We start from the raw sequence: 42,868 nt of genomic DNA on the forward strand, positions 1-42,868 counted from the left end.
CATCCGGTTTCGCATCTGGTACATTAAAATCTTCATCAAAGGTGATCTGGCTTTTTGCCCTGCTTTTTTCTTTCAGTATCTGCATGATCTCCTTCTTTAATTCCACAATCGGTTCCCCTTTCTCAGAATTTTTTTACCTGCCGCTTCCCTCTGTGAACGTTACCGGTTTTTTCTGCCTTGAGGTTTTTATCACAATACAGGGATACGATGGTACTCCGGCTTCTTTCAGATCTTCCGGGCCAAGAAGTCTTGTAACAAAAAAAAGCCCGTTACCGGATTCTCCAAGTTCTTCCACCTGGATACTGTAACCTCCGCTCATCTGCCGGCCATATCCCTTTGCAAGATACAGGTCTTCTCCAGTTTCATAACTTAACTGAAATTCTTTTTCCTTTTTTTCTTCCATGATCCGGGAAAGTTCCTCCGGGATATCGGACTTTTCTACCACTGTATAGGCAACCGGTTTCCGCTCTTCCTCCTCGATCCGGACGAAACGGCAGCCGGAAAGCAGAAAAGCCGTTATTACAGCAATTAGCAGAAAAACTGATCTTTTCATAATCCCCTCTTTTATCAGCAGCCTGCATTACTCAGTATTTATTCTATGTAATCCGGGAAAGATTTATTGCAACTATCGAAAATTCTTCGTATAATGGTGTCAGGATGCAAAACTGCATCACAATATAGAAAGGACAGAAGACATGATTCGATTTATACTTGTCTGTATCGTTGTCATCGCTTATCTGGTGCTGACGATCCCGGTTCTTCTGGTGGAATGGATCATCGGCAAATTCTCTCCAATGACCAAGGATATCAGCTCTCTGCGTATGGTACAGGCCATATTTAAATTTATCCTGTGGATCACAGGTGCCAAGGTCACCGTCATCGGTGAAGAGAATGTCCCGAAAGATCAGGCTGTTCTCTATGTGGCGAATCACAGAAGTTATTTTGACATTCTGCTGACCTACAGCCGCTGCCCGATCCGTACCGGTTATGTTGCAAAGAAAGAAATGGAACGTTACCCGCTGCTTTCCAACTGGATGCGTAACCTCTACTGCCTCTTCCTTGACAGAGAGGATATCAAACAGGGACTGAAAACCATCCTTCAGGCGGCAGATTATGTAAAATCCGGAATCTCCGTATGCATCTTCCCGGAAGGAAGCAGAAACAAAAACGCAGATGAAACCGATATGCTGTCATTTCATGACGGTAGTTTCAAGATCGCAACCAGAGCAAAGAGTCCGATCATTCCTATCGCGATCAGCAATTCCGCAAACATCTGGGAAGCCAATTTTCCAAAGATGTCTCCTACTCATGTGGTAATTGAGTACGGCAAACCAATCATTCCATCTGAGCTTGACCGGGATACTCAGCGTCACCTGGGTGCGTATACTCAGAATATTATCAAAGAAATGCTTATTAAAAACAAAGAGCTGGTGTGATCCATGAATCACATCAGCTTTTCTTGTTTCCGTTGGTTATTTTTTATTTACTTTTCAGGAACGTCTGTTTTCCCCCCCCCCGATTGTTGGGATAGTATCTATATATTCTTTTCGAATATCTTCTGACATGGATTTAAAGAGCTGTTCTTTTGTCTTTTCATAGCCTTCAAATTCTGAAGTGGCGCTTCCGCTGTCTGCAGTTTCTGCACGTTCTTCTGACATTGTAGTCATTTCTTCTTTCAGACGGCCCTGAATATCTTTCAGACATTCCAGGAGGAGCGGATTAAAAGTTCCACATTCTCCATTCATGATCATCTCAACCGCTTTCTCATGGGAATAAGCTTTCTTATATACACGATCACTGATCAGCGCATCATATACATCAGCCAGTGCAACTACCTGTGCGGAAATCGGGATTTCTTCTCCCTTCAGGCCATCCGGGTAGCCTTTTCCATCGTAACGTTCATGATGCCATCTGCAGATATCATGGGCAATCCGAACCAGCGGCTCGTTTTTGTAATATTCCAGGCTCTCCAGCATGGAAGCACCGATGGCACTGTGTGTCTTGATAACCTCGAATTCTTCCTTGGTCAGTCTGCCTGGTTTATTCAGGATCTTATCATCTATACCGATCTTTCCGATATCGTGAAGCGCAGATGCTGTAACGATCATTCTTCTTACAGAGCTGGACAGATCATACTGATCCGTTTTCTGTATCAGCCTTTCCAGAATCAGTTCTGTGATAATGTTGATATGCAGAACATGAGCACCGCTTTCACCATTTCTGAATTCCACGATCTGGCTTAAGATGCTGATCATCATACGGTTATTTTTTTCTTTCTCGTAAATCTGATCTGTGACAAGAACCAGAAGTCTTCTCTGTTTCGCATACAGAGTAATGGTATTATAAACACGCTTGTATACAATCTGCGCATCAAACGGTTTCTTGATATAATCTGCAACTCCCAGATCAAAGGCCCGTCTTACATAAGAAACAGAGTCCTCCCCGGAAATCATGATAACCGGAATATCCTCGATCCAGTTTCTTTCGTTCATATAACTCAGTACACCGAATCCATCCATTACGGGCATTACCAGGTCAAGAAGTACAAGCGAGATTCCGGTTTCATACTGTCTCAGAAGCTTGATGGCTTCCTCGCCATTGGTCGCTTCCAGAATATCATAATCTGCTCCAAGCATTTCCGACAAAATGCAGCGGTTCATCTCGGAATCATCTACGATCAGGATCGTCAGCCTTGTTTTATCCTGCAGAAGGATCTCCTGTGCGCTGTTTCTTCCTGCAATCTCATTTTCACTGATCACGACCATATTTTTGCGCTGTTTCGCACGATACATAAACTTATCTGCACGAAGTACTGCTTCTCCCAGTTTTTCTCCGGTAGAAAGTACTCCTCCAATACTTACTGACAACTTCAGCTGAGAATATCCAGGTACTCTGGCTGCATGAACTTCTTCCTGGATTTCCTTCAGTTTCTTGGTAAAATTATCCACATTGATGTCCGGTATCAGCAGAAGAAATTCATCTCCTCCGAAACGAACAACCTTGTCTGTCTTACGTGCATGTCGACGGATAACCTCCACAACTACCTTTAATGCTTTATCACCTGCATCATGTCCATAGGTATCGTTATAAAGTTTAAAATCATCCAGATCCACCATAGCCACGCCGGCAGAACTCTCCAGATTTCTGACCTTATCCTCATAATATCTTCGATTAAAAACACCTGTAAGAGCGTCTTTATACAATTCATCCGCATATCCACTGAGTTCTGCAAGAAGATTCTCTCTGTCTTCTGAATCAATGATATCGTCATCTTCCAGATTATTGATCATTTCCATGATATATGGTTTGCCATCAATATTCAGATATTTGGAAATTACCTGATAAACTTTAGAGTCTACTATTTCTATTTTTGTTTTCTGGCGTTTTTCTTTCAGTGCTTTTCTGGAAATACAGTTAGTACATCTTTCGTCCTTACCCCATATGGAATAGCACTGACATGGGGGCTCTATTCCCTCTCCTGTTTCCAGTGTTTCTCCATCCAGCAGACGTACAATAGAAAAAACCTGCTCCAGCTGCTGCTTCATCTCCTGTACTTCCTGCATTGTCATGATATCTTTTGTCCCCATTCTTCTTCCTTTGCTTTACCTGTCCATAGTATTCCATTTCATTTTTATTACCTATTATATCTATGATATCACTAATTTTTTTTTAAGTATAGTGAGAAATATAAAAAAACCATATCCATGTCGATTTTTAGACATGTGATATGGTTATGAGCAAGTAGCGAAGTGGATTGCGAATATCCGCTTGACCCGAAGCCTGCCTCAGATATGTGCGTTAATGTGTACCTGCTCCCAAGATTTTCTCCGCATTTTCAATCCGTTCTTTTGTTGGAGGATTAATACCTTTCAACGGATAGTCAAGATGAAGGTTTTCCCATTTGAAAATTCCGAGCGTATGATACGGAAGAACTTCCACTCTCTCTACAGTTTTCAGCGTACCGATAAAATCAGCCAGGCGATGAAGGTAATCGTCACGATCATTGCGCTCCGGTACCAGTACATGGCGAATCCACATGGCTATGCCCATATCGGAAAGTTTCTTCGCCATGGCAAGGATATTTTTGTTGGTACATCCTGTGAGGATCTTGTGCTGTTCCTCATCAATATGTTTGATATCCAGCATGACAAGATCTGTATATTTCATCAGCTCTTCCCATTTTTCATGCCATGGGCCCTCTTCTGTGTAAGGATTGCCGCTGGTATCAAGTGTTGTGTGGATTCCAAGTTTCTTGGCTTTCTTAAAAAGCTCAGTGAGGAAATCGATCTGTAACAGTGGCTCGCCTCCACTCACAGTAATACCGCCCTTACTTCCCCAGTAAGAGCGGTATCGACATGCTTTTTCAAGCAGCTCATCTGCTGTGTACTCCGTTCCTGTTTTCATTTGCCAGGTGTCCGGATTGTGGCAGAACTGGCAGCGCATGGCACAGCCGCTCAAAAAGATCACATACCGGACTCCTGGTCCGTCAACAGAGCCGAAGCTCTCCAGTGAGTGGACGTAGCCAGTGATTTTTTTCTGGTCGTCCATATTTTTTATTACATCCTTTCGTGGCAGGTTCTTGCGATAACGTCAAGCTGCTGCTCTCTTGTAAGGTCGATGAACTTAACAGCATATCCGGAAACACGGATCGTGAAGTTTGCATACTCCTCTTTTTCCGGATGCTCCATAGCATCGATGAGTTTTTCTTTACCGAATACGTTTACATTGAGGTGATGTGCACCACGGTCAAAGTATCCGTCAAGTACGTTTACAAGGTTCTCTGTACGCTCTTCCTCAGAATGTCCAAGGGCATCCGGGTTGATGGTCTGAGTATTGGAGATTCCGTCAAGGGCATCCTCATAGTCAAGTTTTGCAACAGAGTTCAGGGAAGCAAGAAGTCCGTTCTGCTCTGCGCCGTAAGACGGGTTAGCTCCCGGTGCCAGAGGCTCACCGGCTTTTCTTCCGTCCGGAAGAGATCCTGTAGCTTTACCATATACAACGTTGGATGTGATGGTAAGGATGGATGTGGTTGGCTTGGAATCACGATAGGTATGGATGTGTTTCAGTTTCTCAAGGAATGTGGAAAGCAGTGTTGTTGCGATCTCATCTGCTCTGTCATCATCGTTACCATAGCGTGGGAAGTCACCCTCAACCTGGAAGTCTGTTGTGATTCCGTCCTCGTCACGGATTGCTTTTACTTTTGCATATTTGATAGCGGAAAGGGAATCTACTACATGTGAGAATCCGGCGATACCAGTTGCAAAAGAACGGTCAACCTTTGTATCAATGAGTGCCATCTCAGCTGCCTCATAGTAGTATTTATCATGCATGTAGTGGATCATGTTCAGTGTTCCAACATACAGATGTGCAAGCCAGTCCATCATCTGGTCGTATTTCTGGATTACTTCATCATAGTCAAGGTACTCGGAAGTGATCGGCTGGTACTGTGGTCCTACCTGCTGTTTTGTCTTCTCATCAACACCACCGTTGATCGCGTAAAGAAGGCATTTTGCAAGGTTTGCACGAGCGCCGAAGAACTGCATCTCTTTACCTGTCTCTGTAGCAGATACACAGCAGCAGATGCTGTAGTCATCGCCCCATACCGGACGCATAACATCATCGTTCTCGTACTGGATGGAACTTGTTGTAACAGAGATGTCTGCTGCATATTTCTTGAAGTTCTCAGGCAGTCTTGAAGAATAGAGAACAGTAAGGTTCGGCTCCGGAGCCGGTCCCATATCCTCAAGTGTATGAAGGAAACGGTAGTCGTTCTTTGTTACCATGGAACGTCCGTCCTGTCCCATACCTGCTACTTCCAGAGTTGCCCATACCGGGTCACCGGAGAAGAGCTGATTGTAAGACGGGATACGGGCAAATTTAACCATACGGAATTTCATTACCATGTGGTCAACAAGCTCCTGTGCCTCTTTCTCTGTAAGGGTTCCGTTCTCAAGGTCTCTCTCAATATAGATATCAAGGAATGTGGAGATACGTCCAACACTCATTGCAGCTCCGTTCTGAGTCTTGATCGCTGCAAGATATCCAAAGTACAGCCACTGGAATGCTTCTTTTGCGTTCTTAGCCGGCTGGGAAATATCAAAGCCATAGATCTGAGCCATTTCTTTCATCTTCTTCAGAGCGCGGATCTGGTCTGCGATCTCCTCACGAAGCTGGAAATCATAACGTCTCATACCCTGACGATCGCATGCTGCGAAGTCTTTCTCTTTACCTGCGATCAGGACGTCGATTCCGTAAAGAGCTACTCGTCTGTAATCACCTACGATACGTCCACGTCCGTAAGTATCCGGAAGTCCTGTAAGGATCTTATTGTGACGTGCTCTCTTCATCTCTGGTGTGTAGATGTCGAATACACCCTGGTTGTGTGTCTTGAACTCGTAGTTATTGAAGATGTCTTTGATCTTGTCGCTTACGTGGTATCCGTAAGTCTCGCATGCCTGCTCTGCCATCTTGATTCCGCCGTATGGCATGAAAGCACGTTTCAGAGGTTTGTCTGTCTGAAGACCTACAACCTGCTCGAGATCTTTCATATCTTCGTCAATGTATCCAGGTCCATATGCTGTGATACCTGTAACTACCTCTGTCTCCATATCGAGAACGCCGCCTTTTGCACGTTCCTCTTTCTGAAGCTGCTGAAGTTTACCCCAGAGTTTATCTGTAGCCTCTGTAGGTCCTTCCAGGAAGGAAGCATCTCCGTCGTATGGTGTGTAGTTCATGCTGATGAAGTTACGAACGTCGATCTTCTCTTTCCAACGATCGCCTTTGAATCCGTTCCACTGCTCGAAATTAACTTTTGCCAATTTGTTGCACATCCTTTCTTTGTTCTGTTTCAATGATTATTCGTTCACTGCCCGCGCAGTTAGTAATATATAACATTTCTCATGACGACCATAAGATACCAGATTCAGATTTTAAAGTCAACAGATTGGATGTATGTTTTTTATAATATACAAGGGATTGTACTATTGATAAAATTAATGATAAAATTGTACTAAATATTGTACATTGTGGGCGTGTCTGGAGACGCACTTCGCAGTTGCGAAGGCCATTTCCCCTCCTCGCGCTCCTCCCCTCCGGCCACGCAATTTGCTGCAGGTTGTGGGAATGTGTATGTTTATCGGAGGGGCGATGGATTCTACGGTATTGAGTGTGGTTCGTTGTGCCGATTTTTATTCGCTTTGGACGAAATGCGGCCTGCTTGGCAAGCCTGTTTCTGTTGTTTCCTGGGACCTGTTCTGTTTGTAATTAATTTTAACCAAATCAAGTAAGTCCCCTGCGGGGTTGCGAAAAGCAATAAGCAATGGGTGGGGACTTGCTTGTATCATGAGGAGTGCAAGCTCCTCCTGATAAACTGCGGAGCAGTTATTTGGTGTAGAGCTACGTAGCGAAGCGGATTGCGAATATCCGCTTGACTTTCATACCGCAATTATGTTTAAGACGCTCTCAGGGAACAGGCCCACCAACTCTTCCAATGAATCTCAGGGAACAGGCCCGCTATGCGGGCCGCTTTCCCGTACGGTAAAACAAAAAATCGGCTCAGCCTGTCGCTGCCAATACAGCAGCATACAGGACTGAGCCAATAAATTATCACCCTCTACAGCGCATCACAGCGGCGTGGCCGGAGGGTTGGGGTGTGGGGAAGGGAAATGGCCTTCGCAACTTCGAATGCTTCCCTTCCCCACGGTTTTCCCCCCACTTTTCACAAAAGCCAAAAATCATTTCACTACAACCTTACATTTCACAGTCTTACTTCCGGACTTCACATAAATATAAGCCGTACCCTTTTTCTTCGCTATGATCTTACCAGCAGAAGTAACAGTCGCAACTTTTGTATTGCTTGATTTATAAGTAATCTTCTCCGTACTGGTTCTCGGTGTAAGAACCGGTTTCAATGTGGCAGTTTTCTTCACCCGAAGGACAAGGGAAGATTTTACCCCTGTGATCTTTGTCGTTTTAACAGAACGAACAGTCACCGTCACATATGCTTTTTTGTTACTCTTGAGTGTAACGGTCAGAGTTGCCTTGCCTGGAGTTTTGCCAGCAACAACCACACACTTTCCGTTTGACTGTTTTGTAACTGTGGCAACCTTCGTATTGCTGGATTTCCAGAAAACCACGGAATCACCTTTTTTATAAGTCACATAAAGGGATGTCAGCTTCTGCTGTGGATTCAGAGTTACTGCTGTTCTGGAAACTTTTATGGTTGGGGTAAGCTTATTTCCGGTTACCCTACTTGTGTGATAGCATACTTTACATGTACGCATCTTTTTTTCCGGCTGGCTTATGGTAGCTTCCTGCGTCACTTCCCACGGTCCGTAAGAATGTGCACTTCTCGGCAGGATCGGTTCTGTGGAATCTTTATCAATCGCACCGCATTCTTTGCAATGATAACTCTTGGTTCCACCCTTTGTACAGTCATAAAAATCCATATCATTTTTTTCATCATAGATCTTCTCTGCACTCCAGGTATGTTCCTTACCTGGCACGGTAACCGTACTTCTTTCGTCGATTGCGCCGCAAACGATGCAGTGATAGCTTTTAGTTCTTGCAACCGTGCAGTCGTAAGGATCTTCTCCGTCCCATTCTCTTTCCTGGCTCCAGATATGTTCATCTACTTTATCTGATGCAAAATTATACTCAATATTCATAAAATCCGGATTAAAAACTGTATCAAGCTGCAGCTTTTTCCACTGTGCCTGTGTTCCTGTATACTGGATCACTGATGGATCACAGCCTTCAAACGCAGTCTTGTCGATTTTTGTGATACTTGCAGGAATGAATATTCTTTTAACATTGTAATCATACTGAAATGCGCCTGCCGGAATTTCTCTCAGGCTCTCCGGCAATACGATACTTTTCAGGCTGTCACAGCCGTTAAAAGCCTTTTTTCCTATGCTGGTAATACTTTTGGGAAGTTTCAGTTCTCCTTCCAGACCTCCACAGAACCAGAAAGCTCCATCACCTACAGATGTAAGGCCATCTGGAAAATTGATCTTTTTCAGTACGGTGTCATTGTAAAATGCCTCTGTTCCGATCTTTTTGACATTTTTTCCTAGTTCCACTTCTTCCAGATACAACATACTCGCAAACGTATTTGCACCCAATGTGGAGATTCCATCACTGACTTTTACCCTGGTAATGTCGAATGCTGCCCACGGCTGCGTAAAAAGCCCATCCGGCATATCCGGAACAGCTCCTGTGCCATTGATCACAAGCTCTCCATTGTCATAAAAATCCCATGTGACCGTATTTGACAGACGCCCTGATTTCTGGATTGAAGCGCCAACATCTGTAGCTGCTTCCGCATTATCAGAAAAATCTGCTTCTTCTCCATCTCCAAATCCCTCTTCTTCGTTTACATCCTGCACTGCTTCCGCACCTTCATCAAGAGAAAGTTCTTCTTCATCGACGGATCCCTCTTCGGAAACCTCTGTATCCTGTGCCCCGGATTCTGCAATATCTCCTGTCTCCTCTGGAGTCTCCCCCATTGCTTCTGTCTCCACAGAATCCCCTGCGCTTTCCACGCTCTGCTCGATCACTTCCGTGTCAGAAAGATCTGCCGCATCTGCCATCGTGCATGGTTCCAGCATCATAAGACCTGCGATCAGTAATGAAACCACTTTCTTTTTCATAGATATTTCCTCCTTCTCCTGCAACTTTTTCCCATTTTTGAATACAAAAAATGGATCCTGTGTATTATACACAGAACCCGTTTTCTCTGTCGCAATACTATGTTATGATTATACGTTTTCATACCAATCGTGTCAATATTTTACAACATGGCACAAAAAAGTTTACCCGGAATAATGTATCCCTTATCTGTCTTCAGGACTCCGATCCATCACTCTCTGTCATCTGTGCTTCAATAGCCTTTCCAAGCCGGTTATAGATCGTTACCGCATCCTGCACATGCAGCGGGCTTCCCGTATTCCCCGCAGCGCCGGCAGTTACCAGAATATATTCCCGGTCATAAATTTCCGCAAAGCTGGCCAGGCACAGGCCCGCCTCACTGGTATATCCCGTCTTGCCTCCCAGGATCTTGCCCCCAGTAACAGAAGTATCCGAAAGGTTCTTGAACATGGTACTGTAATATGTAATTCCACTGGGGTGGATGTTGGTAACTCCGGTAGAATGCCGCGGACTCTCAATGATCTCTCTGAACGTATCGTTCCGAAGTGCATATCTGAGCAGCACTGCAATATCCCTCACCGTACTGTAATGATCCGGATCATGCAGTCCGGTAGTATCACAGAAATGCGTTCCATTCATTCCAAGCTTCTGCGCTTTTTTATTCATCATTTCCACAAATCCATCCCTGGAACCGCCTACGGTATCCGCCAGTGCGATACAGCACTCCGCGCCAGATGGCAGCATGGCACCATAAAGAAGATCAATGGCTCGCACGGTCTCACCGGGCTGAAAACCGGCCTGTGTGGCATCCTGCTCGTAAAGTCCGGCAAACATCTCCTGAGTCAGGGTGATCTCCTCATCCAGATCATCCAGGTTCTCAATGGCCACGATCACAGTCATGATCTTCGTCATGGAAGCTGGATAGATTTTCTCATCGCCCTTCATATTTCCGATGATCTTTCCACCTTTTACCTGCATCAGAACTGCATACGGGCTGTTGATACCGCTCATTTCAAGCTTACGGACAACAGGTCTCTGCAACGACTCCATCCAGTCTCCTACACCTTTATTCCAGCCTATGATCACTACAAGTGTCAGGATCACAATCGCCTCCACCAGAAGGCAGAGTGCCATTTTTACTTTGTTTACTTCTTTTTTTATTTTCTTCGCTTTACGCTTTTTTGATTTCAACTTATACTCCCCATTCAGATCAACTCATCCACAATATCCCCGTGGAAAACATTATCTGCCCTGTTTTCCCCGTCATTTTTATCTTAACATAATTCAGAATTTCATCTGTAAACTTTATATGAAAAATCTCTAATAATTTTCCAAATCTGCTTGAGCCTTATTTATTATAAAAGCATTGAAGAAAAAATCAAGATACCTATACAAAAAAATACCCTGTACAAAGTCTCCTCTGTACAGGGCATTTAAAATTTATTACTGAGCTAATTTAACCGGGTTAAGCTTAACACCAGGTCCCATTGTCGGAGCGATTGTAACGCTCTTCAGATACTGACCTTTCAGTGTGCTAGGTCTAGCCTTTGTGATAGCTCCCATAAGCGTCTGGAAGTTGTCGCTTAACTGCTCCTCGGTAAAGGAAGCCTTTCCGATCGGAACATGGATGATGTTGGATTTGTCAAGACGATACTCGATCTTACCTGCTTTAATGTCGTTAACAGCTTTTGTTACGTCCATTGTTACAGTACCAGCTTTCGGGTTTGGCATTAAACCTTTCGGTCCAAGTACACGACCAAGACGACCTACAACGCCCATCATATCCGGTGTTGCAACTACAACGTCAAAGTCAAGCCATCCCTCGTTCTGGATCTTCGGAATGAGGTCCTCAGCTCCTACGAAGTCTGCTCCTGCTGCCTTTGCCTCTTCTGCCTTAGCATCTTTAGCAAATACAAGTACACGAACTTTTTTACCTGTTCCGTGTGGCAGAACAACTGCTCCACGGATCTGCTGATCTGCGTGACGTCCATCGCAGCCTGTACGGATGTGAACTTCGATGGTCTCGTCGAACTTAGCTACAGCTGCTTTTTTAACAAGGCTGATAGCCTCTGGTGCATCATATAATGTTGCGCGGTCTACTGCTTTCGCAGCTTCCACATATTTCTTTCCTCGTTTCATTTCTATAACCTCCTGTGGTATTTGCGGGGAAAAGCCCTCCCACTTGAAAATTTCACTTTTTCTACGGGAACCCCGAACTTAAGCTTCGGTATTTATTAGTCTACGACTTCGATTCCCATACTTCTTGCTGTACCGGCGATCATGCTCATAGCAGCCTCGATGGATGCTGCATTGAGGTCTTTCATCTTCAGCTCAGCGATCTCCTGAACCTGTGCCTTAGTAACTTTAGCTACTTTAGTCTTGTTCGGTGTACCGGAACCAGATTTGATGTTTGCAGCTTTCTTAAGAAGAACTGCTGCCGGTGGAGTCTTGGTTATGAAGCTGAAACTTCTGTCAGCGTAAACAGTGATGACAACCGGGATGATAAGATCTCCCTGATCAGCTGTTCTTGCGTTGAACTCCTTAGTAAACTGTACGATGTTTACACCGTGCTGTCCAAGAGCCGGACCTACAGGTGGTGCTGGAGTTGCTTTACCAGCCGGAATCTGTAATTTGATATATCCTGTTACTTTCTTTGCCATTTTCGGCACCTCCTATGTGGTATTGGCGGGGGTGTGTCCCTCCCACTTGCTGTTACCTTGTTTTTTAATTACTCAGCTTTTTTGATTTCTGTGAAACTTATCTCTACCGGTGTTTCACGACCGAAAAGCTCAACATTGATCGTTACTGTCTGTTTCTGCATGTTGATACCTGTGATCACACCTGCAGTATCTTTCCATGCACCACCAGTAACGACTACCATGTCGCCCTCTGCGAAGTCCACTTCGATATCCGGTTTCTGGATACCAAGCGGCATCATTTCCTCCTCTGTAAGAGGCACAGGCTTCGATCCCGGCCCTACGAATCCGGTAACACCTCTGGTGTTACGGACAACATACCAGGTATCGTCATTCATCACCATATTGAGAAGCACATAGCCTGGAAACATCTTTTTCTGAACCTGTCTTGAGGTTCCGTTCTTCATCTCCACTACATCCTGCAGCGGAACACGTACCTCCAGGATCTGGTCTTCCAGGTGTCTGTTCTCGATCGTCTTTTCAATGTTGGCTTTTACCTTGTTCTCATACCCGGAATAGGTATGGACAACGTACCATTTTGCTGCTTCTGACATATAATCACCTTGTCCTTACTTCATTAAGAAATTAATGCATTCCAGGATTCCGGAATCCATTACACTGATAACCGCTGCCAGGATGATCGTGATGATCACGACCACAACAGTCTGCTTTGCCAGTGTGGGACGGTCTGTCCAGACAATCTTCTCAAATTCTGACTGAAGTCCCTGAAACCAACTTTTCTTCTGCGGCTTATCCGCAGATTTCTGTTTTTCCATAGCATAACCTCACAAATCTCTGTGATTACTTTGTTTCCTTGTGCAGAGTGTGTGTATGACAGAACTTACAATATTTCTTGGTCTCCATTCTCTCAGGATGGTTCTTTTTCTCCTTCGTCATATTGTAGTTACGCTGCTTGCACTCGGTGCATGCTAATGTAATCTTAACGCGCACAACTTCCACCTCCAGTGTTTTCATTTGCACGGTCTTTTACGCCGCCCGGAACGTGTATCCGTCGTCATTTTCGGGCATAAAAAAAAGACCTAACTTCCATGTCGCTCGTCAATTTTATCACAGAGCAGGTGTGCAAGTCAAGCCTTTTTCGCTTAATATATAAAGAAATTCACGGTTCCATACAGACGCCTCAAGTGCACAAACTCGATTCCGCTTCGCTGCATCTCGTTTTCGGGGCGTCGCCCCTATGCAGCAAGTCATAAGAAGCCTCTTATGTGCAGGCACAACGTGTCTTCTTCTGTCTTCCTGCACACTTTCGACTGGTATTAAAAGTAATCATATCCTCCATGGATATCCACAACACTGCCGTTCATATACCCATTAGACAGCACCGCGTACGCCATATCCGCCACTTCCTCCACAGTTCCAAACCTGTGAAGGGCGATCTTTCTGTTGATACGGTCGTAGCTCTCCTGGGTGCGGGCACTGTGCCAGGGAGTTTCGATAAATCCCGGTGCAATGGCATTAACGGTGATGCCTTTTGGCTCAAATTCCTTTACCAGAGATTTGGTCAGGAAATGAATGGCCGCCTTGGTAACTCCGTATACAAGGGAAGAAGAATACGCCTGCTGCCCTGCATAGGAACCGGTAAAAAGCACACTGCCGCCTTCCACCATCATGGGCCGCAGTTCTTTGACCATGAATACCGGCACGGAAAGATTGGTGTTTACGATCCTTGTCCATTCCTCAAAACTATAGTCCTCATATTTCGCATAGGTGCTGATCCCGGCGTTGCTTACCAGCCAGTCAATATGATCAGCCCGTTTTTTCAGCTCTTCCACAAAAGCCATCATTTCATCATAGGAAGACATATCTGCCTTCATCAGGATCACCTGAGATTTTTTTTCCTCAGGAAGGCTGTCCCGAAAAACAGCAGCCTTTTTCTCATCATGTCCGTATGTTACAAAGATCCTGTCTTCTTTCGCAGATTCCGCCAGGATCTTTTCGGCGATCCCTCTTCCGATTCCGGAGGTACCGCCTGTGATCACAGTTATTTTTCCCATTTTATAACTCCATCAGTTCATCAAATATCGGTTTCGGTATATAAGGCTGCTGGTTATGGATCGGCTCTCCCAGACAGGTCTTCGGGTATGCGTAAGTTCCATGCTCCAGCATGATCTCCAGAAGCTCCGGTCCGTTCTGTTCTAGAAACTTACCGGCATATTTCTCCACATCTTCTCCCTGGATACGCTTCGCAGGAATTTTGTAAGCCTGCGCCACGTCTGAGAAATTACAGGAAGAAAATCCGCTGCCATCGGAAGTATCCGCATACACGCAGTCAAAATAGTCTCTCTGGAGATGACGGATCATTCCCAGCGCCTCATTATTCATCACGATCATTTTTACCGGGATGTTCTCACGCTTCACCCACTGCAGTTCCTGAATGTTCATCTGGAATGCTCCGTCTCCGCAGATACATGCCACCGGTTTTCCTGTTGCATAATAAGCACCGATCGCTGCCGGAAGTGCATATCCCATGGCGCCATGTCCACCGGAAAAAAGTGTCTTCTGGCCCTGTCGGTTGTGAAAGGACTGATAGCTCCAGACCATATGCTGTCCCACATCCACAGCAACGGCTCCAGTATCGAAAAGCCTGTCACTTAAATATGCGATCATGCGGTTCGGATAACGCTGCGGTGTTGCATCATCCACCTGCTCCAGCTCTTTTCGGATCTTCCGGCATACAGCCAGCCATTCCTCATAAGAGCCGATCTGCGCCTGCTGCTCTGTCAGTTTACACGCTACATCCTCTGCGCTGACGCAAAAACATTTCTCCCCTTTTCTTCCCTCATGGATCTCTCTCTGAAGGTTATAAGGATCGATATCCACACGGACGATCTCCGCTCCCTTGGCAAACTCATGGACCTTCGTTCCGATCTGGCGTGTGCAGAGCGAAATCCCAAAACAAAGCAGGAGATCACTTTTCGCATTGGCGATCATATTTGCATACCGGTGTCCGTAGGCACCGCCGATACATCCGAAGTTCAGCGGATCATCAAATTTCAGAACAGAACGGGCGAGTACACTTGTGATCATAGGAATATGATGGACGCGTGCGAGATCAGTAAGCATTTTTTCTGTTTCGCCATTCGCTCCGTGGCCGATCATAAATACCGGACGTTTCGCACCTTTAATCTTATCCAGAATATACTCTGCTGCCTCTGCCGCATCAGAAGAATCTGCTTTTGCAACAGCATCCCTGTAAAAAGCGGCTCCATTCTCAGGATCATTTTTTCCATATATGGCTGTATCGATCTCTTCTTCAGAAAATTTCATATCATAAACCGGATCTTCCACTTCACTTCTCTGTACATTCATAGGCAGGTCGATAAGAACCGGGCCTTTCCGTCCTGTGTTGGCGATCTGCCATGCCAGGTTCAGTTCCCGGACGATATCTTTCGGGTCACGGACCTGTATGGCATACTTGGTTACCGGCTTCGCCATGGAAACCATATCGATCTCCTGAAAGCCCTGCTGTCGAAGTCCTGCAATACCGGAATACTCATAGGTATTGAGCTGTCCGGTAATAAAGATCACCGGAAGCGAATCAAAATATGCATCAGCCACGCCGGAGAGCAGATTGGCAGCTCCGGGACCGCTTGTGGCATATGCACAGCCGCAGGCTCCTTTCGCCTGAGCATAACCGCAGGCCGCAAAAGCAGCTCCCTGCTCATGATAGCTGGAATGGCTTTTTGTATGAGGATTCTTTTCAATGGAATCTACCAGATGTGCGATCATGGTTCCCTGATATCCAAAGAAATCCCGGATCCCTTTTTTCTGTAAAAATTCTACAACATAATCTGTAAGCTTCATTTTAAACATATTTTTTTACCTTTTCCATAAAACCAACTCTGCCTGTTTTTTCCAGATACTGAATATAGATATCCAGTAATTCCGGATCTGCTTCAAATATCTCATCGTATTTCAAGCATTTATTCATCATATCCGTATATCTGCCAAACACAATTTCCAGCTGCACATAATCCTGATTCTTATGCAGGTTTCGGATATAATCCAACTTCTTTCGATATGCTCTCGCACATGTATATTTTTTACCGCAGAGCTTTGCGTAATTCCAGCACTGGTTGAAATATTCCCGGTAGCTGAGACCAAATTTCTGCCGGCGTGCTCTTCTTTTTCTCCGGGAAGCAAGTCTCTTCAGATCTTTTCCCTGCTGCATGAATTCTTCGCAGGGAATCAGTGTGCTGCACACAGCTATGGCACTCTGACGGTAATTCTCAGGTCCTTTATCCCGGTAATTCGCTCCGTAGGAAGTCATAAGATATTTCTCTGCATCAACCGGTATAAAAAAATGTTCTCCCTCAATCTCTACTTCCTTCTGTTCCTCAAAAACATATGCAGGATAATAGACATTTTTATTCAGAAAACGCACCACATAATTCTGTACATCTTCCTGTGGCTGATGGATCAGATCCCGAAATATCCTCTTACCGAGCCATCCTCTTCCACAGAGCATAAGCAGACGTACCATACAGACACAGGCAAAAGCTCTCTGATTTCTCCACTTTTCTTTTCTTTCGTGGATTCTTCTCCATCCATCTTCCCGCATACGGTTCCAGAGATATTTTCTCCTGGGACCATATTCACATTGCAGCGGCAGTATTCTTACTGCCATACCGGGATACTGAAATTTTCCGTAATCATCCATCTTGTAAAACAATGTGTCTTTATCTGTATACCGAAGATAAAATCCGGGGAAATATTTATAACTGTCCATGGATTCCAACGCTCTCCTCAGCACCGGTTCCTCTTCAAAAACATTCTTGAACCTTTCCATGTCTCCGGTTTTCATATATATAACACCAGCTTCGGGATTCAGTGGAAAAGGCCGTTCCGTCACTGCGCAGAGAGTAAGATACGGAGAAAGAAAATATGTGATCTTGTTTTTTCTGCATATGATATCTATTTCTTTAAGGAGTTCCAGTACTTTCTGTTGTTCTCTGTTCAATACACTCTGCCTCATTTCTATTGTTTTGGTGTATGGTACAACTACATGATCTTTTTCAGAAGTTCCTGAATATTTTCCTGGCTTTTGTATTTATCCAGCCAGACATCCAGAAATTCCGATACATCGGATTTCTTTGCAAAAAACGCACTTCTTTTGCTGCCATTGTAAAGATCTCGCAGGAAGATTCCGGCAAGTTCCGTCTTAAGATATGGATGCTGCATATGCTCCAGAGCTTTGAAATAATTTTCGAAAGCTTCCTTTGTCTGGCCCTGCTTTCTGCGGATATCGCCAAGAAGTTTCCAGGTTTCTCCCTGCCACTGCTTATGAACCAGATAGCTTCTGACTTCTTCTGCCAGATATTCCATATCACTTACTTCGTCTGTACACAGAAATCTGGTACGGCAGTCAGCAAGAACTTCCGGATATCCAAACCGTTTCCATGCCAGGGTAAGTGCCTCCCGGTAAAGCATTTCCTCCGAAAGCGGCTTCTTTTCTATCTTACCAGAAATACCGATTTTCAGATAAAGCTCTTTTACCAGTTCCTCAAGCTCCGCTTTTGTGCGCACAACAGATACCTTTGCCAGATAAAATGCTCCGTCTATTTCTGTATCCTCCGGCAGTAATTTTTTCCAGAGTTCCATGTAAACAGATGCCTCGGACTTATGACGTGCTTCCAGAAGTTTTCTGCACTGGGAAATGACCTGTGTTTTTTTGTTCTGAAGGAACTTATCCAGCTCAAGATGCACAATTCCATTGTTGGTGGTTTCTCTTGCAAGTGCGTACTTTTCCATAGCTTCATTCTGAAGACCTTTTTTCCAGAGGAGATCGCCCTTATATTTGATGAAGTATCCATCCTGCGGAAAATGCTTCAGACAATACGCCAGAAATTTTTCTGCCTCGGAAAAATCCTTCACCTCTTCAAGGCGTTCCATAACAAACCTGCACTTGAACTTTATAAAGCCAGGCGCATCCGGATATTTTTTCAGAAGGTCATCTACGATCGCTTCTGCTTCTTTCTTCTCGTGAAATTCATACAGACTGGCAGCTTTCCGGAATGCACGGATATCTTCCACCGTCTGTTCCATTTCCGGAGTAATATGATCCATTTTTCTGCGTACTTCATACATGCGATATGCTTTGGAAACACGCTCTGTATAGATCAGGGTCAGCATGGCAGCCTGAAAAGTACCGTCCTCTGTACGGATCAGTGTAGGATGATAAAATGGCCGTATCCCGTTATAATCCTCACGGCCGATAAATTCTGCACTGAGCTGGATCTTATAATAGTTGTCAAAAATCTCATTCAGCACGTCAAAGCGCTTCTCTGCCAGCAGAGTTTCCAGTGATCTCTCAGATCTCAGAAGTCTCGCCTCAAGATCCTTCGCCGCTGCTTCTGCTCTGATCCGGTTTCGCTCAACATCCAGTTTATGGTCTTTTTTTGCCATAAGCAGACAGTAAAATTTACGGAATGTCATCTGTCTGCGAATTCTTCCTCTGGATATCCTCGGCATATATTCATCACGGATTTCCTGATAATTCGCTCCCGGTACATAAATAGACTCATGGGATTCTCTTTCCCCATGAGGCGGTATATAGGACCATTCGTCCCCGTAATGCCAGATCAGATAATCACTGACCCTGTGGGGAACCATTACCTTTTCCCCTTCAAAATCCATATATTTCACCGGAAACATCATATCCTTATCAAAAAGAAACGGGCAGCCACCCCAGCGCATGGCATAGCGGCTGCACTCTTCCTCTTTATATGAAAACATGAGTTTTTCCAGTTTTTTCAGTGTTCTGTCTTTTCCGAAAAATTTATATCGGAACAGCCAGTACAGATACTTCCATGCAGAAATTTCCCATCTTGCTCCGACTACCATACTGATATTGATAAGATCCGTATAGATCATCATGTATGTTCTGTACTTCTCATACTCCCTGTCATCATCCGGGATCGGATCCAGTGTCAGAACATCTATGATCTCTCCGGCTTTATCGTCTCCGATGATCTGATGCTTATGGATGGAACAGGTATCTGTACTTCCATATCGCGGAAAACTGTTGGTATAGGTGCGGTCTACGTCTGAGCAGTAAATTGCCCGGTTGTCCGGCATTTCTGTTTTGCAGATCTCTACAAATTTATCCCAGTCACTCTTTGGCATATAGATATCTACATCATCATCCCATGGGATAAATCCCTCATTTCGAAGAACTCCGATCAGTGTTCCCCCTGCCATTACATATCTAAGATTGTGCTTTTTGCAGATTGCGTCAACCTCCCGGAAGAGCTGCAAAAGAAGTTCCTGTTTTTCTGTCATCTGTTAACCTCTTTGATCAATAATTTTCAAAAGCTCTGCCAGCGTCTCGGATTCTTCATAAAAAAATCTCGTACACTCCGTCCGTCTGTCACGGATCATGATCATCAGCTCCTGAAGAAGATAACGAAGTCCGTTTCCTTCGAAATTAAAGCTGTATCGTTTCAGAAACTCCTGACCTTCCACTTTCGCTTCAAAATATCCTGTATTCCACCAGTCATTGGGCACTGTAATGCGGCCTCTGGTTCCGATGATCGCAAGCTCATTCTCCACATCAACCGTTGTTCCGATCTCTATGGTCGCCAGTGCTTTCGGATAACGGACAGTGATCATATCATAAATAAATTCTCCGTTATTTCCCTTCACAGCATTGGTATTCACATCCAGATAATTGCTGCCAAGAAGCTTGATGCATGCACAGAGCGCCTGGCTTACTGTCTCGTTAAATGTCTTGCCGCCTTCAAAATCATCCTGGGAAACCGCACACTTTACAGCGATCACATCTCCTACCAGCGCACCATGTGTAAGCCATACAAGCTGTGTAAAAGCGCGCAGATAAACAAGGGTAAGCCTTTCCACAAGAACTACCCTGTGTTCTTTCGCAAGTGCGAACAGTTCTTCCATTTCCCCCGGAGCCAGCGTCATCGGCGTGTCACTGATCACATATTTATTCTGCTCCAGTGCATGCCTTATATAAGCCGCCCTGTTTTTCAGACCGGATTTAATATAGATGATATCCAGACCGTTCAGGAATTCCCCGTAATCTGTACCATAAGAGTCCAGTTCATATCTGTCACAGAACTCCCGGGCAACAAAAATATCCTCTGAGTAAACACTCTCCACATGAAGCCCGCTTACAAATTTGGATTCCAGAACCATTCCATTATCTTCCGCATCATCAGTTATAATGCCTACACGGTAAATGGTTCCCTCACTTCTCAGTTTGGTGCTGGAAATATTCTTGGTCCGTTCCAGATAAACCACCTGGCAGTAGTTCTTAAGATAATCAAACTTCCCGCGCCAGTCCGATCCGACAACCAGAAGGTCAATATTATACTTGGTGATATCGCTGAGTTTCTGTCCCTGATATTCCTCTACAATGATCTCATCTGCAAAACCTGTTTTCCGGACATTCTCAATCCTTTTCAGGAGGCTGTCCTGAACATTCAGCTTACCGCGTTCAATATCATAACTCTCGCTGGTGACTCCCACGATCAGATAATCTCCCAGCTCTCTTGCCCTCTTCAGAATATTATAATGTCCCTGATGGAACAGATCAAAAGTACCATAAGTAATGACTCTTTTCATTATACGTCCTGCTCTTTCTGATCTTTCTTTCCCGTCAGCATGTCCTCTTCCACATAAAAATCTTCTTCATCAAAAAACTCTTCCGCACTGTCATTCTCTTCTTCCAGTGCATCCTGAAGCTCCTGAAACTCCTGAGGATCTCCGGCATCCTCTGTCTCTTCCTCCAGTGTTGCAGCCAGCTCTTCGATCGCTTTCTTTCTCTTACGCATGATCTCATAGTCGTCTTCTTCGTCGTATTCTTCCTCCAGTCCTTCATCCTGGACCTGTTTTTCTTTCTTAAACAGGATAAAAGTCAGAAGCTTCAGGATGCCATTGTAAATGAAGGAAACCGGCGCACTTCCGAGAATCAGCACAAACAGCCAGGAAATTCCGAACAGTGCCCATACATTCAATGTCTGCGGGATGCTGAGAAGAAGCAGACCATTTAACACGATCATGATCGGATAATGGAAGAAGTAAATACCCATGGTATTTCTTCCCACGAAGGTGATCGGCAGCTTCCTGTCCGGCATCAGTGCCAGAAAAGTAAGGACCAGCACAAAAGATACCAGATACATCAGAAGACGGATCAGCATTCCAGTGACATCATCCATTCCCGATACCTGATAAGAGTGATTACCTCTGAGGATATCAACCGGCATTTCATTGGCGATCATAAAATTCGGGATTCCGTACAGAAGCAGTCCCGAAATCGGCACCAGAACCCATTTTCCCTTGAACTTACGGACAATCTTGGTATAATCACTCTTCCACAGATAGCCTGCCACAAAAAAAGGAAAAAATACAACAATCCTTGAAGTAGAAAGATATGTTGTAAATTCCGGTCTTGTTCCTGCCCATAACGCAAAAATAATACTTATCGGCACAATAAAACGCACCTTACCCAGTGCTTCAATAGTCAGTCTGTATGCAAATAATGCCAGCACATACCACATAACCGTGCCAGACGGGCGAAGCAGCTCATAATCCATACTCTTGCCGAGCCAGATATATGCATACCAGTTCAGGCTGTATCCAAGAATATAAGGAATCAGAAGATTCTTCACATTCCTCAGCACATCCTGCGGCTTCTTGGACAGATATCCGGACATAAATACAAATGCAGGCATATGAAAAATAGTAATGGCATACCATACATAACGCACTACAACGTCCACTTTAACCAGCTGAAAAGCGATCAGATGGTTAAATACAACAAGAAAAATCAATAATACTTTAATGTTATCAACCAGGTAGGAATATGGTACCCCCTGACTTTCCATTCTCTGTTTCATTTGTTTCCACCTTGTAATATTCTTACTGATAATTCCCTCTGTTCCTTCATCAGGTCAGAGATTCTTACTTAATTTTGATGAAAGTATGAATAAATAATAACATACCTTTATGAATTTGGAAATAAAAAATTAATATTTGCCACAATTATTCTCCATTTCCAAAACTATACAGGACGATATTTTTTTCCCTGTAATCCCTGTTTTTAACGGTATTTCCATACTCCGTGAACTGCATAGGAAATAAAAAAGAGCAGGCTTTTCAGACGTCCATATCCGACATAACGATACACCTGATAAGTCATTGCGGCAGATTTCAGTTTGTTTCTGGATTTTCCCCCTTCGCTGAGCCGGTACTTCAGATACGGTTTATTGATCCCCACTGCAAAACCGCCTCTCCGAAGGATCTTCAGCCAGGTAATATAGTCTTCGTGACTGTCATCGTGAGTCATCGGAAACGCAAGGGCATCTTCTCTCTTAAGAAGCACAGACGAGCAGTTAATGCTGTTATGTTTCAGAAGATCATGATAGGTAATACGTTCTTTTACCGGGATGTATTTCCCTGTGGTGTGTCCATTCGGCTGCATCAGCTCTCTCCCGGTAGAACAGATATCACATCCGGTAAGCTCCATCGTCTTTACCTGTGCTTCCAGCTTGCCCTTTTCCCACCAGTCATCCGCATCCAGAAAGGCAATGTATTTTCCTTTTGAAGCTTTTACTCCCCGGTTTCTGGAACGGGCGGCTCCCATATTTTCTTTATTTCGGATATAACGGATATTTCCGCTGTCCATATATTTCATTACGGTAAGTTCTGTTTTGTCTGTGGAGCAGTCATCAATGACAAGAAGTTCTATTGGAACGTTCTGTGCCAGCACGGACTCGATTGCTTTTCCAATATATTTCTCACCGTTATAAACCGGCATGATCACAGAAACCAGTGGTTTTTCCATAAAAACGACCTCCCTTTTCTTTATTTACAAAATGCGCGCCAGAACCAGCCTGACACGCACTTTTTGATTTCGTATTATTTCCTATTTATCCTGTGAATCTTTCAGGGCATTCTTCTGATCGTCATCCACACCTTCGGATACTTCTTTCTGGAAAAAGATCTTCACAGTCATAAACAGAAGCTTGATGTCCAGAAGGAATGAATAATTCTCAATATAGAACAGGTCCAGTTTCAGCTTGTCGTACGGTGTGGTGTTATATTTGCCATAGACCTGTGCATAACCGGTCAGTCCTGCTTTTACCTTAAGACGGTAATGGAATTCCGGGATCTCCTGCTCGTATTCCTGCATGATCATATCTCGTTCCGGGCGTGGGCCTACCAGAGACATATCTCCCGCAAATACATTAAACAGCTGCGGAAGTTCATCCAGATGCAGGTTACGGAGAACATGTCCCACCGGTGTGATACGGGAGTCATGTTTGGATGCAAGACGTGCTCCGTTCTTCTCGGAATCCACACACATGCTTCGGAATTTCCGGATACGGAACTCTTTTCCCCTATAAGTGAGACGATCCTGAAGATAAAATACCGGGCCGCCATCATAGGCTTTCACCGCAATGGCAATGATCAGCATGATCGGGGAAGATACAATAATTCCAAGGCCGGAAACAACAATATCCAGAAGTCTCTTCGCTGCGCGCTGCTCCATGGAAAGTCCCTGGTTTCTGCACATCAGAAGCGGGGTATCAAACAGGTGGATCCGGTCCGTTCCCAACAGAATGATATCAGAAATCTTCGGGCTCATGTAACAGCGGATGGAATGAGAGAAACAGTATTTCAGATACTTGTTTCGGATCTGGGACGGAAGATCCCAGATGATCACGCCTTCATAATCTTCCATCATGGCGTGGATCTTCTCTTCTCCTTCGCGGATGTGTACCTTGCCGCTGATATCGTATTTATCCTTTCGGGTGTTCATCTTGTGGATGACATCTCCGGGATCACGGTCACCGTAGATAACCAGAAGTCTTCTGGCTCCGTACAGTCTGGAATAAATAAAGCGGCTTCCCCAGATCCAGAGGATGGTTACTACAATCTGGACCAGCGTCATTTCTATGATAGGACCGGCTGCAAGGAACCAGCGGTTGATCAGAGTGATCTGAAAATACGTTACAACATTGGTACAGATACTTGCCAAAGTCAGCGAATAAAACACGTCGATCCTTTTCAGATAGCCTACCTTCAATCCTCCGTAAAGCTTGGCAAACATCAGATAGATCAGTGCATAGATCAGGATCAGCACCCAGTTACCTTTTCTCCAGAATGGTTTCAGGATCAGGCTGCTGTAAAAATCATACCACACATAAGCAAAGATTGCTGTCTGCGCAATAATGATCAGACTCGCCAGACAAAACACCACAAATCTTTTATAATCTTCTCTTTTACTTCTGTTCACAGATTTTTTCTCCCTTCCTTAGGAGTTGTTATTAACCATACCATTATAGCCAATATATACTCTTACGTCCAGAGATTCCTCTGATTTTTATTCTGATATTTTCCGTTCGCACCGTTTTTCTCTGTAAATATGGCAAAAATCCCCGGAATTTTTCCAGGGATTTTTGACTGTTAATATTTATTTTTCTTTTTCAATTTCCGCGCTTTTTGCGATTATTCATTCACCAGATTATACTCTTCGATGGATTTGTTGATGGAATCTGCCATGTTCTTCACAGCTGTATCCACATCTTCTTTTCCGTTGAGCATGCTCTCGATCTCGGATTCCACAGTAGCTCTCGCCTCCGGGAATACGCTTAACAGAGCACCTACATAGTCTGCGGAAGAATCATGAAGCTGGTCAATCGCTGTCTGGAACTGTGGATATTTCTCAACATTGTCCTTGAATACCTGTTCGTCCTGAGCTTTTACAGTTACAGGGAAGTATCCGGTCTGTGCGTTCCAGTAAGCCTGAGATTCCGGAGAAATAAGGAATTTTACAAATTCCCATGTTGCACGAAGTTTTTTCGGATCGTTGTTGTTCAATGCCCAGAGAGATGCACCACCGATGGAAACACCACCCTCGTCGCTGGATTTGATCTTCGGGAAATATGCGGTACCAACCTCAAATTTTCCGTTTACATCCTGAAGGATCTGTTTCAGGGAAGCTGTGGAACCAAGTGTGATAGCTGCTTTTCCTGCGGAGAAATCTGCAAGTCCTGCATCGCCGCCTTTTCCAACGATCGGTGCGAAACCTTTGTCGTTAAGGTCTTTCCATGCGGTAAGGATGTTCTTTGCAGCACCGTTCTCATCGAATGCTACAGCAGTAGCTGCGTCTTTTCTTCCGTTTCCGTTGTTTGCATATTCAAGGCCCTGTTTTCCGATGAACTGCTCGAAGAACCATCCGTAGATTCCAAGAGACATTACTTCACCTGCGCCGCCTTTTTCCAGAAGATCCTGTCCGATCTCGCCGATTCCTTCCAGGCTGTCCGGAACTTCTGTGATACCTGCTTTGTCAAACATATCCTTATTGTAATACATGATCGGTGTGGATGAGTTGAACGGCATGGAATAAAGCTCATTGTCGATAGTGTAGTAAGCAGCCAGGTTCGGCTCAATCTCAGATACATCATAATTGTCTGCGTCTACCATCTGCTGCATGGGAACGATCCATCCGGAATCGATCATAAATCTTGTTCCGATCTCATATACCTGTACAAGATCCGCACCCATGTTTCCGATCTGTGCACTTTTCAGTTTGTTCAGGGAATCATCATACTCGCCCTGATACTGAGCATCTACCGTAATTCCATATTTGTTCTCATCGTTGAATTTTTTTACCAGTGTATCAATCGCCTCGCCATTGACACCACCCATGGAATGCCAGAAAGTAATGGTTGTTCCGTCTACATCGGAAGCATCTGCCATCTCCACGTTTTCATCTGTGCCGGCATCTGCGGCGAATACAGTCACTCCGGAAAGTGACCCGATCGTCATTGCTGCGGTAAGAAATGCTGCGATGATTTTTTTCTTCATAACTTTTTTCTCCTCTTGAAAAATTTTCTCTTTTTCTTTCTTCTTTCTATATAAGATGAACTGCAGGCCTTGCAGCACTGCAATATCTTTTCCCCTGTGGAAAAAGTGCTCCGGGTTTATTGTTCTCTCCGGTATCAGCCTTTGACTGCTCCGGAGAACATTCCACGGATCAGCTGTTTCTGTCCAATGATAAAGATGGAAATGGACGGGATGATGATCATGACAACACCTGCGATCATCAGGGTGATGGACTGGGAATCTACGCTGTCCAGCATGCTGATGCCGATCTGAACGGTTCGCATATTGTTGGAACCTGTCACAAGAAGTGGCCACATGTACATGTTCCATGCATTGATGAAGGTGTACACTGCCATGGCTCCGATGGCGGATTTTGTCAGCGGAAGCAGAATCTTTACGATAAACTTCAGATTGCTGCAGCCGTCAAGTTTTGCCGATTCATACAGTGAGATCGGGAAAGTCATGTAAAACTGACGGAACAGGAAAATTCCCATTGCAGATGTAAGATAAGGCACGATCAGCACCTGGTAAGTATCCAGCATGCCCCAGCTTGATACGGTCAGGTAGTTGGAAATGATCGTTGCCTCTCCTGGAACCATCATAGTCGCCATCACAACCATGAAGAGAATACCTTTTCCTTTGAATTCCAGGAAAGAAAACGCAAAAGCAGCAAGAGAACAGGTAATGATCTGTCCGATGGTAATGCATCCCGCCATGATAAAGGAATTCAAAATGAAACGGAGAAGCGGAACGGTACGGAATGCATTGATAAAGTTGGAAAAGGTCGGATTTTTGGGAAAGAGATTCAACTCTGTTGTAAACAGTTCATTGGAAGGCATCAGCGCAATACTGATCGCATAAAGCAAAGGAAGCAGGATCAGAATCGCGAACACCACATTGGCAGCCACACGAAGGGCGGTTCTTGCTCTTCTCTTTGTGAGTGCTTTTGCATTCATGGCTTCTTTCAGCTTCAGAAGTTCTTCTTTTGACAGATTTCCCACAGCGGGAACTGCCACATTTTCCATCTGACTCATCAGTAATTTACTCCCTTCTTTTCAATACGGAACATGATCAGTGTGATGATCATAATGATTATAAACAGGATTACAGACTGGGCTGCCGCACTTCCAAACCGGTAGTTGAAAAATGCGTCCCTGTAAATGGAATAGACAATAACATTGGTGGATTCATTAGGTCCGCCTTCTGTGAGGATCTTGATCTGTCCAAAAGACTGGAAGGCCTGAATAATATTTACTACCAGTGTATAAAACATGATCGGAGAAAGCCCTGGAAGTGTCAGGCTGAAAAACTGCTGCACACTGCTGGCTCCATCTACAGAAGCTCTCTCATAAATGGTCTCGTCAATGTTTCCAAGACCTGCGGAAAAATACAGGAAATTGATTCCGCTGTTCAGCCAGGCTGTAAGAATTGCCACACAGATCAGTGCGGTCTTCGGATCGTTCAGCCAGTTGATATCAAGTCCCAGAAGCTTGTTTACAATACCAACTGCCGGATGAAGCATGATCTGGAAGATCATTGCCGCAGAGCTAGATGCGATGGCCATTGGAAGCGCATAGGAAGTACTGAACACCCGGATTCCCGGAAATGCTTTGTTACAGAGTACTGCAGCGATCAGGCCAAGAAGCATGCCGCCGATCACCACGATCAGAACAAAGATCAGTGTCACTTTCAGACTGTTGATAAAGGATGCGGACTGAAGCAGTTCCTTATAGTTGTCCAGGCCAACGTACAGTTTTGCCTGTCCCATTTTGTTTGTTTTGTAAAGACTTAAATAGATTGTTTTTACAAACGGATAAAACAGGAAAATTCCGAAGATCAGCATACAGGGTACCAGGTATAAGTACGGTGTGATCTTACTTTTGCTGTTGTTTCCCATGATTATTTTTCCTCCCTGTAAAAAAGATTCTCTTCGGTTTCCGGATCAAACACATGGGCTTTATCCATGTCAAAATATAAGGAAACTTTTTCGCCGACCTTGGTCTGGTTCTCCGGATTCAGGCGGACTGCCAGGGTTTTGCCCTGCTCATCAAAATAGAGGATCACTTCCGCTCCAAGCATTTCCCGGTTTACTACAGGTTCGTCCACATCTACGCTGTCATTTTCAATTCCGAGTTTTTTCGCCTCTTCAATTTCGTAGATATCTTCCGGACGGATTCCCAGGATCACGTGTCTGCCGTTATATCTGTCTGCGATCTGTTTTCCTCTGGTGCCATCCAGATAAACTTTTTTCACAGTTTTTGCATCATCCAGAAGAAGGGCTGTACGGTTGTTTTCTTCTGCTTTCACTGTACACTGGAAAAAGTTCATGGACGGGGAACCAAGGAAGCCTGCTACAAAAAGATTTACCGGATTGTCATAAATACTCTGTGGTGCACCCACCTGCTGGATCAGGCCGTCTTTCATGACCACGATCTTAGTCCCAAGAGTCATGGCCTCTGTCTGGTCGTGTGTTACGTAAATAATGGTGGTATCCAGCTGTTTATGTAATTTCACAAGCTCCACACGCATCTGTGCACGGAGTTTCGCATCCAGGTTGGAAAGAGGCTCATCCATCAGGAAAGCTTTCGGCTTCCGGATAATGGCACTTCCGATGGCAACTCTCTGTTTCTGACCACCGGAAAGAGCTGCCGGTTTCCGGTCAAGAAGCTGCTCGATCTCCAGGATCTTTGCCACCTCGTGGACTTTTTTATCGATCTCATCTTTTGGCATTTTGCGGATCTTCAGGGCGTATGCCATATTTCCATAAACAGTCATGTTTGGATATAAGGCATAGTTCTGGAACACCATGGACATTCCTCTTTCCTTTGGTTCCAGATAATTGGAAAGTTCTCCGTCAATCCACAGTTCACCGTCTGTGATTTCCTCCAGGCCTGCAATAATCCGCAAAGTTGTGGATTTTCCGCATCCGGACGGACCTACGAAGATCACAAATTCCTTGTCATGTATATCAAGATTAAAATCCTTTATACCGTAATGTTCCGAATCAAATTGCTTACATACATTTCTAAGTGCAATTTCTGACATCACTTATCTCCTTTCTCTTCTCTCCTCGCTCGCATGGTTCTTAGTATAGAAGTTTTCCGGATGTTCAGATATCGTAGCTGCGCTAAGGGTTTGTGAATTGTGTGTTAAATTATTTCGGGAATTATATGCAATTCCGTTAAATTCTTTCTCCTGGGTAAAATTTCGACCGTATTCTTCAGAATCCTGTTCCTGATCTGTACTGGTCTATTGCATTAATTAGAACAATTCTCGCCAATCATGTCCGAAACATGGACTCTCGCCTCATTTTTCCATTCCTGGGTCAGAAAATAAATCAGATTTTGTATTCATCACTCATTTCTATACAAAATAAATGGCAATTTTGGGGCTTTCATCGCCGCTTGATTTGTGCAATTTTTCATGTTGTTTTAATTTTTTCTGTAAAATCTCAAATCTCAGCTATGTTTTTGTCTAATTTTACTATTGAAGTTTCGTGTATAAGTCAAACAATACAAAATATTTCTCTTAAATTTTCTAACTTTTTGTTAGCCACTTCGGTCGAGAAGTGCTATAATAATCACAGTCAAAAAAGAAATGCAGAATTCGTGTTACTGCGAACAGCGCGAACAGCAACATTACCGGAATCCATGCATCAGGAGGAGGAATTTGACATGATCACATTGAAAGCAGAGAAGAGAAACCCAAATGTAAAGGCTAAAAAATTAAGACGTGAGGGTTACGTCACAGGAATTCTTAGTGGAAAAGAAATGAAAGAGCCGGTAGCACTTCAGTTTGACGCTGCCGAGGCTGCGAAATTCATTAAAGCAAATAAAGAAGGAACTCAGATTTATCTGGACATCGAAGGCGAAAAAGTAGATGCCCTGGTAAAGAATATCGATTATAATCCAATTGAGAAACAGCTGATGGCTCTGGACTTCCAGGCACTGGTTGCTGGTGAAAAAGTATCCACAACCGTAGCTGTCAAACTGGAGCATACAGAACTGGTTCAGGGTATTGTTGAACAGGAGATGGAGGAAATCCACTATAAAGCAGATCCAGCCAACCTGCTGGATACCATCGTCATCGACTTCAATGGCTATCCTGCTGATGTCCGTGACATCCATGTAAAAGATCTCCCGATTCCGGAAGGCAAACAGGTTCATTTCATCACACCTGAGGATGCGGTTGTTGTTCACATCGGTGAGTACGAAGCTACTCCTGAAGAAGACGAGGATGCTGAAGGCGCTGAGACAGAAGCGAAATAATTTTCAATATATACGATTTCAGGGGATTGCATTTAAGCAATCCCCTGATTTTTGTCTGTTATTTGTCTTCTACGTTATCTTCATGATTATATACATCCATATTTGATGTGACTACATCTTTATAGAGAGAATCCAGAGAATCATATCCATAATAACTCCAGTTATATCCCTTGCCTTCTACTTCCGTAGTTTCGCCTGGCGTTCTGTAATCCACAAGATCCAGCTGTAAGCCCTCGTCACTTAGCATCACATTGCTGTAGCTGATGTACCAGTAAATATCATCAGTAGTATCTGTATCACCATCTTCTTCGTCAGAATACTGGCTTCTTATCTCTGCCTTATATACCAGATACAAAATATTTCCATCACTGTCATTTTTGTCTGTCAGCAGATAATCTCCAAGATATGTAAGAGATTCCAGAGTAGATGTCTCATCCCAGTTTTGTCCCATATAAGAAGCGTAAACATCTTCTGCCTGCTTCTTTAAAGTTTTCATGGAATCATCGTCAATCTGATTCAGGCTCTTAAGTGGACATACAAGACCGGAAACTGTATATTCTTTCTCTGTCTCTTCCGGCACTTCACCATAATCCCGGGTCAGACTTGCAACTCCTTCCTCGCTCAGTGTTACGGTAACTTTATCTCCATTACTTAGGCCCTCTGAAGGCTCATACTGAAAATAAGAATCATCCAGTTCATTTCCCTGATAAGTCATGGTAGCCGTGCCTTCCGGTTCCTGTCCTTCAAAATCCACAGATACATCGTCAAAAACATCAACTTTTTTCGCATCTTCAAGTCCGGAAACCTTTATGGTACCATCTTTATATTTGAGCTTATAATTCAGAGCTCCCTGAAGATCATCACTGACATTCCATGTATATGCCACCTTATCTCCGTTGGAAAAATAAGTTCCATCATTCTCGATACTTACACTTACGTTTCCTTCCAGAAAATTCATTGGAGAACGGTCATCCCATAAGAACCTTTCCAGCTTATTCAGGAGGTTTTTCTTTTTGTATGAAATTTTAGAGTCATACTTTTCCTCAAAAGAATCCCAGTCAACCTCTGCCGTGACTGATCCATATCCATTATAACCGCTGGTATTAATGGTCAGATATTTATTCAGATCTATTGTCCTGCCGTGACTGCGAACAGCTCCGATCAGTACGATCAGAACAACAATTCCTGCTACTGCTCCAATCAGAACCTTTCTGGGAAGCTGCATGATTTTATTTATAATGTCCTTTACCTGTTTCGGTATCTTATCATTGGATAATATTTTTTCTACATTTATATCTGAAAAATTTATCTTTGTGTTCTTTTCAGGGGTGTCTAACGGACTTCCACATTTGCAGCAAAATTTTGCGCCATCAACATTTTCTGCACCACACTTTTTGCAATTCATATTTCTCTCCTGTGCCAGTCAGACATATAAACGCATCCATATTCGCTGTCTGACTGATTGATTCGTTCAAAATTATTTTGTAAGATCCAGGTTTCTTCTTTCAAGTGATTTATTCTTTTCGTAATTTTCCGCATCAATGAACGCTTCTTCTTTGAAACCAAACATAGATGCAACGATGGTTCCAGGGAAGTTATTGATCGCTGTATTATATTCACGGATATTTCCGTTTACCAGCTGACGGGCTGCGGTGAGGTTCTTATCCAGCATTTCCGACTTTCTGGCAATCGCGGAATATTCTCCAATACTTTTCAGATCCGGATATTTCTGTCCGAGGAATAACAGTCTGTCAAGTTTGTCTTTTGCTGTCAGCTGTGCAATACCTTCGATTTCTTTCTGATAACCGTTTCTGGCAATATCGATCAGTTTATCCAGAGTTCTGTCCAATGCTTCACTCTGTACTCCAATATCAGATACTCCGTTTTTGATCATCTGCTGAAGCTCATTAAATTTGTTTCTTGTCATGATAACGTATACTGCGATCGCAGCGACAATAATTAAAAAATACATCATAGATCCTCCCTTTTCTTTTATTTATAAAGCAGATATTATTCTTATTCCGCTTTGTATTCATGTATTTACTTCCTGTATCAGGCAGATAAAATCATATGCATTCACTGCATGGCCAAATAACTGCTCCGCAGTTTATTCAGTTAAGCTTTGATAACAGGAGCGTACCAGTTCTTCCTGATGCTGTATCTGGCTGCAGGAATACTCAACTGCTCCAAATGCATTTACGATCGCATTTTCTGCATATACTGCAATATTTACATCCGCACGCCCAAAAGCCTGCATCATCGTTATATGAAGTTTTCCCTGCCAGATATGGATTTCTCTCACTATATTATTTCCTGCTGCCTGCACGATAGCAAGCTGACAGGATGTCGATAAAAATTTCATGCATTCATGTTCTTTTTCCGGTAATGTAAGAACACCCATTTTTTTATTAAACTCTGTTGATGCAATATTCTTTTTCATATCAATGTACACATTATTTCCATTTGGATATTTCTGTGCTTTTTCTGCTTTATATCGCTCACCGGCAACTGTATCACTTAAGCAATAAATATCAATTGGGCCACATTCCACTCCCAGGTCTGCTTCAAAACATCCGTTTTTTATCATCAGACCATCAAATAAAATTTCACCATATTCATTGCCCCATACAATTTCATATTTCTGATATTGTTCCTGACAGAAACTGTTCAGTCTTTCCTGACATTCTTTTGCAATTTCATCCAGCTTTTCTTTATAAGTATCAATGAAATATTTTCCCAGTTTCTGCAGAATATAATGAATCAATGCATATACGATAAGTGCCTTTATGATCCAATACTTTCCACCGATCAGTAACAGACAGGCCAGCAGGATAGCCACATGTATGACCTTTTCAATTGGTCCGCTTAAGTCACTGTCATCCGGATCGTCTATACCGCCTATGATGAATACGTTTTTTCCAAAATACCGTATTCTTTCAAATGTTTTAAATAATGCCAGGTTTTTTGTATGTTCATCCTGTTTTCTCAGGACAAAATCTTTTAATTCACCGTTCATATGTATGTGTCCTTTATTCTGTCTACGGAAATTATATCTGACATATGCCGGGGGTTTGCAGGCAGGAGAATTCGCCCACCTCCAGTTAACCACCGACATTACACCAGATTTTATATTATTTCATATTAATTACATATAACTCAATGCAGCGCCTATCGTACTTCCCAGGAAAATAATGGAAAGAACAATGATCACAATCATAAAGCAGAAATAAGAACGGGCAAAATTCTTCAGGTTCTTATTCTTTGTTCCGCCAAACGAAAATACCAGAAGAAGGATAAATCCTACCAGCGGGATAGAAAACAGAAGTTCATATCCAAAATATCCCCACATGGAAATTGGCTGATATTCTTCCGGGATAGAAGCGGTGTTCGGTAACTGTGATCTGTTGAAATTACTGTTCTGATTGTAATTGCCTCCCTGGAATCCTCCGTTATTTCCTGCATAACCTCCGGTGCTTCCATTAAAGCCTGCGGTGTTTCCGCCATAAGAATTATTTCCTCCGGCGCCATTGCTTCCGGCTGTACCGGAGCCTCCAAGTTTCGCTCCACATCCCTGGCAGAATGTAGAACTGTCCGGATTCTGAGTTCCACAATGTTTACATACCATAGTTTCTCTCTCCTTTTCTCTTTTTTAATGTATATGATTTTTTTATCATATCCTCTTCTGGCAGCTTTCCCTGTATGCTGCAATTCCCCGCCTGTTTTCCTCCCTTTCTGATTATTAGACGATTCAGGGAAAGGGAAGGTTTTAGGGGGATGAAAAAAATTTTTGTTTTTTATGAAGAAAATGTCATGGATTCTACGTTTCCATCGACGACTTTTATTAACAATTGCAAACCATTTACTCTTACACAGGTATTCACAGCATCTTCTTTTGGTCTGGCAACCTGTTCATCTGTTTCATTATATAAATATTTTGTATCCGGAGTCAGCTGGAACGTTCTCTGACCATACGACACCTCTATTGCTTCATCGTATACAAATGAGCTTTTATCCGACTTCCTAAATGTTGCGTAAAAAGTAAGTGTGTCATCATCCGCATTATAATCCACCTGTGTTGTCCATGGCAAAGTGCTTCCCTCACTGTATTTTGGACGTAATACTGTAAAATAATATTCCGTAACCCCAGTTTCTTCCTGCGGTATCTCAATAGTTGGTATTGGGGTAAATGTCGGTGAGACGACTGCCGACTGTGCAGACTGCATAGCAAAACAGTTCTGTAATATTGCGTTATCTCGCTGACTGTACGTTTGTGCGTCCGAGTCTGCCCATCTGTTAAAATCCAATAAATATGGGCCGGTTAATTCCTGACCGCCATTCATCCCGTAAACTTCAAGCTGATTCTCAATCTGCTGCATATCCGAATCTTTATTACCGGTATAAAAATCCCGTCCATTGATCTGGCATGTTCCATAAGTAGCTCCAAAACACCATCTGAGGTTACACTCCTGTACCATGTCGGTTTCTGACATTTTTATAAAAGTGTCCAGATAATCACTTGCCCCATGACTCGGTGACCATCGTCCAGATCTGTATAGATAATAAGAACCTTCTTTTTTTCGCAGTTCAAGCTTCTCTTCAATACTGTCTCCATATGTATTCAGATCTGTATCCGGGATCTCCAGTTCCTTCCTCAAGGTTACTTTTTGATCATCAATCCCATAAAGTTCCATATATAACGGTCGTTCTACATCTGTATAATTACTGCTGTTCTCATCTTTTTCCTTCGCCCTGGTCCGGATCAGAAGCAGTTCTTTATTTCCATTTCCTCCGAAATCTTCCATCGCAGCGCTTAACAGCAGATCATTTGCATAACCTGTATTGAAATCATAATCCGCCACATAACCATCCTGGATCACCTGAAGATTCTCATCTTCTACATATCCATCATAAAATGTCCGGTAAAGTTCTTCCTCTGAAAGCTTTTTCTCCTCTTTTTCCGAAGACTTCTCCTCTGCCTTATCGTCGGCTTCTGCTGCCTGGGTTGCTTTCGGAGTTTCTTCAGGTTCTGCCTGTTCTTCTTTCTGCGTCTCTGCTGTTTCTTTTTCCTGCGGTTCCTGTTGATGAACAAATGGCAGTTTATCTATATTTCTTACAACTCCATAGGTGATGCCGCCTGCCCCCAGAGAGCCTGCCAGGATCACTGCCGCAATTTTCAGCCCTGCATGTTTCGCAGCAGTTCCTGTTATGGTTCCTGCCGCCTTTGATGAGGTCGAGGCTGCTGTATGTGCCGCATTTGATGCCCATTCGCCTGCATTTGATCCTGCATGCCCCGGTCCAGACAATCCAGGCCCTGACGGTGTTCCTGTTGATCCGGCCTGACCAGGGTTAAGACTTCCCGTTCCTGGGTTTCTGCTACTATTTCCCCAACTGCTTCCAGCAGCCCCTGCCTGAGATGCAGTATGTCCGGATATCTCCCTGAAATAGGATTGCATAACATCCGGCAAAGCTTTCTGCGCCATCGGTTCTGCTGATACTTTGTCGGCTTTTCCAAGCAGATACAGGAAAAATACAAACGGTGCAACACTGTAAAGTTTCGTTCCACGTTTCTCCAGATCCAGAACCTGCTCTTTTATTTTTCTGCGCCCATATGACAGTCGGCTTTTTACGGTATTTTCACTGACTCCGAGAGTTTGCGCGATATCTTTCACGGACATCTCCTCGTAATAAAACATACCGATAACCACTCGCTGATCTTCTGGCAGATGGTCCAGAATCTCCATTACAAGACGCTTTGCTTCCTGCTGATCCATAGCCATCTCAGGATTCAGCTCTGACCTGACATCCTCTATGGACTCCTCAAAAGGGATATCTTCCAGCTCTTCTCCACCGTATATATCTGTAAAAAACATCGGTTTTGATTTCTTCAGCCAGTCTTTTGCAAGATTGTTGGCGATCATTTTCAGCCAGGGGATCAGTTTATCCGGATTCTGAAGCTGATCCAGCCTGGTAAATGCCTTCACATATGTATCCTGCAGGATATCATAAACCGTATCTTCATCTTTTATCAAAACCCGTATCGTTTTATAAACTGCCGGACTGCTGATCTTATATATTTCTGTAAGCGCTTCCTGGTCATTCTCCCTCGCCTTCTGAACCAGGTAAGACATATTTCTTATGGTAGGACTTCCACATCTTCTGCAAAAATTTGCATCATCGGGAAGTTCCTGTCCACATTTCACGCACCTCATATTTCTCCTCCCGTTGTTCTTCCGTTCATTTTTATATAAAAAACTCTGTTCAACAAATCCCAGCCTCTGCTTGTTGCTTCTCACAACCCCGCAGGGGACTTTCTTGATTTGGTTAAATGAAGCAAGTCTTATATGATATTATAAATATCTTACGAATTTACTTTTTTCATAATTGGGGTTTCTACAATTATGTCGTTTATATTGTCGAATATGCCTCATTTTTCTGTTTTATTGTCGTTTTTTCTTCTTTTCACGTACAATTTTAATATTGTTTTCGCTCAATTTCAATTGTTTTTTTCTTCTCCTCAAAATGACCATCACAATCACTGCTAACCCGCCAAGTACTGTTGTTCTTTTCCATTTCTTATTCATAAAAATGCTCCTTTTTCTCTCATCGTTTTTAAGTATCTTCCTGGATTTTACCTTTTTTACCTCCTTCACTTTATAGACGATCACCATGATGTACAGGTTTTAAGAAAAAAGAAATTTTTTGAAAAAAAGCACATATCAGGGGAGCGAATCCCTGTATGTGCTTTTTAAACTGCTGCCTATTGCTTTTTGCACCCTCGCAAGGCTTACTTATTTCAGTTAAAATCTTTATTTCTGCAAAAACTATCAGTACCACTAAATCCCTCTGTACTATATGGATCAGCACCGACTGATAACAAATTTTCCGGATCATTTACTTCATATCGATATCCCGCATCACCAAATCCATAGTGCACCAAATAATAGTAGCCGTAATCGGTTTTTATCACTTCACTGATCGTTTCTTCCAAAGACGGCTCTGTTGCACCAGGACCATATTTTTTTATTGTATTTCCTGAAATCACCGCTTTAAAATGATAAGGATCTCCTCCCCAGGTATACCACGTTCCCGCAATCAAATCCAATCCTTCCACTTCCTGCGAATCTCCATTCTGATCCTGCTGACCACCACCAAGTTCCGAAACAGGAATTAATTTGATTTCTCTGTCAAAGGTTGTGTATTCTCCTGAGCCAACATCTGTGGTCGCAATGTTTTCCTCATTAAGTGCATTTCCGTTTTTGGTAAAACGATCTATTTTCTCGTATCCCATATGTCCAAACTGAGAATAAATTCCATTTCCGTCCGGTGCCGTATAAAGTCCTACATGGCTTCCGATACTTCCAATAGAAATTACATTTGTATCATTTTCCAAAGTGTAAACATCATTGATCCAGTCTGCCTCACAGGTTCCATGAGAAAATATCAGTTCCCGGATTCCATCCCCATCAATATCGTACAATGCTATCTCTGTAGTTCCAGCTGTATTTGCACAGAGATTCTGGATAAAAGATGCATATTTGGCATATTCCGGCATATCCTGATAATTACTTGGATTTTCTGCCGGCACTGGTGTGGCCGTTGGTTCCGGTATGGCCGTTGGTTCTGGTGTGACTGCGGATTCTGTCTGTGGATTCTGGGCATTCTGCTGTGTTCCGTTTGAATCCGCAGACTTCTTTGTATTTGAAGTTTTATCTGCGTTGGATGCAGTATTTGAATCTGCTGAGTTCTTTGTGTCAGTCGTTTTTTCAGTTCCTGTTGTCGTTTTTGTACCCGATTTCTTCTCTGAACCGGAAGACGTTTTTCCTTTTGCAGAATCAGAAGTATCTTTAACTTTCTGCTCATGGACAAACGGCAAGGTATCCGCATTTCTCACAATACCATATGTAATACCTCCGGCACCCAGAGATCCTGCCAGAATCAGTGCCGCAATTTTAATTCCCGCAAATTTGGCTGCCGCACCACCTGCAGTTTTAGCAGTCCCAGCCTTTGCAGCAGCCCCGGCTGCTTTTCTGTCATTGCCGGCTGTGTTGGCTCCATTCCATCTTTTTCTCTCATTTCCTGATGCACCTGTATTACCCCAGTTATTTCTGTTATCTCCATATCCATCTGTACTGCTCTGCGGATTCCTTCTGTTTTCTGAAATACCTGTATCACTCCAGCTGTTTCCATTATCTCCGTATGCATCTGTGCGATTCCAGGAGTTACCCGCACTGCCTTCTGCACCGGTTCCTCCCTGAACATTTTGGCCATTTTGTAAATTACTGTCTGAATCGGGTTTTCCCCATGTAAGTTGTTTCCCGGATATTCCTCCAGAACAGGAATTCAGGATTCCCTGCAACGCATCTGGATCAAGCGGCTCTGCGGACACAGAATCCACTCTGCGAAGCAGATACAGGAAGAATACAAACGGCGCGACATTGTAAAGTTTGGTTCCATGCTTTTCCAGATCCAGGACCTGTTCTTTTATTTTTTTACGACCATAAGACAATCTGCTTTTAACCGTATTTTCACTGACTTCCAGTGCCGCCGCAATATCCTTTACCGGCATCTCTTCATAGTAAAACATACCGATCACGATTCGCTGATCTTCCGGAAGCTGATCCAGGATTTCCATTACCAGACGACGAACTTCTTTTTCATCCATAGACATTTCCGGATTCATATCAGAACGGACATCTTCTATTGATTCCTCGAAAGACACATTGTCCTCTTCTTCTGTACCGGAAATATCTGTAAAAAATACGGGTTTTGATTTTTTCAGCCAGTCTTTGGCACGGTTATTCGCGATCATTTTCAGCCACGGGATCAGTTTCTCTGCATCCTGCAACTGATCAAGTCTGGTGAATGCTTTTACATAGGTATCCTGCAAAATATCATAAACCGTATCTTCATCTTTAATAAGTACTCTTATGGCTTTATACACTGCCGGACTGCTGATCTCATATATTTCCGCAAGCGCTTGCTGATCATTTGCCCTCGCCCGCTGAACCAGCCATGTCATATTGTTTCTGGTAGGACTTCCACAGTTCCTGCAAAAATTTGCATGATCTGGTATTTCACTTCCACATTTACTGCATCTCATTCTTCTTCCCCCGTTGTTTCCACTTCACTATTTTCTTCTTTTTGTATGATGTTATTCTCATTTTCCCGCTGTGTCAACTGAAGGATTTTTCGAAACACAGTCCACAGTTTTTCCCAGGGAACCGGCATACTGTCAATCGTACAGGTAATCATTTTTCCAATGTCATGTTCTGTCATATCTTTTTCTCCCCTTTCTACTTTATAGACGATTCAGAGTTACTGCCGGTTTTATATTTTTATGGAAAATCAGTAACTTTAACGCCTTAAAAATCAGGCGAATATTCACGATCAAGTCCCCACTCACAGCTTATTGCTTTCCGCAATAGAGGCAGGGGACTTACTTGATTCGGTTGAAAAATCCACAATAGCCCTGGATATGTTTTGAACATATACACAGGGCTATCATTCATCTGTATTCTATTTTTCTTCGCACACTATGATAATTTCTGCCTTACCCGAAATTACCACTGTTTGAACCCGCAAAATTTACAGAATTTCGCATTTGCTTCTATTTCTGCACCACACTGAGGGCATTTTACAACCTTATCCTCTGTTTCCATGTACTGTTCTGCAGATTCTGGTGTATCATCTGTTTTTTCCTGCATTTTCGTCTGCTTTTCTGCAATTTCTTCTGTTTTTGCTACCGATTCCGCGGATTTTCTCTGTTCTTCCGCTATACGTTTCGCTTCTTCCCTTCTTGCTTCCTCTTTGCGCTTTGCTTCTTCTGCTTTTCTTGCTGCTTCCGCCTCGCGCTTTACTTCTTCTGCTCTTCTTGCTTCTTCTGCCGCTTTTCTCGCTGCTTCCGCTTCCGCAATCATACTTTCCGGAACAGGCGTTCCGCATGAAATGCAGAATTTATGTCCATATGTAATCGGTTTTCCGCACTTTGCACAATAACCTATTATATCCTCTTTCATTGTTCTTTTTCGAATATTACCTGCTACGTTTCCCGCCATTTGTGACATTGTATTGGAAAAATGCCCTACTGTATCTGACATTTGCCCCATAGCATTATGTATATCCTTTTTTGAAAAAACATCCATTAAATCTGTCTGCATCTGTAAACGATTTATCAGTATTAACACTGTAAATATAAGAATCAAAAGCAATGCTATTATATTGATGACATACCATCCTGTTGTTTTAAACTGACACTGAGCATCCTCCGCAAACTTCTTTGCAGATGTTCTGAAAATGATCCATATAATAAGATCCAGCACTGTCATTCCACAAACAGCTGCTGACGTCTGTTTATCTGTAAACTTCTTTATAAAAAGAAACACTAATACAGCTACAGGCAGCAACAGACATAATGCAATAACAGGCTGTGGAGATACAAGTGTCTCACCATAACTTGAGATACCTTTTATTGCTGTTACTGCTGATACCTTTATCAGATCTGTATCTACACCCCAGTCTGAATCTGAACAGGAAACCATAAACATCGGACAAAAAAATAATATTACGCAACAAAATGTCAGTGTTCGTATTATATTTTTCACTGTAACAGATAGTTTCTTCTTTTCAGAAGAAATATTATTAATTTCATTCATTTTCATAATCTCCTTCTCTGATAATTTTAATGTTTAACCGAATTAAAGAAGTCCCCTGCGAGAGTTGCAAATATCCGCTTGACTAATAATGCCGGAACCCAGTTACAAAAGTTCCGGCATTATACAGCACTATCCGATTTTATTTAATCTTTACACTCTTGCAAGCTGAAGATTTCGCTGTCAAAACCTTGGAACCGGATTTACGGATAGATACTACTTTATAATAGTATGTTTTTTTGCTGGTCAAAGATTTCTTGTCTGTGTAGTATGTCTTTCCTGTTACTGTTGCGATTTTTTTGTATCCACTCTTTGAATTTGTGCTTCGGTATACATAGTAACCGGTTGCATTGTTGGCTTTTCTCCAGTAAACTGTTGCCTGGCGCTTGCCGGCTTTGATTGAGGAGATTGTTGTTGCGGTTGGTTTTACAACAGGTGCTTTATAAGTTTTAGCAGACGCCTGGATATGATAGATCTTACCTTCTGCATTGCTGGAAGTTCCAATTTTTACAATTAAATCGCCTGTACATCTTACCGTCCATGTTTCATTTGCTGAAATACTGTTGTTTTTATTTGCCTTTAAGAGCTTAAAGGTCTTTGCGTCATAAAAATCAACTCTCCATCTGCCAGGAACATCTACCGAATCATCTATCATAAATTTAAAAGTAACATTGTTCGTTCCATTCAGCTTGATACGATAATAATCTTTATCAAAATTTCTATAGAGATTTCCTGTATATAATTTATTTACAACTACAGAGTTCGCATTTCCCATTGTTTTATTTTTGTAATACTGCTCTTTTTCCCACTGACTTGACGCGGTATAATTAACTCTCAGATTATAGGAACATTGTGGACCATATCCAATGGTACTTTTTACTTTTACCAGATATTTTCCAGGTGCAAGTCCTAATACATAGCTTTTTCCTGAGTTTCCAGAAAAATTATTGAGTGGATTCCTATCTGCATCATACAGATCAACTCTCCATTTCGCACTGTCTTTCGGGTTATCATCTCCTGATCTGAGTTCAACCTGTGCACATCCATTTCCTTCAGGAATAATAAAGCTATAATAATCCGTATCACTGCCTTTCACTGTAATTCCTCTCATCCAGGTATTCAGTGGCAAAGATGTCGCATTAGCCGGAACTTCATTTGGTTCACTCTCCTCCAACATCCCAGCCTGAACCTGCACAGCCGGATTGACCGTTGCCACACACAGTGCCATTGTTGCTCCTGCAAACAGAAGCTTTGTCAGTTTTGCAACTTTTTCTCTTAACATAATTTTTCTCTCCTTTGTTTTTATTTATATGATTTTTTCATCATATTCTTGTGTACTCACTGTCGATACTTATTTCAGTGCCTTCTTATAGTTACTTTTTCCCCTCTTTCTATATTATAGACGATGCAAAAAGAGATTTGGTTTTAATATTTAAAAAAAATTTTTATTTTTTTCAACATAACAAAAAAGAGCCGGAAAACTTTAATTTTAAAGTTCTACCGACTCATTAATAGCAGGGGATGAGAGAATCGAACTCCCACCAAAGGTTTTGGAGACCCCTATCATACCATTTGACCAATCCCCTATATACAAGAAAAAGTGGCTGTTGGCCACGAATTCTTTTACATTGTACTCTCAAAACTACATACATGCTTGTTGATTGTTAATCAAACTCTTTGAATCAATTCTTAACCTGCGTTTCTTGGTCAAGCCCTCACCCGATTAGTAACA

The 42,868-nt window shown here is 43.1% G+C and carries 36 protein-coding genes and 1 tRNA gene (1 of these 37 running past the window's edge); 2 read left to right on the top strand and 35 right to left on the bottom strand.

What is annotated here, in order from left to right:
• Together G5B12_RS09195 and G5B12_RS09200 are read right to left on the bottom strand one after the other, a co-directional pair.
• Positions 1–106 carry the 5' portion of a DUF3794 and LysM peptidoglycan-binding domain-containing protein gene (locus G5B12_RS09195; RefSeq protein ID WP_174088084.1) on the bottom strand. 1,463 nt of this gene lie to the left of the window's left edge, so only the first 106 of its 1,569 coding nucleotides appear in the window; the start codon lies at positions 104–106; the stop codon falls past the left edge of the window.
• Positions 107–133: 27 nt separating this feature from the next.
• Positions 134–553, bottom strand: a complete 420-nt coding sequence (locus G5B12_RS09200) for a protease complex subunit PrcB family protein (RefSeq protein WP_021976973.1) — start codon at positions 551–553, stop codon at positions 134–136.
• A gap of 142 nt (positions 554–695) precedes the next feature.
• On the opposite strand from G5B12_RS09200, the gene G5B12_RS09205 reads away from it, so the two are divergent.
• Positions 696–1,436 carry a lysophospholipid acyltransferase family protein gene (locus G5B12_RS09205; protein ID WP_021976972.1) on the top strand — a complete coding sequence of 247 codons (741 nt, stop codon included), beginning with the start codon at positions 696–698 and terminating at the stop codon, positions 1,434–1,436.
• 54 nt (positions 1,437–1,490) lie between these two features.
• Here the strand turns inward: G5B12_RS09205 and G5B12_RS09210 are convergent, their stop codons facing one another.
• The 22 genes from G5B12_RS09210 to G5B12_RS09315 all read right to left on the bottom strand — a co-directional run bounded on the left by G5B12_RS09210 (position 1,491) and on the right by G5B12_RS09315 (position 29,264).
• Positions 1,491–3,587 (bottom strand): diguanylate cyclase, encoded by a 2,097-nt coding sequence (locus G5B12_RS09210; protein WP_174088085.1) that lies wholly within the window; start codon positions 3,585–3,587, stop codon positions 1,491–1,493.
• 211 nt (positions 3,588–3,798) lie between these two features.
• Positions 3,799–4,548 carry a pyruvate formate-lyase-activating protein gene (gene pflA, locus G5B12_RS09215; protein ID WP_118071711.1) on the bottom strand — a complete coding sequence of 250 codons (750 nt, stop codon included), beginning with the start codon at positions 4,546–4,548 and terminating at the stop codon, positions 3,799–3,801.
• A gap of 8 nt (positions 4,549–4,556) precedes the next feature.
• Positions 4,557–6,818: a formate C-acetyltransferase gene (gene pflB, locus G5B12_RS09220; protein ID WP_244096075.1), complete on the bottom strand. Its 2,262-nt coding sequence runs from the start codon at positions 6,816–6,818 to the stop codon at positions 4,557–4,559.
• A 915-nt stretch (positions 6,819–7,733) separates the two neighbouring features.
• A complete protein-coding gene (locus G5B12_RS09225; protein ID WP_021976013.1) occupies positions 7,734–9,650 on the bottom strand; it encodes a leucine-rich repeat protein in 1,917 nt (638 codons plus the stop codon).
• Positions 9,651–9,843: 193 nt separating this feature from the next.
• Complete coding sequence (locus G5B12_RS09230; RefSeq protein WP_021976012.1) at positions 9,844–10,839, bottom strand: D-alanyl-D-alanine carboxypeptidase family protein; 996 nt, start codon at positions 10,837–10,839, stop codon at positions 9,844–9,846.
• A 252-nt stretch (positions 10,840–11,091) separates the two neighbouring features.
• The gene (rplA, locus tag G5B12_RS09235) at positions 11,092–11,787 is read right to left on the bottom strand and encodes a 50S ribosomal protein L1 (protein WP_021976011.1); all 696 of its coding nucleotides are present in this window, start codon (positions 11,785–11,787) and stop codon (positions 11,092–11,094) included.
• 95 nt (positions 11,788–11,882) lie between these two features.
• On the bottom strand, positions 11,883–12,308 hold the full coding sequence (rplK, locus tag G5B12_RS09240; protein WP_015525333.1) for a 50S ribosomal protein L11: 426 nt from the start codon (positions 12,306–12,308) through the stop codon (positions 11,883–11,885).
• A gap of 68 nt (positions 12,309–12,376) precedes the next feature.
• Positions 12,377–12,898 (bottom strand): transcription termination/antitermination protein NusG, encoded by a 522-nt coding sequence (nusG, locus tag G5B12_RS09245; RefSeq protein WP_015525332.1) that lies wholly within the window; start codon positions 12,896–12,898, stop codon positions 12,377–12,379.
• Between the two features lie 15 nt (positions 12,899–12,913).
• The gene (gene secE / locus G5B12_RS09250) at positions 12,914–13,120 is read right to left on the bottom strand and encodes a preprotein translocase subunit SecE (protein ID WP_021976010.1); all 207 of its coding nucleotides are present in this window, start codon (positions 13,118–13,120) and stop codon (positions 12,914–12,916) included.
• A gap of 25 nt (positions 13,121–13,145) precedes the next feature.
• Positions 13,146–13,295, bottom strand: coding sequence for a 50S ribosomal protein L33 (gene rpmG / locus G5B12_RS09255; RefSeq protein ID WP_044961412.1), 150 nt, complete (start codon positions 13,293–13,295; stop codon positions 13,146–13,148).
• 326 nt (positions 13,296–13,621) lie between these two features.
• On the bottom strand, positions 13,622–14,359 hold the full coding sequence (locus G5B12_RS09260) for an SDR family NAD(P)-dependent oxidoreductase (RefSeq protein WP_118170055.1): 738 nt from the start codon (positions 14,357–14,359) through the stop codon (positions 13,622–13,624).
• Position 14,360: 1 nt separating this feature from the next.
• Positions 14,361–16,169, bottom strand: a complete 1,809-nt coding sequence (locus G5B12_RS09265; RefSeq protein ID WP_417028885.1) for a thiamine pyrophosphate-binding protein — start codon at positions 16,167–16,169, stop codon at positions 14,361–14,363.
• A gap of 1 nt (position 16,170) precedes the next feature.
• Positions 16,171–17,325 carry a hypothetical protein gene (locus G5B12_RS09270; protein ID WP_021976007.1) on the bottom strand — a complete coding sequence of 385 codons (1,155 nt, stop codon included), beginning with the start codon at positions 17,323–17,325 and terminating at the stop codon, positions 16,171–16,173.
• A 41-nt stretch (positions 17,326–17,366) separates the two neighbouring features.
• Complete coding sequence (locus tag G5B12_RS09275) at positions 17,367–19,646, bottom strand: LicD family protein (protein ID WP_021976006.1); 2,280 nt, start codon at positions 19,644–19,646, stop codon at positions 17,367–17,369.
• A 3-nt stretch (positions 19,647–19,649) separates the two neighbouring features.
• Positions 19,650–20,951, bottom strand: a complete 1,302-nt coding sequence (locus G5B12_RS09280; RefSeq protein ID WP_174088087.1) for an adenylyltransferase/cytidyltransferase family protein — start codon at positions 20,949–20,951, stop codon at positions 19,650–19,652.
• A complete protein-coding gene (locus G5B12_RS09285; RefSeq protein WP_021976004.1) occupies positions 20,951–22,225 on the bottom strand; it encodes an acyltransferase family protein in 1,275 nt (424 codons plus the stop codon). Before G5B12_RS09285 ends, G5B12_RS09280 begins: the two co-directional genes overlap by 1 nt.
• Positions 22,226–22,428: 203 nt before the next feature.
• A complete protein-coding gene (locus G5B12_RS09290) occupies positions 22,429–23,172 on the bottom strand; it encodes a glycosyltransferase family 2 protein (protein ID WP_174088088.1) in 744 nt (247 codons plus the stop codon).
• A gap of 81 nt (positions 23,173–23,253) precedes the next feature.
• Positions 23,254–24,627 carry a sugar transferase gene (locus tag G5B12_RS09295; RefSeq protein WP_174088089.1) on the bottom strand — a complete coding sequence of 458 codons (1,374 nt, stop codon included), beginning with the start codon at positions 24,625–24,627 and terminating at the stop codon, positions 23,254–23,256.
• A 212-nt stretch (positions 24,628–24,839) separates the two neighbouring features.
• The gene (locus G5B12_RS09300) at positions 24,840–26,201 is read right to left on the bottom strand and encodes an ABC transporter substrate-binding protein (RefSeq protein ID WP_021976001.1); all 1,362 of its coding nucleotides are present in this window, start codon (positions 26,199–26,201) and stop codon (positions 24,840–24,842) included.
• 134 nt (positions 26,202–26,335) lie between these two features.
• Positions 26,336–27,253 carry a carbohydrate ABC transporter permease gene (locus tag G5B12_RS09305; RefSeq protein ID WP_021976000.1) on the bottom strand — a complete coding sequence of 306 codons (918 nt, stop codon included), beginning with the start codon at positions 27,251–27,253 and terminating at the stop codon, positions 26,336–26,338.
• The gene (locus G5B12_RS09310) at positions 27,253–28,116 is read right to left on the bottom strand and encodes a carbohydrate ABC transporter permease (RefSeq protein ID WP_021975999.1); all 864 of its coding nucleotides are present in this window, start codon (positions 28,114–28,116) and stop codon (positions 27,253–27,255) included. Before G5B12_RS09310 ends, G5B12_RS09305 begins: the two co-directional genes overlap by 1 nt.
• 2 nt (positions 28,117–28,118) lie before the next feature.
• Positions 28,119–29,264, bottom strand: a complete 1,146-nt coding sequence (locus G5B12_RS09315; protein WP_021975998.1) for an ABC transporter ATP-binding protein — start codon at positions 29,262–29,264, stop codon at positions 28,119–28,121.
• A gap of 629 nt (positions 29,265–29,893) precedes the next feature.
• Here G5B12_RS09315 and G5B12_RS09320 point away from each other — a divergent pair.
• The gene (locus G5B12_RS09320) at positions 29,894–30,487 is read left to right on the top strand and encodes a 50S ribosomal protein L25 (protein WP_174088090.1); all 594 of its coding nucleotides are present in this window, start codon (positions 29,894–29,896) and stop codon (positions 30,485–30,487) included.
• Between the two features lie 58 nt (positions 30,488–30,545).
• Here G5B12_RS09320 and G5B12_RS09325 read toward each other — a convergent pair whose 3' ends face one another.
• The 11 genes from G5B12_RS09325 to G5B12_RS09375 form a co-directional block, all read right to left on the bottom strand.
• Entirely contained in the window at positions 30,546–31,892 is a 1,347-nt protein-coding gene (locus tag G5B12_RS09325; RefSeq protein ID WP_021975996.1) for a zinc ribbon domain-containing protein, read from the bottom strand.
• A gap of 72 nt (positions 31,893–31,964) precedes the next feature.
• Positions 31,965–32,462 carry a LemA family protein gene (locus G5B12_RS09330; RefSeq protein WP_118062520.1) on the bottom strand — a complete coding sequence of 166 codons (498 nt, stop codon included), beginning with the start codon at positions 32,460–32,462 and terminating at the stop codon, positions 31,965–31,967.
• A 132-nt stretch (positions 32,463–32,594) separates the two neighbouring features.
• Positions 32,595–33,503 carry a hypothetical protein gene (locus G5B12_RS09335; RefSeq protein ID WP_174088091.1) on the bottom strand — a complete coding sequence of 303 codons (909 nt, stop codon included), beginning with the start codon at positions 33,501–33,503 and terminating at the stop codon, positions 32,595–32,597.
• 129 nt (positions 33,504–33,632) lie between these two features.
• Complete coding sequence (locus G5B12_RS09340) at positions 33,633–34,112, bottom strand: zinc-ribbon domain-containing protein (RefSeq protein ID WP_021975993.1); 480 nt, start codon at positions 34,110–34,112, stop codon at positions 33,633–33,635.
• A gap of 169 nt (positions 34,113–34,281) precedes the next feature.
• On the bottom strand, positions 34,282–36,696 hold the full coding sequence (locus G5B12_RS09345) for a sigma-70 family RNA polymerase sigma factor (RefSeq protein ID WP_174088095.1): 2,415 nt from the start codon (positions 36,694–36,696) through the stop codon (positions 34,282–34,284).
• A 228-nt stretch (positions 36,697–36,924) separates the two neighbouring features.
• Positions 36,925–37,068, bottom strand: a complete 144-nt coding sequence (locus G5B12_RS09350; RefSeq protein WP_021976375.1) for a hypothetical protein — start codon at positions 37,066–37,068, stop codon at positions 36,925–36,927.
• Between the two features lie 212 nt (positions 37,069–37,280).
• Positions 37,281–39,587 (bottom strand): sigma-70 family RNA polymerase sigma factor, encoded by a 2,307-nt coding sequence (locus G5B12_RS09355; protein WP_174088096.1) that lies wholly within the window; start codon positions 39,585–39,587, stop codon positions 37,281–37,283.
• A complete protein-coding gene (locus tag G5B12_RS09360; RefSeq protein ID WP_021975806.1) occupies positions 39,584–39,763 on the bottom strand; it encodes a hypothetical protein in 180 nt (59 codons plus the stop codon). Before G5B12_RS09360 ends, G5B12_RS09355 begins: the two co-directional genes overlap by 4 nt.
• A 284-nt stretch (positions 39,764–40,047) precedes the next feature.
• Positions 40,048–41,139 (bottom strand): zinc ribbon domain-containing protein, encoded by a 1,092-nt coding sequence (locus G5B12_RS09365; RefSeq protein WP_021975807.1) that lies wholly within the window; start codon positions 41,137–41,139, stop codon positions 40,048–40,050.
• Between the two features lie 139 nt (positions 41,140–41,278).
• On the bottom strand, positions 41,279–42,418 hold the full coding sequence (locus G5B12_RS09370) for a hypothetical protein (protein WP_174088092.1): 1,140 nt from the start codon (positions 42,416–42,418) through the stop codon (positions 41,279–41,281).
• A 233-nt stretch (positions 42,419–42,651) separates the two neighbouring features.
• Positions 42,652–42,722, bottom strand: a tRNA-Trp gene (locus G5B12_RS09375).
• Between the last annotated feature and the right edge of the window lie 146 nt (positions 42,723–42,868).

This window comes from Blautia sp. MSK.20.85 (assembly GCF_013317245.1).
Classification (GTDB): Bacteria; Bacillota; Clostridia; order Lachnospirales; family Lachnospiraceae; genus Blautia_A.

What these genes read in the sequence shown, in the direction of transcription:
- G5B12_RS09200 (WP_021976973.1), bottom strand. Translation starts at nt 553, where the DNA reads ATGAAAAGATCAGTTTTTCTGCTAATTGCTGTAATAACGGCTTTTCTG.
- G5B12_RS09205 (WP_021976972.1), top strand. Translation starts at nt 696, where the DNA reads ATGATTCGATTTATACTTGTCTGTATCGTTGTCATCGCTTATCTGGTG.
- G5B12_RS09210 (WP_174088085.1), bottom strand. Translation starts at nt 3,587, where the DNA reads ATGGGGACAAAAGATATCATGACAATGCAGGAAGTACAGGAGATGAAG.
- pflA (WP_118071711.1), bottom strand. Translation starts at nt 4,548, where the DNA reads ATGGACGACCAGAAAAAAATCACTGGCTACGTCCACTCACTGGAGAGC.
- G5B12_RS09225 (WP_021976013.1), bottom strand. Translation starts at nt 9,650, where the DNA reads ATGAAAAAGAAAGTGGTTTCATTACTGATCGCAGGTCTTATGATGCTG.
- rplA (WP_021976011.1), bottom strand. Translation starts at nt 11,787, where the DNA reads ATGAAACGAGGAAAGAAATATGTGGAAGCTGCGAAAGCAGTAGACCGC.
- rplK (WP_015525333.1), bottom strand. Translation starts at nt 12,308, where the DNA reads ATGGCAAAGAAAGTAACAGGATATATCAAATTACAGATTCCGGCTGGT.
- nusG (WP_015525332.1), bottom strand. Translation starts at nt 12,898, where the DNA reads ATGTCAGAAGCAGCAAAATGGTACGTTGTCCATACCTATTCCGGGTAT.
- secE (WP_021976010.1), bottom strand. Translation starts at nt 13,120, where the DNA reads ATGGAAAAACAGAAATCTGCGGATAAGCCGCAGAAGAAAAGTTGGTTT.
- G5B12_RS09260 (WP_118170055.1), bottom strand. Translation starts at nt 14,359, where the DNA reads ATGGGAAAAATAACTGTGATCACAGGCGGTACCTCCGGAATCGGAAGA.
- G5B12_RS09265 (WP_417028885.1), bottom strand. Translation starts at nt 16,169, where the DNA reads ATGAAGCTTACAGATTATGTTGTAGAATTTTTACAGAAAAAAGGGATC.
- G5B12_RS09275 (WP_021976006.1), bottom strand. Translation starts at nt 19,646, where the DNA reads ATGACAGAAAAACAGGAACTTCTTTTGCAGCTCTTCCGGGAGGTTGAC.
- G5B12_RS09280 (WP_174088087.1), bottom strand. Translation starts at nt 20,951, where the DNA reads ATGAAAAGAGTCATTACTTATGGTACTTTTGATCTGTTCCATCAGGGA.
- G5B12_RS09285 (WP_021976004.1), bottom strand. Translation starts at nt 22,225, where the DNA reads ATGAAACAGAGAATGGAAAGTCAGGGGGTACCATATTCCTACCTGGTT.
- G5B12_RS09290 (WP_174088088.1), bottom strand. Translation starts at nt 23,172, where the DNA reads ATGGAAAAACCACTGGTTTCTGTGATCATGCCGGTTTATAACGGTGAG.
- G5B12_RS09300 (WP_021976001.1), bottom strand. Translation starts at nt 26,201, where the DNA reads ATGAAGAAAAAAATCATCGCAGCATTTCTTACCGCAGCAATGACGATC.
- G5B12_RS09305 (WP_021976000.1), bottom strand. Translation starts at nt 27,253, where the DNA reads ATGAGTCAGATGGAAAATGTGGCAGTTCCCGCTGTGGGAAATCTGTCA.
- G5B12_RS09310 (WP_021975999.1), bottom strand. Translation starts at nt 28,116, where the DNA reads ATGGGAAACAACAGCAAAAGTAAGATCACACCGTACTTATACCTGGTA.
- G5B12_RS09315 (WP_021975998.1), bottom strand. Translation starts at nt 29,264, where the DNA reads ATGTCAGAAATTGCACTTAGAAATGTATGTAAGCAATTTGATTCGGAA.
- G5B12_RS09320 (WP_174088090.1), top strand. Translation starts at nt 29,894, where the DNA reads ATGATCACATTGAAAGCAGAGAAGAGAAACCCAAATGTAAAGGCTAAA.
- G5B12_RS09325 (WP_021975996.1), bottom strand. Translation starts at nt 31,892, where the DNA reads ATGAATTGCAAAAAGTGTGGTGCAGAAAATGTTGATGGCGCAAAATTT.
- G5B12_RS09330 (WP_118062520.1), bottom strand. Translation starts at nt 32,462, where the DNA reads ATGATGTATTTTTTAATTATTGTCGCTGCGATCGCAGTATACGTTATC.
- G5B12_RS09335 (WP_174088091.1), bottom strand. Translation starts at nt 33,503, where the DNA reads ATGAACGGTGAATTAAAAGATTTTGTCCTGAGAAAACAGGATGAACAT.
- G5B12_RS09340 (WP_021975993.1), bottom strand. Translation starts at nt 34,112, where the DNA reads ATGGTATGTAAACATTGTGGAACTCAGAATCCGGACAGTTCTACATTC.
- G5B12_RS09345 (WP_174088095.1), bottom strand. Translation starts at nt 36,696, where the DNA reads ATGAGGTGCGTGAAATGTGGACAGGAACTTCCCGATGATGCAAATTTT.
- G5B12_RS09350 (WP_021976375.1), bottom strand. Translation starts at nt 37,068, where the DNA reads ATGAATAAGAAATGGAAAAGAACAACAGTACTTGGCGGGTTAGCAGTG.
- G5B12_RS09355 (WP_174088096.1), bottom strand. Translation starts at nt 39,587, where the DNA reads ATGAGATGCAGTAAATGTGGAAGTGAAATACCAGATCATGCAAATTTT.
- G5B12_RS09360 (WP_021975806.1), bottom strand. Translation starts at nt 39,763, where the DNA reads ATGACAGAACATGACATTGGAAAAATGATTACCTGTACGATTGACAGT.
- G5B12_RS09365 (WP_021975807.1), bottom strand. Translation starts at nt 41,139, where the DNA reads ATGAATGAAATTAATAATATTTCTTCTGAAAAGAAGAAACTATCTGTT.
- G5B12_RS09370 (WP_174088092.1), bottom strand. Translation starts at nt 42,418, where the DNA reads ATGTTAAGAGAAAAAGTTGCAAAACTGACAAAGCTTCTGTTTGCAGGA.